The sequence below is a fragment of the Desulfarculaceae bacterium genome, from assembly GCA_020444545.1.
GTDB lineage: Bacteria > Desulfobacterota > Desulfarculia > Desulfarculales > Desulfarculaceae > Desulfoferula.
This window is the reverse complement of record JAHLKT010000001.1, coordinates 566,617-623,863: the sequence shown is the minus strand read 5'-3', so window position 1 is coordinate 623,863 and position 57,247 is coordinate 566,617. Positions and strand designations below refer to the sequence as shown.

At 65.9% G+C, this 57,247-nt stretch carries 55 protein-coding genes (2 of these 55 running past the window's edge); 26 read left to right on the top strand and 29 right to left on the bottom strand.

Going from position 1 to position 57,247, the window contains the following annotated elements; genetic code table 11:
- From KQH53_02915 to KQH53_02865, 11 genes are all read left to right on the top strand, one after another.
- A protein-coding gene (locus KQH53_02915) for a TRAP transporter fused permease subunit (GenBank protein MCB2225603.1) crosses the window boundary here: on the top strand, positions 1-989 show its 3' portion. Its footprint begins 955 nt before the window's first position; the window shows 989 of its 1,944 coding nt (coding positions 956-1,944); its start codon lies off the left edge, out of view; it ends in the stop codon at positions 987-989.
- 24 nt (positions 990-1,013) lie between these two features.
- Positions 1,014-2,552 carry an AMP-binding protein gene (locus KQH53_02910; GenBank protein MCB2225602.1) on the top strand — a complete coding sequence of 513 codons (1,539 nt, stop codon included), beginning with the start codon at positions 1,014-1,016 and terminating at the stop codon, positions 2,550-2,552.
- A gap of 244 nt (positions 2,553-2,796) precedes the next feature.
- On the top strand, positions 2,797-4,716 hold the full coding sequence (locus KQH53_02905; GenBank protein MCB2225601.1) for a hypothetical protein: 1,920 nt from the start codon (positions 2,797-2,799) through the stop codon (positions 4,714-4,716).
- On the top strand, positions 4,713-5,585 hold the full coding sequence (locus tag KQH53_02900; GenBank protein MCB2225600.1) for a RimK family alpha-L-glutamate ligase: 873 nt from the start codon (positions 4,713-4,715) through the stop codon (positions 5,583-5,585). The genes KQH53_02905 and KQH53_02900 overlap by 4 nt, the downstream gene beginning before the upstream one ends.
- A gap of 136 nt (positions 5,586-5,721) precedes the next feature.
- Positions 5,722-7,446, top strand: coding sequence for an ABC transporter substrate-binding protein (locus tag KQH53_02895; protein ID MCB2225599.1), 1,725 nt, complete (start codon positions 5,722-5,724; stop codon positions 7,444-7,446).
- Between the two features lie 43 nt (positions 7,447-7,489).
- Entirely contained in the window at positions 7,490-8,461 is a 972-nt protein-coding gene (locus KQH53_02890; GenBank protein ID MCB2225598.1) for an ABC transporter permease, read from the top strand.
- 2 nt (positions 8,462-8,463) lie between these two features.
- Positions 8,464-9,396: an ABC transporter permease gene (locus KQH53_02885; protein MCB2225597.1), complete on the top strand. Its 933-nt coding sequence runs from the start codon at positions 8,464-8,466 to the stop codon at positions 9,394-9,396.
- A 1-nt stretch (position 9,397) separates the two neighbouring features.
- The gene (locus tag KQH53_02880; protein MCB2225596.1) at positions 9,398-10,351 is read left to right on the top strand and encodes an ABC transporter ATP-binding protein; all 954 of its coding nucleotides are present in this window, start codon (positions 9,398-9,400) and stop codon (positions 10,349-10,351) included.
- Between the two features lie 22 nt (positions 10,352-10,373).
- Positions 10,374-11,411 (top strand): ATP-binding cassette domain-containing protein, encoded by a 1,038-nt coding sequence (locus KQH53_02875; protein ID MCB2225595.1) that lies wholly within the window; start codon positions 10,374-10,376, stop codon positions 11,409-11,411.
- Positions 11,412-11,498: 87 nt separating this feature from the next.
- Positions 11,499-14,261, top strand: coding sequence for a HEAT repeat domain-containing protein (locus KQH53_02870; GenBank protein MCB2225594.1), 2,763 nt, complete (start codon positions 11,499-11,501; stop codon positions 14,259-14,261).
- 1 nt (position 14,262) lies between these two features.
- Positions 14,263-14,790, top strand: a complete 528-nt coding sequence (locus tag KQH53_02865; protein ID MCB2225593.1) for a cyclic nucleotide-binding domain-containing protein — start codon at positions 14,263-14,265, stop codon at positions 14,788-14,790.
- Here the strand turns inward: KQH53_02865 and KQH53_02860 are convergent.
- From KQH53_02860 to KQH53_02825, 8 genes are all read right to left on the bottom strand, one after another.
- Complete coding sequence (locus tag KQH53_02860) at positions 14,741-15,508, bottom strand: N-formylglutamate amidohydrolase (protein MCB2225592.1); 768 nt, start codon at positions 15,506-15,508, stop codon at positions 14,741-14,743. The genes KQH53_02865 and KQH53_02860 overlap by 50 nt on opposite strands.
- Positions 15,505-16,509: a glutathione synthase gene (gene gshB / locus KQH53_02855; GenBank protein ID MCB2225591.1), complete on the bottom strand. Its 1,005-nt coding sequence runs from the start codon at positions 16,507-16,509 to the stop codon at positions 15,505-15,507. The genes KQH53_02860 and gshB overlap by 4 nt, the downstream gene beginning before the upstream one ends.
- Positions 16,510-16,638: 129 nt before the next feature.
- On the bottom strand, positions 16,639-18,186 hold the full coding sequence (locus tag KQH53_02850) for a HAMP domain-containing protein (GenBank protein ID MCB2225590.1): 1,548 nt from the start codon (positions 18,184-18,186) through the stop codon (positions 16,639-16,641).
- Between the two features lie 23 nt (positions 18,187-18,209).
- Positions 18,210-19,055: an MBL fold metallo-hydrolase gene (locus tag KQH53_02845; protein MCB2225589.1), complete on the bottom strand. Its 846-nt coding sequence runs from the start codon at positions 19,053-19,055 to the stop codon at positions 18,210-18,212.
- A gap of 71 nt (positions 19,056-19,126) precedes the next feature.
- Positions 19,127-20,692, bottom strand: a complete 1,566-nt coding sequence (locus tag KQH53_02840) for a hypothetical protein (GenBank protein MCB2225588.1) — start codon at positions 20,690-20,692, stop codon at positions 19,127-19,129.
- A gap of 76 nt (positions 20,693-20,768) precedes the next feature.
- Positions 20,769-21,050 (bottom strand): hypothetical protein, encoded by a 282-nt coding sequence (locus KQH53_02835; GenBank protein MCB2225587.1) that lies wholly within the window; start codon positions 21,048-21,050, stop codon positions 20,769-20,771.
- Between the two features lie 74 nt (positions 21,051-21,124).
- Positions 21,125-22,486, bottom strand: a complete 1,362-nt coding sequence (locus tag KQH53_02830; GenBank protein MCB2225586.1) for a mannosyl-3-phosphoglycerate synthase — start codon at positions 22,484-22,486, stop codon at positions 21,125-21,127.
- A 45-nt stretch (positions 22,487-22,531) separates the two neighbouring features.
- The gene (locus KQH53_02825; GenBank protein MCB2225585.1) at positions 22,532-23,737 is read right to left on the bottom strand and encodes a DNA polymerase IV; all 1,206 of its coding nucleotides are present in this window, start codon (positions 23,735-23,737) and stop codon (positions 22,532-22,534) included.
- Positions 23,738-23,817: 80 nt separating this feature from the next.
- On the opposite strand from KQH53_02825, the gene KQH53_02820 reads away from it, so the two are divergent.
- The gene (locus tag KQH53_02820) at positions 23,818-24,036 is read left to right on the top strand and encodes a hypothetical protein (protein MCB2225584.1); all 219 of its coding nucleotides are present in this window, start codon (positions 23,818-23,820) and stop codon (positions 24,034-24,036) included.
- On the opposite strand, the gene KQH53_02815 is transcribed toward KQH53_02820, so the two are convergent.
- Positions 24,033-24,845 (bottom strand): inositol monophosphatase, encoded by an 813-nt coding sequence (locus KQH53_02815; GenBank protein MCB2225583.1) that lies wholly within the window; start codon positions 24,843-24,845, stop codon positions 24,033-24,035. The two genes, KQH53_02820 and KQH53_02815, sit on opposite strands and share 4 nt — an antisense overlap.
- A gap of 115 nt (positions 24,846-24,960) precedes the next feature.
- Between KQH53_02815 and pcnB the strand changes: the two genes are divergently transcribed.
- From pcnB to KQH53_02800, 3 genes are read left to right on the top strand one after another with little or no spacing between them, the layout of a single operon-like run.
- Positions 24,961-26,238, top strand: coding sequence for a polynucleotide adenylyltransferase PcnB (gene pcnB / locus KQH53_02810; protein MCB2225582.1), 1,278 nt, complete (start codon positions 24,961-24,963; stop codon positions 26,236-26,238).
- Between the two features lie 19 nt (positions 26,239-26,257).
- Positions 26,258-28,087, top strand: coding sequence for an AMP-binding protein (locus KQH53_02805; protein MCB2225581.1), 1,830 nt, complete (start codon positions 26,258-26,260; stop codon positions 28,085-28,087).
- A gap of 56 nt (positions 28,088-28,143) precedes the next feature.
- Complete coding sequence (locus KQH53_02800; GenBank protein ID MCB2225580.1) at positions 28,144-29,298, top strand: ATP-binding protein; 1,155 nt, start codon at positions 28,144-28,146, stop codon at positions 29,296-29,298.
- A 90-nt stretch (positions 29,299-29,388) separates the two neighbouring features.
- Here KQH53_02800 and KQH53_02795 read toward each other — a convergent pair whose 3' ends face one another.
- Positions 29,389-30,012: a hypothetical protein gene (locus KQH53_02795; protein ID MCB2225579.1), complete on the bottom strand. Its 624-nt coding sequence runs from the start codon at positions 30,010-30,012 to the stop codon at positions 29,389-29,391.
- A 189-nt stretch (positions 30,013-30,201) separates the two neighbouring features.
- Here KQH53_02795 and KQH53_02790 point away from each other — a divergent pair, with 189 nt between their 5' ends.
- The 3 genes from KQH53_02790 to KQH53_02780 all read left to right on the top strand — a co-directional run bounded on the left by KQH53_02790 (position 30,202) and on the right by KQH53_02780 (position 31,415).
- Positions 30,202-30,681, top strand: coding sequence for a hypothetical protein (locus tag KQH53_02790; GenBank protein ID MCB2225578.1), 480 nt, complete (start codon positions 30,202-30,204; stop codon positions 30,679-30,681).
- Positions 30,678-31,151, top strand: a complete 474-nt coding sequence (locus KQH53_02785; GenBank protein MCB2225577.1) for a DoxX family membrane protein — start codon at positions 30,678-30,680, stop codon at positions 31,149-31,151. The genes KQH53_02790 and KQH53_02785 overlap by 4 nt, the downstream gene beginning before the upstream one ends.
- A 105-nt stretch (positions 31,152-31,256) precedes the next feature.
- Positions 31,257-31,415: a hypothetical protein gene (locus tag KQH53_02780; protein ID MCB2225576.1), complete on the top strand. Its 159-nt coding sequence runs from the start codon at positions 31,257-31,259 to the stop codon at positions 31,413-31,415.
- Positions 31,416-31,483: 68 nt separating this feature from the next.
- Here KQH53_02780 and KQH53_02775 read toward each other — a convergent pair whose 3' ends face one another.
- The 4 genes from KQH53_02775 to KQH53_02760 all read right to left on the bottom strand — a co-directional run bounded on the left by KQH53_02775 (position 31,484) and on the right by KQH53_02760 (position 34,500).
- Positions 31,484-32,095 (bottom strand): rubrerythrin family protein, encoded by a 612-nt coding sequence (locus KQH53_02775; protein ID MCB2225575.1) that lies wholly within the window; start codon positions 32,093-32,095, stop codon positions 31,484-31,486.
- Positions 32,095-32,289, bottom strand: a complete 195-nt coding sequence (locus tag KQH53_02770; GenBank protein ID MCB2225574.1) for a ferredoxin — start codon at positions 32,287-32,289, stop codon at positions 32,095-32,097. Before KQH53_02770 ends, KQH53_02775 begins: the two co-directional genes overlap by 1 nt.
- Positions 32,290-32,362: 73 nt before the next feature.
- Entirely contained in the window at positions 32,363-33,115 is a 753-nt protein-coding gene (locus tag KQH53_02765) for a TRAP transporter TatT component family protein (protein MCB2225573.1), read from the bottom strand.
- A gap of 578 nt (positions 33,116-33,693) precedes the next feature.
- Positions 33,694-34,500 carry an MBL fold metallo-hydrolase gene (locus KQH53_02760; protein ID MCB2225572.1) on the bottom strand — a complete coding sequence of 269 codons (807 nt, stop codon included), beginning with the start codon at positions 34,498-34,500 and terminating at the stop codon, positions 33,694-33,696.
- A 72-nt stretch (positions 34,501-34,572) separates the two neighbouring features.
- On the opposite strand from KQH53_02760, the gene KQH53_02755 reads away from it, so the two are divergent.
- Positions 34,573-35,076: a TlpA family protein disulfide reductase gene (locus KQH53_02755; protein ID MCB2225571.1), complete on the top strand. Its 504-nt coding sequence runs from the start codon at positions 34,573-34,575 to the stop codon at positions 35,074-35,076.
- 214 nt (positions 35,077-35,290) lie between these two features.
- Here KQH53_02755 and KQH53_02750 read toward each other — a convergent pair whose 3' ends face one another.
- A complete protein-coding gene (locus KQH53_02750; protein ID MCB2225570.1) occupies positions 35,291-35,974 on the bottom strand; it encodes a hypothetical protein in 684 nt (227 codons plus the stop codon).
- 154 nt (positions 35,975-36,128) lie between these two features.
- Between KQH53_02750 and KQH53_02745 the strand changes: the two genes are divergently transcribed.
- Together KQH53_02745 and KQH53_02740 are read left to right on the top strand one after the other, a co-directional pair.
- Positions 36,129-36,932, top strand: a complete 804-nt coding sequence (locus KQH53_02745; GenBank protein ID MCB2225569.1) for a transporter — start codon at positions 36,129-36,131, stop codon at positions 36,930-36,932.
- 97 nt (positions 36,933-37,029) lie between these two features.
- Positions 37,030-37,701 carry a hypothetical protein gene (locus KQH53_02740; protein ID MCB2225568.1) on the top strand — a complete coding sequence of 224 codons (672 nt, stop codon included), beginning with the start codon at positions 37,030-37,032 and terminating at the stop codon, positions 37,699-37,701.
- A 239-nt stretch (positions 37,702-37,940) separates the two neighbouring features.
- Here the strand turns inward: KQH53_02740 and groL are convergent, their stop codons facing one another.
- The 4 genes from groL to KQH53_02720 form a co-directional block, all read right to left on the bottom strand.
- Complete coding sequence (gene groL / locus KQH53_02735; protein MCB2225567.1) at positions 37,941-39,590, bottom strand: chaperonin GroEL; 1,650 nt, start codon at positions 39,588-39,590, stop codon at positions 37,941-37,943.
- Positions 39,591-39,656: 66 nt separating this feature from the next.
- Entirely contained in the window at positions 39,657-39,944 is a 288-nt protein-coding gene (groES, locus tag KQH53_02730) for a co-chaperone GroES (protein MCB2225566.1), read from the bottom strand.
- Between the two features lie 214 nt (positions 39,945-40,158).
- Positions 40,159-40,926 (bottom strand): N-acyl homoserine lactonase family protein, encoded by a 768-nt coding sequence (locus KQH53_02725; GenBank protein MCB2225565.1) that lies wholly within the window; start codon positions 40,924-40,926, stop codon positions 40,159-40,161.
- Positions 40,927-40,936: 10 nt separating this feature from the next.
- A complete protein-coding gene (locus tag KQH53_02720; GenBank protein ID MCB2225564.1) occupies positions 40,937-41,296 on the bottom strand; it encodes a hypothetical protein in 360 nt (119 codons plus the stop codon).
- Positions 41,297-41,397: 101 nt separating this feature from the next.
- Here KQH53_02720 and KQH53_02715 point away from each other — a divergent pair, with 101 nt between their 5' ends.
- The 4 genes from KQH53_02715 to ruvA are packed head-to-tail and all read left to right on the top strand — an operon-like array spanning position 41,398 to position 43,893.
- Entirely contained in the window at positions 41,398-42,015 is a 618-nt protein-coding gene (locus KQH53_02715) for an RlmE family RNA methyltransferase (GenBank protein ID MCB2225563.1), read from the top strand.
- 15 nt (positions 42,016-42,030) lie between these two features.
- Complete coding sequence (locus KQH53_02710; GenBank protein MCB2225562.1) at positions 42,031-42,786, top strand: YebC/PmpR family DNA-binding transcriptional regulator; 756 nt, start codon at positions 42,031-42,033, stop codon at positions 42,784-42,786.
- Positions 42,787-42,790: 4 nt separating this feature from the next.
- Complete coding sequence (gene ruvC / locus KQH53_02705) at positions 42,791-43,303, top strand: crossover junction endodeoxyribonuclease RuvC (protein ID MCB2225561.1); 513 nt, start codon at positions 42,791-42,793, stop codon at positions 43,301-43,303.
- Positions 43,300-43,893 (top strand): Holliday junction branch migration protein RuvA, encoded by a 594-nt coding sequence (gene ruvA, locus KQH53_02700; protein ID MCB2225560.1) that lies wholly within the window; start codon positions 43,300-43,302, stop codon positions 43,891-43,893. Before ruvC ends, ruvA begins: the two co-directional genes overlap by 4 nt.
- Before the next feature lie 649 nt (positions 43,894-44,542).
- On the opposite strand, the gene KQH53_02695 is transcribed toward ruvA, so the two are convergent.
- From KQH53_02695 to KQH53_02675, 5 genes are all read right to left on the bottom strand, one after another.
- Positions 44,543-45,001 (bottom strand): TIGR00725 family protein, encoded by a 459-nt coding sequence (locus KQH53_02695; protein MCB2225559.1) that lies wholly within the window; start codon positions 44,999-45,001, stop codon positions 44,543-44,545.
- On the bottom strand, positions 44,995-45,642 hold the full coding sequence (locus KQH53_02690; protein ID MCB2225558.1) for a protein-L-isoaspartate(D-aspartate) O-methyltransferase: 648 nt from the start codon (positions 45,640-45,642) through the stop codon (positions 44,995-44,997). The genes KQH53_02695 and KQH53_02690 overlap by 7 nt, the downstream gene beginning before the upstream one ends.
- Positions 45,643-45,720: 78 nt before the next feature.
- A complete protein-coding gene (locus KQH53_02685) occupies positions 45,721-46,935 on the bottom strand; it encodes a metallophosphoesterase (protein ID MCB2225557.1) in 1,215 nt (404 codons plus the stop codon).
- Positions 46,932-48,698 carry an amidohydrolase family protein gene (locus tag KQH53_02680; GenBank protein ID MCB2225556.1) on the bottom strand — a complete coding sequence of 589 codons (1,767 nt, stop codon included), beginning with the start codon at positions 48,696-48,698 and terminating at the stop codon, positions 46,932-46,934. The genes KQH53_02685 and KQH53_02680 overlap by 4 nt, the downstream gene beginning before the upstream one ends.
- 258 nt (positions 48,699-48,956) lie before the next feature.
- A complete protein-coding gene (locus KQH53_02675) occupies positions 48,957-50,279 on the bottom strand; it encodes a thioredoxin family protein (GenBank protein MCB2225555.1) in 1,323 nt (440 codons plus the stop codon).
- Between the two features lie 229 nt (positions 50,280-50,508).
- On the opposite strand from KQH53_02675, the gene KQH53_02670 reads away from it, so the two are divergent.
- Positions 50,509-52,122, top strand: coding sequence for a LysM peptidoglycan-binding domain-containing protein (locus KQH53_02670; protein ID MCB2225554.1), 1,614 nt, complete (start codon positions 50,509-50,511; stop codon positions 52,120-52,122).
- Positions 52,123-52,519: 397 nt separating this feature from the next.
- Here the strand turns inward: KQH53_02670 and KQH53_02665 are convergent, their stop codons facing one another.
- The 5 genes from KQH53_02665 to KQH53_02645 form a co-directional block, all read right to left on the bottom strand.
- Complete coding sequence (locus KQH53_02665) at positions 52,520-53,818, bottom strand: TRAP transporter large permease (protein MCB2225553.1); 1,299 nt, start codon at positions 53,816-53,818, stop codon at positions 52,520-52,522.
- A 9-nt stretch (positions 53,819-53,827) separates the two neighbouring features.
- Complete coding sequence (locus tag KQH53_02660; protein MCB2225552.1) at positions 53,828-54,490, bottom strand: TRAP transporter small permease; 663 nt, start codon at positions 54,488-54,490, stop codon at positions 53,828-53,830.
- A gap of 103 nt (positions 54,491-54,593) precedes the next feature.
- Positions 54,594-55,673, bottom strand: a complete 1,080-nt coding sequence (locus KQH53_02655; GenBank protein ID MCB2225551.1) for a TRAP transporter substrate-binding protein — start codon at positions 55,671-55,673, stop codon at positions 54,594-54,596.
- Positions 55,674-55,890: 217 nt separating this feature from the next.
- Positions 55,891-56,382: a universal stress protein gene (locus KQH53_02650; GenBank protein ID MCB2225550.1), complete on the bottom strand. Its 492-nt coding sequence runs from the start codon at positions 56,380-56,382 to the stop codon at positions 55,891-55,893.
- A 318-nt stretch (positions 56,383-56,700) separates the two neighbouring features.
- On the bottom strand, positions 56,701-57,247 hold the 3' portion of the coding sequence (locus tag KQH53_02645; GenBank protein ID MCB2225549.1) for a ribonuclease Z. 239 nt of this gene lie beyond the right edge of the window; the window shows 547 of its 786 coding nt (coding positions 240-786); its start codon lies off the right edge, out of view; it ends in the stop codon at positions 56,701-56,703.

Sequence of the window (57,247 nt, the reverse complement as noted above, 5' to 3'; positions counted from 1 at the left end):
CGGCCCTGAAGCTCAAGGTGGCCCCGCTCACCGAAAAGCCGGACCGGGGGGTGCTCTTGGCCACCGGGCCGCTGTTCCTCATGCCGGTGGGGGCCATCCTGGTGCTGTTCTTCCTGGGCTTTCCGGCCATGTTCGCCGCCTTCTGGGGCATCCTCAGCCTGCTGTTCCTCAGCCTTCTGCGCCGCCGCACCCGGCCCTCGCTCAAGCAGACCCTGGACGGCTGCGTCAAGGGCGCGGTCACCGGGGCCAAGGTGGCCGTGGCCTGCGCCACCCTGGGGCCGATCATCGCCCTGGTCACCAAGACCGGCTTGGGGCTCTTGGTGGGCTACTCGGTGGAGTCCTGGGCCGGGGGCAGCCTGTTCCTGGCCCTGTTTATGGCCATGGCCTGCGTGATCATCCTGGGCCTGGAAGTGCCCACGGTGGCCGCCTATCTGGTGGGGGCCATGGTGGCCATCCCCGCCCTGATCCGCCTGGGCCTGGAGCCCATCCAGGCCCACATGTTCGCCTTTTACTTCGGGGCCTTCTCCGGCCTCACCCCGCCGGTGGGCATGGCCGCCATCGTGGCCAGCCGCATCGCCGAGGCGCGCTACATCAAGACCGCCCTGTTGTCCATCGGCGCGGCGTCGGCCGGGTTCCTGGTTCCCTACGTGTTTGCCTACAATCCCTCCCTGCTCTTGGTGCCGGGCACCGAGGTGGGGCCCCTGATGGCCACGATGGCCCTGGTGGTGCTGGGCCTGGGCGCCTTGCAGATGGGTTTCGTGGGCTACATGGCCCACGGCCTCCACATGCTGGAGCGGGTTCTGGTGGTCGCCGCGGGCGGGGGCCTTTTGGCAGCCGCCGCCCTGGGCCAGTCCTGGCTGCTCATCCCGGCCGGGGGCCTCTTAGCCGTCATCATAATGAACAACCTGCGCAAGCGCCGGGCCGCCGGCCCGCCGGAGGAGGCCACCGCGCCCTCTCCGGCCGGGGCCGCCGCCTCCCGCCGCGCCTGAGCGCAATTAAGGAGAAGCGCCGCCATGCTGATGGGCAGGGCCTTGGCCCGGAGCGCCGAACGCAACCCCGGCAAGACCGCGATTATCTACGAGGACCGCTCCTGGACCTACGACCAGCTCAACCGGCGGGTGAACCGCCTGTGTTGGGCCCTGAGCGCCTGGGGCCTGGCCAAGGGCGACAAGCTGGCGGTGCTGGCCCTCAACGGGCCGGAGTATCTGGAGATCTACCACGCCTGCGCCAAGCTGGGGGTGTGGCTGGTGCCCATCAACTACCGCCTCAAGGCCCCGGAGGTGGGCTACCGCCTGGAGCACTCCCGGGCTTCGGCCCTGGTGCTGGGGCCGGAATATTTGCCGCTGTTCGATGGCCTGGACCCGGAGTGCAAGCGGGCGGTGCGGGACCGGGTGATGGTGCTGGGCAGCGAGTTGACGCCCCCGGCCATGGCCTCCTACGAGCAGATGCTGGCCGCGGGCGAGGAGGCCGAGCCCGAGGTGGACCTGGCGCCCGAGGACATCCTGTTCATCGGATACACCGGGGGCACCACCGGCCGCTCCAAGGGCGCGCTCACTTCCAACCGGGCCATCGTGGCCGGCTACCTTTACAAGGTGCTGGACTACGGCCTGGGGCCGGGCGAGGTCACCCTGAACCCCGGCCCCTTCTGGCACACCGCGCCGCGCAACTTCTCCTCCCTGGCCCTGTACATGGGCGGCACCGCAGTGGTGATGAAAAGCTTCGACCCGGCCGAGTACCTGCGCCTGGTTGCTAAGCACAAGGTGACCTACAGCTTCCTGGTGCCCACCATGTTCAGCGCCATCCTGGGCCTGGGCGACCACCAGGACCACGACATCTCCAGCCTCAAGGTGCTGCTCTCGGGCGGCTCGCCCCTGCCCACCCCGGTCAAGGAGGCGGCCCTCAGGCGCTTCGGCCCGGTGCTCAACGAGTTCTACGCGGCCACCGAAACGCTCATCGTGACCAGCATCAACGCCCGGGAAATGACCCGCAAGACCCGCTCGGTGGGCCGCCCGGTGTGGGACTCTTACGTCAAGCTCCTGGACGACAAGGGCCGCCCCACCCCCCAGGGCCAGGTGGGCGAGGTGTACATGCGCTGCCCCAGCCTGTTCAGCGGCTATTACCGCGACCCGGAAAAGACCGCCGCCTCCTTCAGGGACGGCTGGTTCACCCTGGGCGACATGGGCCGCCTGGACGAAGAGGGCTTCCTCTACATCGTGGACCGCCGCACCGACATGGTGATCAGCGGGGGGGAAAACATCTACCCCAGCGAGGTGGAGGAGGTGCTCCTGAGGCATCCCAAGGTCGCCGAGGTGGCTGTGATCGGGGTGCCGGACGAGAAATGGGGCGAGACGCTCAAGGCGGTGGTGGTGCTGAAAAATGGCCAGCAGAGCAGCTACGAGGAGATCGCCGAGTACTGCGCCGACAAGCTGGCCGACTACCTGAAGCCGCGCACGGTGGACTTCGTGGCCGAGCTGCCCCGCAGCCCGGTGGGCAAGGTGCTCAAGCGCAAGCTCAGGGACCAATACTGGGGGGACGCCGAGTTCAAGGTGTAGGCCGGGGCCGCCTATCCGTTCCGCGGCGCGCGCCTCGCCGCGGATATGCGGCCTCGGCGGCCTGGCGGAGTGCTCACCGGTGGGAGGATGATTGTTAGCTACAAAAAAGTGAACATGGTGTAACAATAGGGCACGAGTTCCGGGGCCAGGGTCTTGACCTGGGCCCCGCTCTTGCTCAAAGATGTGACCTAACCTGCGGATTATCCCGCGCGAACCTGATATCCACCCCGATCCGAGGGACGCTTTGCGCATAATCGTGGTCAATCCCCCCCTGGCCTCGCCGGCCGCCGCGCCTTGCGCCCCCTTACGGGTGCGGGCCATGCTGACCGGCCTGGAGCCGTTGGGGCTGTGGGACGCCAACCTGGATTATTGGCGCGAGCGCCTGCTGCCCGGCCCGGGGGAGGAAGCGGCCGCCCTGCTCGGGGGCGAGGCCTTTTTTGATCCCGACGCCTACGTGCAGGCCCGCCGCGCCCTCCGGGAACGCCTGGAGGTGCTCTCGGCCGAGGTGGCTCCGGGGCGCTACACCTGGGAGGGCCTGGAGCATCCGGCCAGCCTGGACTCGGAAAGCTCCCTGGCCTGGGCCAAGGAGGAGGACAATCCCCTTACCGCCTTTTTGGCCGCCGGGCTGAGTGAGCGTCTGCCCGCCGGTTCCCCGGCCCTGGCCCTGATCACCCTGGAGAACCCGGGGCAATGGCTGGGCGCCCTGTGCGCCGGGGCCTGGCTCAAACAGCACCGCCCCGATTGCGTGATCGCCTTGGTGGGCGACTGCCTGGAGCAGGCCGGCGCTCCCGGCGGCGGCGGCCAGGCCTGGGACCACGCCCTGCCTCTGCTGTACCCCGATCCCCTGCGCTCCCTGGCCGCCGAGCTGTGCGGGGCCCAGCCCGCCGAGGGCTGCGTGCTGCGCGACCTGGAGCCGCTGCCGGGCCAGTACCTCCTGCCCGCCCAAGTGATGAGCCTGCGCCCGGTGCTGGGCATGGACCTGGAGCTGCACGACTGGCGAGAACAGTCCATCGCCGTGCCCCGGCTCATGCCCCCCGCCCCCCTGGCCCAGGGCCTGTCCCGGCAGGCCGAGCGGGGCGCGGCCGGCTTCCTTTCCCTGCGCCAGGAGATGTCCGCCGCCTATCTGGCCGAGCTGGCCCCAGCCATAAAGGACAACCAGACCCCCTTGGGCCTGGCCGCCTCCCTGGACGATCCGCCCGGCGAAGAGCTGTTCAAGGAGCTGGCCGCCGGGGGCCTGCGCCTGCTCCAGTGGCGGGCCGAGGCCTCGGCCGCCTTGGACCCGGAGCGGCGCCTGGCCCGCATGGAACGGACCCTGGCCCTCTCGGCCCGGGCCGGGCTGTGGAACCATCTGGTGCTGCCCGCCGAGGCCTCCGACCCCCTGGCCGCCGGCCTGCTGGACTTCACCGGGTCCAACCCCCAGGTGGTGCACTCCTGGAGCCGCCCCGCGCTGTGGCCCTGGTCTCCCCGGCCCCGCCAGATCATCGGTGAGCCCCAGGCCCGGGCCTATCGCCAGGTGCCCCCCCTGCCCGGGCGGCCCCTGTGGCGCTTCATGGCCGAGCCGGCCCATTTGTTGCTCTACTTGCAGCGCCACGGCTGCCGCCGTTTGGTGCGCTGGCGGGTGCGCGACGGAGGCGGGGTGCACGCCCTGGGCGAAAACCTCAACTATGTCTTTGCCCGGCCCGAAGAGATCGACCCCAAACGCCTGGAAGAGATCGCCTTGCTGGTCTTGGCCGCGGGCAAGGTCAAGCCCAAGTGGGTGCGCCACAACCTGGCCCATGCCTATTTGGTGAGCTATGTCGAGGAAGATGGGGTGATCGTGGGCACCGACACCCTCAAGCGCCCCCGGCCAGAGTACATAGAGCGCATCAAAAAGCAGAGCGGGGTGGACCTCACCGGCTACACCGAGCGCGGCTACATCTCGGTGAGGCCGGAGTACCGCGCCCTGGGAGTGGGCAACCAGCTCATCCAGGGGCTGGTGGCGCGCAGCGAGGGCCGCAAGATGGTCATCATCACCGGGGCGGACAATATCGCGGGCCAGCGCATCCTGGCCCGCAACGGCCAGCGCCTGGTGAAAACCTACTTCAGCCTGCGCCTGCAAAAGGACATGCAGCTCTGGATGCCCCGCGAGCAGGACCCCGAGATGGGCGAGGAGGCCTGGCCGTGAGGCGCCTGGGCGTGGTCTCGGTGCACGGGGAGGAGTTCCATCCCAACCGGCGGCTGATGCAGGCCGCCCGGGAGCGCGGAGTGGAGCTGGTGCTCATGCATCCCTTCCGCGCCGGGTGCGCCCTGGACGACGATGCCGCCGGCCTGCTGGGCGGCCCGGAGCCCCCGCCGGCGGCCCTGCCCCGGGTGGGCTCCACCATCAGCCCCTACACCCTGGCCTATCTTCATCACCTGGAGCTTCTGGGCGTGCGCCTGGTCAACCGGCCGGGCCCCATCGCCCGGGCCAGCCACAAGTACCTCTGCGCCCAGGCCATGGCCGCGGCCGGATGCCCCACCCCGGACACCTGCCTGGTCAACCGGGCCGAGAGCTGGGAGCTGGCCGTTGAGCGCCTGGGCGGCTATCCCCTGGTGGCCAAGCTGCCCCAGGGCCGCCAGGGCACCGGGGTGGCCCTGCTGCGCGACGAGGACCAGGCCGCCCTGGCCAGGCAAATGTGGCTCCAGCAGCGGCGGGGGGTGCTCTTGCAGCGCTACCTGCCTCCCGAAGGCCGCCGCGACTACCGGGTGCTGGTCTTGGGGGGCGAGGCCGTGGCCGGGGTGGAGCTGAGCCCGCCGCCGGGAGACTTCCGGGCCAACGTGCACCTGGGCGGCGCGCCGGTGAACCACCCGCCGACGGGCGACACCGCCCGCCTGGCCCTGGAGGCCACGGCGGCGGTGGGTTTGGACGCGGCCGGGGTGGACCTGGTGCGCTCCGCCAGCGGCGAGCTGATGGTCATGGAAGTGAACTTCTCCCCTGGTTTCAAGGGGCTGGAAGAAGCCACCGGCTTGGATTTCGCCGGGAGGCTGTTGGATTTCGCCCTGGCAAACTCCTGAAAATTACAGCACATTTACTCCTAGTAACCGTTATTATATAATAGTTATGCAGGTTCCCTTATGATTCCTTATAATCGGAATTACGTTATTTTCCCTGACGGAGAATTTTGGGACGGGAAAGAGAGGAAAAACCGTGGTGAAGTGTCTTAAGCGGAGCTATTTGGCCCGCGGCCTGGCCCTGGCGGTCATGGCGGTGGTTTTATTGGGCGGCCTGGCCGTCACCCCGGCGGCGGCCGCCAACGGCATGCTCAAGATCGGGGTGCTCGAGGAGCCCAAGAGCCTCAACCTGTGGCTGGCCACCGACGCTTGGTCCAACCGGGTGCTTAGCCTGATCTACGAGCCTCTGTTTATCCGTGAGCCCAAGACCAACAAGCTGGTGCCCTGGCTGGCCGCCGGCGAGCCGGTCTACGACGCGGGCAAGATGACCTACACCGTCAAACTCCGCCCGGCCAAATGGTCCGACGGCAGCGAGTTCACCGCCGAGGACGTGGTCTTCACCGGCAATTTGATCAAGAAGTTCCGCATGCCTCGCCACAGCTCCAAGTGGAGCTTCATCGAGGAAGTGGTGGCCGTGGACAAGCACACGGTGCGCTTCGAGCTCAAGCGGCCCAAGGCCATCTTCCTCACCCGCACCCTGGTCACCCCCATCGTGCAGAAGAAGCAGTGGGAGAAGATCGTGGCCAGCGCCAAGGGCGCCGAGAAGCCGCTCACGGTCATCCTGCGCCACAAGCTGGAAAACCCCATCGGCACCGGGCCCTTCACGGTGAGCAAGTGGCAAAAGGGCGTCTTCGTGTTCATGAAGGCCAACCCCTACTTCTTCGGCAAGGGCCAGACCATCTCCGGCCACAAGCTGGGGCCCCATATCAAGGGCATCATCTTCAAGGTCTACGGCACCGCCGACGCGGCCATCCTGGCGCTCAGGAAGGGCAGCATCGACTTCTACTGGAACAGCATCCAGGCCGGTTACCTTGAGCAGCTCAAGGACGACAAGGACATCAAGCTGTTCGTGAACAACAAGAGCGGCCTGTACTACCTGGGCTTCAACCTGCGCAAGGAGCCCTTCGACGACGTGGCCCTCCGGCGCGCGGTGGCCACCCTGGTGAGCAAGGAATTCATCATCAAGCGCATCCTCCAGGGCTACGGCGAGGTGCTGCACTCCATGATCCCGCCGGGCAACGATTTCTACTACAACCCCGACGTGCCCAAGTACGGCTACGGCCTGTCCATGGACCAGCGCATGAAGATGGCCTACGACATCTTGCGCCAGGCGGGCTACACCTGGGAGACCCCGCCGGTGGACGCCAACGGCAAGGTGGTCAGGGGCGTGGGCATTCGCCTGCCCAACGGCGACCCCATGAAGGAGTTCACCATCCTCACCCCGCCGGCCGACTACGACCCCCACCGGGCCATGAGCGGCCAGATGATCCAGGAGTGGCTGCGCGCCGCCGGCATGCCCGCGGTGAGCCGCCCCATGGCCTTCGGGGCCCTGATCCAGAAGGTCAAGGGCCAGCATGACTTCGACGCCTTCATCCTGGGCTACGGCAAGCTGTCCCTGGACCCGGGCTACCTCAGGGCCTTCTTCCACTCCAGGTTCAACAAGGAGCGGGGCTACAACATGAGCGGCTACGAGAGCGCCGCCTTCGACGCCCTGTCCACCGAGTCCAACAACGCCATGGACCCCAACCTGCGGCGGGAGATGATCTTCCAGATGCAGGTCATGCTCATGAACGCGGTGCCCTACGTGCCCCTGTACAATCCCCAGGTTGTCGAGGGCGTGCGTTCCGACCGCTTCACCGGCTGGGTGCCTGGGCTGGGCGGCGTGGGCAACATCTGGTCCCTGTGCGAGATAAAGGCCAAGTAAAGGGGGAGGCGATCAGGGTCGGCATCCGGTCCGCCGAGGGAGCATGAGGAAATACATCATAAAACGCCTGGCGCAGGTGGTGGTGATCCTGTTCTTTATCCTCACCATCCTGTTCGTGCTGTTCCGTCTGGCCCCGGGCGATCCGGTGTCGCGCATGGTGGACCCGGAGATGACTCCCGAGGACGCCCAGCACCTCATCGAGCAGCTTGGCCTGGACCAGCCTATCTGGAAGCAGTACCTGGTCTACCTGAAGAACTTCGCCTCGGGCGAGTTCGGCTACTCCATCCACTATGGAGAGCCGGTGGCCAAGATCATCTGGGAGAAGCTGCCCAACACCATCCTGCTGTTCACCACGGCGGTGATCCTCTCGGCCATGGTGGGCATATCCTGGGGCAAGATAGCCGCCTGGAAGAAGGGCAAGGGCGCCGACATCGGCATGACCATCGCCGCCCTGGTGACCCACACTCTGTTCCTACCCTGGTTGGCTCTCTTGCTGGTATGGGTCTTCGCCTACCAGTTGGACTGGTTCCCCATCACCGGCATGGTTTCCGAGGAGGTGTTCCTGGACCCGGATGCCGGGTTCTGGGCCAAGGCCATGGACGTGGGCTATCACATGGTCCTGCCCCTGGCCACCCTGTTCCTGATCCACTTCGGCTCCTATCTGCTGGTGATGCGCTCTTCCATGCTGGAGACGCTCAAGGAGGACTACATCGTCCTGGCCCGGGCCAAGGGCCTCAAGGACCGCGACATCAGAAACAAGCACGCCGCGCCCAACGCCTGGCTGCCGGTGGTGACCAGCGTGGGGCTTTCCCTGGCCTTTTCCATCAACGGCGGGGCGCTCACCGAGACGGTGTTCTCCTGGCCGGGCATCGGCCGGGAGCTGGTCTTCGCGGTCAGCCAGAACGACTACCCCCTGGCCCAGGCCTCGTTCCTGCTCATCTCCACGGTGGTGCTGTTCTCTAACGTGGTGGTGGACGTGCTCTACGCCTACCTCGACCCCCGGATCCGGTACTAGCCATGAGCGCTGAAGCAACCCTGCAATCATTGAAAGCGGGCCGCCGCGCCCTGTGGCGCCAGCGCCTGGCCGAAAACTGGCGGGTGTTCCGGGGCAACCTCCTGGGCAAGATCGGCCTGAGCCTGTTGGTCATGTTCGGGCTCATGGCCGCCCTGAGCTACATCCCGCCCATGATCGACCCCATGTACCATCCCATGACCGGGGTGGACCCCAAGGTGGTCTCCTCGGTGGGCCCCAGCTGGCAGCACTGGCTGGGCACCGACTTCATGGGGCGCGACATCCTGGCCCAGCTGTTGGCCGGGGCGCGGGTGGCCTTCATGGTGGGCGTGTCGGCGGCCTTCATGTCCGTGGTGCTGGGCACCGCGGTGGGCATGACCGCCGGCTACATGGGCAAGCTGCCCGACACTATCCTCATGCGCCTGGCCGACATGATAATGGTGCTGCCCACCCTCTTGGTGGTCTTGATGCTGGCCGCCCTGTTCGGCCGCCTGTCCATCTGGATGATCGTGCTCATGATCGCCCTGTTCCGCTGGCCGGGGGTCAGCCGGGTCATCCGGGCCCAGACGCTCAGCCTTAAGCAGCGGCCCTTCATCGACGCGGCCCGGGTGGCAGGGGCCAGCCACAGCCGCATCATTTTCCGGCACATCATGCCCAACGTCTTGCCCCTGGCGTTTCTTTACATGACCTTCCGGGTCACCAGCGCCATCGTCATCGAGGCGGGCCTGGCCTTCCTGGGCTTCGGCGATCCGGGCACCGTGAGCTGGGGCATGATGCTGCAATGGGTGTGGAAGACGGGCCACATGTTCACCGCGCCCTATTGGCTCCTGCCGCCGGGCATCTGCATCAGCCTCATCACCCTGTCGTTCTACATGCTGGGCCGGGCCATGGACGAGGTCCTGGACCCCCGGCTGCGCGACGAGACCCAGGCGGGCTGACATGGCGCTACTCAACGTAGAAAACCTTTGCATCGGCTACCGCACCAAGAACGGGGTGCTCAAGGCGGTGGATGGGGTGAACATCACCCTGGAAGAGGGACGCTCCCTGGGCCTGGTGGGCGAGAGCGGCTGCGGCAAGACCACCATCGGCATGGCCCTTATGGGCCTGCTGCCCCCCAACGGCGAGATCACCGGCGGCCGCATCGTCCTGGACGGCCTGGAGATAAGCGCCCTGAACGAGGAGCAGCTCCGGGAGGTGCGCTGGAACCAGGTGGCCATGATCTTCCAGGCGGCCATGAACGCCCTGAACCCGGTGATCCGCATCAGCGCCCAGATGATCGAGGCCATCAAGACCCACCGCCCGGACATGGACGACGACGCTATTCTGGAGCGGGTGGAGGGGCTGTTCAATCTGGTGGGCCTGCCCCTGGAGCGGCTGCACGACTTCCCCCACCAATACTCCGGGGGCATGAAGCAGCGGGCCATCATCGCCATGGCCCTGGCCCTGAACCCCAAGCTGATCATCGCCGACGAGCCCACCACCGCCCTGGACGTGATCGTGCAGGACCAGATACTCAAAGAGACCAAGGCCCTGCAAGAGCAGTTCGATATCGGCATCATCTTCATCAGCCACGACATCTCCATCGTGGCCGAGGTGTGCCACGACATCGGGGTGATGTACGCCGGTCAGCTGGTGGAGTCCGGCCCGGCGCAGGAGGTGTTTTTCAACTCCAAGCACCCCTACACCCAGGCCCTGGTGGGCTCCTTCCCCACCCTGGCCGGGCCCAAGAGCAAACTGACCCCCATTCCCGGGGAACCGCCCAACCTGGTCGGCACCATCCCGGGCTGCCGTTTCTGCGACCGCTGCCCCAAGGACACCGCCTCCTGCAAGCTTCAGCCTCCTAAGTGGCAGCAGGTCAGCGAGCGTCACTGGGTCCTGTGCGACCATTGCTAGGGCCGGGAAGGGAAGCCGCCTCATGAGCTCGAACCACAAGGCCATCCTCAAGCTGGAAGGAGTGAGCAAGTTCTACCGCACCCGGGGCAACCGCTACGGCAAGGGCGCGGGGACGGTGGTGGCGCTGAGCAAGGTGAACCTCAACTTCCGGCGGGGCGAGATTTTCGGCCTGGTGGGCGAAAGCGGCTCCGGCAAGACCACCGCCGGCCGCCTGGTGGTGCGCCTGGAGGAGCCCAGCGAGGGGCGCATAACCTTGGACGGCGCGGACATCACCCACCTCAAGGGCAAGGGTATGCGGGACTACCGCCGCAAGGTGCAGATGGTCTTCCAGGACCCCTACCAGTCCCTGAACCCTCAGATGACCATCGCCGACGCGGTGGCCGAGCCCCTGATCACCAACAAGGTGGGCGATCCGGCCGATCACCTGGAGCGGGTGCTGGCGGTGCTGGACACGGCAGGGCTCTCCCCGGCCGAGGACTTCGTGTACCGCTTCCCCCACCAGCTCTCCGGGGGCCAGCGCCAGCGGGTGGCCATCGCCCGGGCCATCGTGTTGGAGCCCAGCCTGCTGGTGGCCGACGAGCCCACCAGCATGCTCGACGCCTCCTACTCGGCCCAGATCTTCGAGATTCTGCAAGGGGTGCGCGACCAGCTGGGAGCCACCATCATTTTCATCACCCACTCCATGGCCGCGGCCCGCTATCTCTGCGACCGCATCGCGGTGATCTATCACGGCCATCTGGTGGAGCAGGGTCCGGCCGAGGCGGTGATCAACTCGCCCAGCCACCCCTACACCAAGGCCCTGATCGACGCGACGCCCAAGTTCGGACGCTGCGAGGGGGTGCCCACCTACGGCACCTATCTGCCCGCTCCCCGTGAGGCCACCCGCCTGGCCGGTTGCCCCTTTTTCCGGCGCTGCTCCCTGGCCGAGCGCCACCGCTGCTCGGCGACCTATCCCCAGTGGCACGAGGTGGCCGAGGACCAGCTGTGCCTGTGTCACTTCGCGGGACAAGGCGGCGAGTCCCCGCCGCCGGACGGCGGCGAATGCCGTCTGGGGGGCTGAAGCGCGCGCCAGACCCTTGTGTCCCTTGGGGCCGCGTAATAAGATAATGCGCCGGGTTCCGAAGCGATTCCTAATGCGAGCGGGAAGATGAACAAAGCAGCCGCCACGGTGGGCCGTTGGCTGAAGGTGCAGCCCGAGGAGATCGGGCTATTCCTGTGGTCCGCCGCGTTGCTCTACCTGATACGCACGGCCAACATCTTCTTCAACAACTTCGCCGAGACCGCGTTCCTCAAGCGCTTCGGGGTGGAATATCTGCCCATCGTCTATGTGGCCAACTCCCTGACCACCTTCATTATCATGGCCGCCATCACCGGGCTGCTGCGCAAGCTGCCCTCCGGGCGCATGCTGGCCTACATGATGCTCTTCTGCGGGGTTTCGGTGGCCGCGCTCAGGCCGGTCTTGGAGATGGGCATCGACCTGATCTACCCGGTGTTGTTCCTCTTGAAGGCCCAGTACGAGGGGCTTTTGGCCCTGGTGTTCTGGAACCTGGCCAACGACCTGTTCAACACCCGCCAGTCCAAGCGCATCTTCCCGCTGATCACCGCGGGCGGGGTCATCGGGGCCATCGTGGGCAGCTTCATCACCCCCGGTCTGGCCCGGACCATCAACTTCGACAACCTCATGCTGGCCTACGGGGTGGTGGCGAGCATGGGCGCCCTGTGCGTGTGGCAGATGTCGCGGCTCTACCCTGTGCTCAACATGCCCGAGCGCGACGCCAAAAAGGGCGGCAAGAAGACGAACATGATCCAGGAGATCAAGCAGGTCGTCCCCATGCTCAAGGAGTCGACCCTGCTCAAGATCCTGGTGCTCCTCACCCTGTTGCCCAACATCGTCCTGCCCATAATGAACTACCAGTTCAACTACGCGGTGAACGAGACCTATGCCACCGAAGGCGGCATGGTGACCTTCTTCGGCTATTTCCGGGGCGTGCTCAACATTATCAGCCTGATCATCCTCCTGTTCGTGAGCAAGCTCTACAGCCGCTGGGGCCTGCCCGTGGCCTTGATGTTCCACCCCATCAACTACGTCATCGCCTTTTTCGCCTTCTTGTTCAACTTCAGCATCTACTCGGCCATGTACGCCCGCATCAGCACGCGGGTGCTCCTGGTGACCATCAACAACCCGGCCCGCAACATCCTGGTGGGCCTGTTCCCGGATCAGTTTCGCGCCCTTTTGCGCCCCTTCCTCCGGGGCACCGTGGTGCGCGTGGGCATCCTCTTGGGCTCGGGGGTGATCTTCCTCTCCGAGCACCTGTTCCACCCCCGCTGGCTATCGCTGGTGGGCGTGGTGGTGGGCCTTACCTGGGTGGTCAGCACCATCTGGCTCAAGCGCTCCTACTCCGACATTCTCCTGGGGCTCATCGGCACCAACGTCATTGACCTGAAGTCGTTGGAAGAGCAGGACGTGGGGGTGATCTTCAAGGACAAGCGGGCCCAGGAGCAGTTGGTGGACGCCTGCCTGAACTCCCAGGGCCGGGCCTGCCTGTGGTACGCCGAGATGATGCGGGTGCAGCAGGTGCCCGACCTGGAGCACCACCTGGTCACCCTGGTGCGCACCAAGGACGAGCAGACCGCCATAAGCCTGCTGCCCCTGATCCCGGCCAGCGCGGGCGAGGCGGCGGTGGCGGCCTACCAGGAGCTGGCCGACCCGGCCAAGCCCCTGCTCTGCGCCGCCCTGGCCGAGGCGGCGGCCCGCCTGCCTTGGGAGATCTCGGGCGCCTTCTTGCAGCGGCTCTACGACGAGCACAGCGACCCGCTGGTGCGGGCCCAGGCGGTGGTGGGGCTCTACCATCACGACCCGGTGAAGTACCAGCCGGTGATCGAGCAGTGGCTGGACAGCGAGGACCTGGATCAGAGGCGGGCCGGAGCGGTGGCCGCCGGCGGCTCGGCCAACCAGGAGTTCCGCCCCCGCCTCCGGGAGATGCTGGGCACCGAAAACGACCGCCAGCTCAGAGGCATGATCCTGGTGGCCCTCAACCGCCTGGACGACCCCCACCTGCACGAGCTGGTGCAGGCCCGCCTGGCCGAGGACCCCTCCTCGGTGCCCCTGGAGGTGCTCAGGAATTTCAATCTGGAGAGCGAGGCCGACATAAAGGCCTTCATCCACCTGCTGGGCAGCGAGGACTCCGAGCGCCACGAGCTGGCCCTGGCCCGCCTGGAGGAGCTGGAGGAGCTGGACAGCGCCCTGCTCATCGAGTCCATGGCCCTGCCCAACCGGCGCATCCGCGACGGCCTCTACGCGCTCATGGCCGAGTTGAAGATCAGCGACCGCGAGATCATCGCCTTTGCCCGCTCCTATCTGGAGGTGGCCTACCTCAACCTGGCCGAGATGAAGGCCCTGGGCAAGCTGGCCGAGAGCCCGGAGCGCGACCTGCTGACCCAGCATTTACGCGAGCGCATCAAGATTCGCATTAACACCATCCTCCGGGTGCTGGCCACCCAGGAGGAGTCGGACCAGATGCGCCTGATCATCCGGGGGCTCTCCTCGGCCAACGCCAAGCTGCGCTCCAACGCGGTGGAGGCCCTGGAGTCCATGGTGGGCCAGGACATCAGCCAGGCCATGATTCCCCTTTTGGAGGACGGCCCGGTGAACGAGACCCTGGGCATCGGACGCAAGCTGTTCAAGCAGCCCCTGCGCTTCGCCGATCCCACGGAGCTTTTCGCGGATCTTTTGGCCAAGAAGAACTGGGTCACCCTATACCTGAGCCTGCTGGTGCTGGCCGGGCAGGAGCTGGAGATCGAACCCTTCCTGCCCGAGCTGGAGCACCTGGCCGAAAACAAAAACCCCTACGTGCGCCAGGAGGCCGGCCGTCTGCTGGCCCGGGCGCGCGGCGGCGAAGGGAGGAGCTGACATGCCCGCCCAAACCAGTTTGTCCGAAAAGATTCTGCTGCTCAGGGGCATGGAGATATTCGAGGGCCTGGCCGTGGCCGAGCTGGCCGCGGTGGCCACGGTGTGCGAAGACTACCTGGCCGCGCCCGGCGAGAAGATCATCGCCGAGGGCGACGTGGGCGAGTCCATGTACCTCATCGTCAAGGGCAAGGTGAAGGTGAGCCAGTCCGGCGAGGACGGCTGCTCCCTGGAGCTGGCCGAGCTGGGAGGGGGCGACTACGTGGGCGAGATGGCCCTGTTCGACGACGCGCCCCGCTCGGCCACGGTGACCGCCGACGGCGAGGTGCAGCTGTTGGTGCTGTACAAGCGCGAGTTCGAGGAGACGGTGCGCGAGTATCCCCAGGTGGCCCTGCAGATGTGCAAGGAGCTCTCCCGGCGCCTACGCCGTTTGCACGAGAAGATTCACGCCATGCCGGTGTGCGACCTGCCGCCCTCTTTCTTCAACGACGAAGGAACACCGAGCGAAGGGCCCGCTCCAAGCGGCGACTGAGTTTCGCCGCCCTGTCCGCGTCCACCCGGCTGTAGGCCGGGTCGGCGTATAGATCCTTGTTCAACTCAATTTGCACCGCGGCCCGGCCTTGGGCCATGAGCCCCGGGCCGTAGCGGGCTATGACGTGCCCCCCGGAGTAGGGGGTGTTGTAGGCCACCGAGAGCCCCTCGGCCTCCAGGGCCGCGCCCAGGCGGCGCAGGAGCTTAGGGGGGCAGGATAGCTCCTTGTCCGGCGTGGCCTCGCCGCCCGCGCCGCCCCGGTTGCTCAGCACCACGTCGGCCCGCTTCTTTCCCGGGTCCGGGGCTCCGGCCGGGCCCACCCCGTCCAGGCTGTGCCCGTCGATGAGCGCGGCCACCCCCGGCGCGGCCAGGGCCTTGGCCACCGCCGCATGCCAGGGCCGCCACCAGTCTGCCACCCCGGCCGCCACCTCCGCCCGTCCCGGCACCCGCCCCGGCCGGAACACCTCGCGCCCCGCGTAGTCGGTGAGGGCCATGACCCCCTTGGGGCCGAAGTCCTCCGGGGCGCGGTTCAGGTCCACCGCCAGGCGGGAAAAGGGGGCGGGGATCAGGGAGAGCACCGGCAGGGGGCCGAAGACCTCGCTGGAGCCCAGGTCCACCGACTCCTGAGCCTCCACCGGCCCCAGGGCCAGGCGGGCGGCCGCCTCGGGGGGCAGCTTTGCCGAGGCGTGGGGCAGGGTGATGACCAGGGGCAGGGTCACGATATGGCGGAGCCCCCCTTGAGCGCCTCCACCTGCTCTTCCACGAAGTCGATGACCGAGGCCTCGATCTTGATGTTGTCCAGGCGGTTGATGCGCGGGATGCCGCCGGGGCTCACCACGTTGATCTCCACCAGCTTGTCGCCGATGATGTCCAGGCCCACGAAATAGAGCCCGTCGGTGATGAGCCGCGGCTTGATGGTCTCGCAGATGCGGCGGTCGCTGTCGCTGATCACGTGCTTGGCCGGGCTGGCCCCGGCGTGGATGTTGGTGCGGAAGTCGCCCTCGGCCGGGATGCGCCGCATGGCCCCCAGGATCTCGCCGTTCAGGAGCATGATGCGCACGTCGCCGTGCTCACGCACCTGGCTGAGGTACTCCTGCACCATGATGGCCTCGCGGTCGGGATAGGGCTTGTAGGAGTTCACGTAGTAGTGGATCAGGGAGTTCAGGTTGTCGCGGTCCGCGCTGGAGACCTTGATCACCCCCTCGCCCTTGGAGCGGCTCAGCGGCTTGACCACCATGGCTCCGCCGAACTCGTCGATGATCTTGCGCAGGCGCTTGGGGTCGCGGCTTACGTGGGTCTCGGGGATGATCCCCGGGAAGTTGAGCAGGTAAAGCTTGGAGGAGGCCACCATCTGCCCGTGGGTGGAGTTGATGATGAACACGTCCTTGCCCACGTGGTGCAGGTATTCCATGGTCTGGTAGTTGAGCGGCGGGTCCTTGCGTAAAAACAGCGCGTCGATGTCGGTGATATCCTCGAAGATCAGCTCGTCGCGCTGCAAGCAGCCCAGCACCAGGTCCCAGTATTCCCGCATGGACAGGCCCGGCGCCACGCTGACGTTACGCATACGGGCCACCAGGCGGGAGCCGCGCACGTAGATGTCGTGGGGTTCCAGGAAGAAAACCGTGTGCCCCCGCTGGTTGCACTCGTACATCAACCAGGAGGTGGTTTCGTTCTCCGGCTCGATGGACTCCAGCGGGTCCATCATAAAGGCGATGATCATACCTAGGCACCAAATTTTGGGGAAAACGCCCCCCTACCAGGGCGCTGAACGGGCCGCCTCGGCGCGGCCCAGGGGGGAGCCCCCGCTCACCCCTCCTCGCCCCCCACTCTAACAGAAACGCCCGGTTGGTTATAGGGCGGCGTAGACCTCCACGGGCTGGGTGCGGCCCTTGACCAGGGTGTTTTCCAGGTACTCCACCCGGCTCCCCGGCTCCAGGGCCGCGGCGGTGTCCCCGCTCAGGAGAATGTCGCGGCCCAGCACCTTGGTGAGGTCTTGCAGGCGGGCGGCCAGGTTAACCGTGTCGCCCACCAGGGCATAGGAGAGCCGCCCCCCGCCGCCGATGTTGGCCGCCATGGCCGCGCCGGTGTGGATGCCGATGCCGTGGCGCAGCTGGGGCCCGCCCTGGGCGGCCAGGACGGCGTTGTACTCGGCCAGGGCGGCGCGCATGTTCCAGGCCGCCTCCAGGGCCAGGCGGGGATGGCCCGCCAGGGCCAGGGGCGCGCCGAACACCGCCTCGATCTCGTCGCCCACGTATTGCAGCACCAGGCCGCTGCTATTCTCCACCGCCTCGGTCATGCGGGTGAAGTAGCCGTTGATGATGCTCACCACCTTCTTGGGCTCAGTGTTTTCCACCAGGGGGGTGAAGTCCCGAAGGTCGGCGAAGAGCATGGTCACCTGCTTGATCTCGCCGTCCAGGGGGATGCGCCCGGCCAATATCTCGTCGCGCACCTGCTGGGACACGTACTTGCCGAAGGTGTCCTTGATGCGCTCGCGCTCGGCCAGGCCGGCGGTCATCTGGTTGATGGCCTCGGCGGTGTAGCCGATCTCGTCGTTGGACATCACCTCCACCCGGGCGCTGAAGTCGCCCTCGCGGACGCGCAGCAGGGCGCGGACGATCTCCCGAAGGGGCCGCACCATGTTCAGGCGGGTGAGAAGGGTGAGCCCCGCCGCGTTGAGCATGAAGATGAAGCACAGAAAGGCCACCGAGTTTTGCAGGTCGGCGAGCATCTGCTCCGGAGGCAGTATTCCCTTGGCCAGCAGGCGGCGCGAGGAGTGGATGGTGGAGAGAATGGCGAAAAGAGGCAACATGCTGGCGGCCATGGTCAACATGCTCAGGCGCAGCCCGATCTTCATGTGCCGGACGCCGCGCACCCGGGTGATGCCCCCCTGGGGGAAGAACACCGGGGCCAGGCGGTGCTGGAGCATGTGCTCCAGCAGGAAAAAGGCCGAGGTCATGGTGATGAGCCCCACCAGCAGGGAGCGCATGGCCATCACCGCGGCCAGGGGGGCGGAGGCGGGGTCTTGCCAGAGCACCACCGGGAAGATGATGGCCGCCAGGACCCACAGGCCCAGGTTCAGGCCCATGGCCAGCCAGGGCTCGTTGAGCAGGCGGCGGCGGGCCAGGCTCAACGCCGGGCGCGGGGTCTGGGTGCCCCGGTACAGGTCCTTGAGGTGGCGGCGGATTGGCCGCTCCCAAAAGAGCAGTATCCCCACCCCCAGGCAGAAGGCGAAGAGGTCGTAGGAGATGATGAGGGTGACCACCGCTTTGGTGCGGGGCAGCGGGACCATGTAGCCGAAGCGGTCCAGCAGGCCCATGATGACCACGCCCATGAAGTTGGCCATCATGTTGCCTAAAAGCATGGCGTTGGCCAGAATGAAGCGTCTTGGCCGGTTCATCCGGCGCCCCCCCTCGGCTTGGCTCAGAGTTCCAGAGTCTGGCCCTCGCGGGCTCCTTCCACTGGCAGGCTGCCCGCTTCGGCGCGGGCCTCGGCGATCATGGCGTCAATCTGGGCGTCGCTGCGCCCGGGGTCGTGGTGAGTCAGGATGAGGCGGTCGGCCCCGGCGGCCTTGGCCAGGGCCAGACAGGCGCGGAACTCGGAGTGGCCCCGCCCGACGCAGATGTCCATCTCGCCGGGCAGGTACTGCGCGTCGTGGATGAGTACCGCCGCTCCCCGGCAGAACTCCACCAGCTCGGCCGGGGGCGGCCCGCCCACGGGCAGCTCGTTGTCGGTGATGAACACCAGGGCCCCGCCCGGGGCCTCGAAGCGGTAGCCGATGGCCCCCTGGGGATGGTTGAGCGGAGTGGTGCGTATCTCCAGCCCCTGCCAGGAGAAGCGCGGCGGGGTCAGGGCCTCGTCGTGGAAGACCTCGCTGGGCAGGTCGGAGAAGGCTACCGGGAAGCCGCCGTCGTAGCGGCCGTTCTTGAACATGCCCTTTATGCCGGCCATGCCCTTGGGCCAGCCGCCCAGGCGGACCTTGGCGCCGGGGGTGTAGGCCGGGGCGAAGAAGGGGAAGCCCATGATGTGGTCGAAGTGCAGGTGGGTCATGAGCAGGGCGACATCCAGGCCCTCGGAGGACTGGCTTCCGCCCATCACGCCGGGGCCCATCAGCTCCATGCCCAGGGCGCGGATGCCGCTGCCCGCGTCGATGACCAGATGGCGTCCCTGGTGCTCGATGGCGCAGCAGGTGCTGTTGCCGCCGTAGACCAGGGTGTCCGGCCCCGGCGCGGGAAGCGATCCCCGGGTTCCCCAAAAGCGAAACTTCACGCGGCCCTCTTCATGCTTCGGTTGATCAATGTAATTAGATTATCACGAGATAATCCCCCCGGCCACCGCGCCTAGGCCCCCTCGGCGGTCGCCAGGCGGGCGAAGGTGTAGAGCGCCACCCGGGCCAGGGGCTCGCTCACCGCTTGGTCGATGCGTTGCTTCAGCTCCGGGGCCAGGGACTCCAGGCCGCCGGCGGCCCAAGCGAACAGGGGGCTGGCCGCGAAGGGTTCGCCCTGGCCCATGGGCAGGGGGATGGCGTGGTGCTCCACCCGGTGGTAGCGCCGCCGCAAATGGCCCTTGGGGTCCAGGATGTCGCCCAGGGGCCGCCGGAAGTAGGCGGACACGTAGAACACCAGGGGCTCCAGATAGGGGAAGCACACCGTCTTGCCCCAGAAGCGGGCCGCGTTCTTAAACAAGGCGGTGTTGCCCGTGGTCATGTTGTGCATGCGCTTGAACTGCAATATGGGCCAGTAGCCGCGCCCGCCGCTCAGGCGGTTGAGCTGCTCGGCGTGGCCCAGGAGCATGCGCTGGTCCAACATGCCGCCGGGCTTGACCCCCCCGAAGGAGCCCGCCGCCTCGCGGCGGTAGGCCACCCGGGCCAGGGGGCGCTGGGGCGAGGCCGGGCTCTTGAACAAGAGCTGACGCGGCCCCATGCGCGAGGTGAGCGCGAAGAACTGCATGGTGTCCGCGTTCTGCCCGCTGAGCACCGTTTCCTGCCGGGCCGCGCCGAAGAGCTGGTACATGGAGGCCGCGTAATGGGCCGCGAAGGGGTCGGTGGCCACCGAGTGCTCCAAACGGGGCCGGTGCACCGGGTCGGCGAAATCCACCTCCACCGGGGTGTAGGGCTTGGCCGCGGCCAGGCAGTTGACCAGGGCGGCGGCCGCCTCCTTGCTGCGCTCGGTGTCGTGATAGGGCGCGGCGTAGTAGATGGTCAGCACGTCGTCGATGCCCTCGTGCCGGCTCATGAGCAGATAATGCGAGTCGATGCCCGTGGAGTAGCACAGGCTGTAGGGGCCCTGGTCCAGGCGGCGGCCCACCACGGCGTAGAGGTCGTCCCAGGAAAAGGCGCGGTTCTCGGCCGGGGGCTCGGGCAGGGCGGCGGACGTGGCGCTCAGGCCCTCGGGCCCCACCGCGTAGAGCACCGCCGCGCTGAGGCGGTTGAGGCCCTTAAAGTAGGTGCGCCCCGGGGCGCAGGTCTTGCGGCGGCTGAACCAGGCCAGCTGCCCGGGGTCGTAGGAGTCCCAGGCCAGGGGATCGACGCCCGCGGTGTAGCGCCGCCAGTCGTCGCAGATCACCACGCCGCCCCCGCCTTGCCACCAGTAGACGGTGTTGGGCAGCTCGTCCGAGGCCAGCACCTGCTCCAGGGCCTCGCCCGAGGCCACCAGCACCAAAAAGGCCCCGGAGAGAGCGGCCATGGCGCTGAGCTGGCCCCGCTCCAGCCAGGCGGCCAGGGCCGCCTCCAGGGCGCGCTCCACCGCGCCGGGCTCGCTCTGGTAGGAAAGCCCCTCGTAGTCCACCAGCCAGTCCGGCCGCCCGCACACGATGACCCGGCGGCCGGCGATGTGGTAATCGGCCACCGGCTCCAGCTCGAACAGGCGGGTCAGGGCGACCCGGGCGTTGGAAAAGCTCAGTTCCACCTGCGCATCCCCCAAACAGACAAAAAAACGCCCCACGGCGGCCATTATAGCTCCGGGGGGCAGGAAAAGGGCGGGCTTAAATCTTGAACCAGGCCTTGAGCTGCTCCACCACCTGGGGCGCGGTCTTCTCGCTCAGGTTGATGGCGTCGCGCTTGCGGAACACGCCGCCCACCTTCTGGTAGCGCCGGAAGCCAGCCTTGGGCTCCTTGAACTCGCCGGTCTTCTTGTCCAGCTCGCGGTAGAGGAACAGCACCGTGGTCCACAGGCCCTTGTTGAGTATCTGCTTGTCCAGCTCCTCCACCAGGACCTGGCCGTCTTCCTCGTATTGCACGGTCAATTCATCGTAATCGCTGGCCACGTTTATTCCTCTCGTTGCGTTCCACCCGGCCCAGTCGCGGGGAGGGCAGGCGTTGTGACTGTATGGGGGCGCGCCTATTTGAAGCGCTGCTTGTCCTCTTCCAGAGCATCCACGATGTGAGCGGACACCTCGGGAAGCTTCCATAGGATGCGCTCCCAGGAGGGCAGGTTGCGCACCTCCAGGGATTCCTCCCGGAGCTTTTCCTCCAGGCGCAGAATGGTCTGTTGCAGGCCCTGATCCACGTACGGCTTGAAATCATCGTAGGCCGCGGTGAGCCGGAGCATTTTTTCCGCGATGTGCGAGGGGGCGGCCAAGTGGTCGGCGGTCTGCACGATGGCCCGGGAGAGCACCTCGTAGACCATGCTCTCCTCGGTATCGCGGTCGTAGGTCAGGTTGTTGAACTCGGCGTTGTCCGAGTACTTCTTGATGGTCTCCTCGGCGATGGACTCGTAGGTGAGAGCCAGGTCGCGGAAGAACTCCTCGCCCACTTCCAGGCCCTCTTCCACGATAAGGGCGTGCAATAGGGTTTGGATGATGTCCAGGGACATCTTGTGCAGCCCTTTTTGGGGGTCATCGGTGCTCACCCGCTGGTGCTTGTGGTCAAAGCTCTTGCGGGTGAACTCCACCTGGGCCACGTGGGAGGCCTTGCGGAACACCTCGATGAGGGTGAATATCTCCACGCCCCAGTTCAAAGAGTAGCGCATCTTCCGGAGCAGCCACATGTCCAGGCAGACCTCGCCTGAAAGCTGGTAGTCGAAGCTGAGCAGGAAGTCCACCAGCCGGAGCATCTTTTCTTCGCTGCCCTCGCTGAACTTGCGCTTCAGGGCCAAAAGGATGGGGTCCAAGAGCAGGCGCTTGACCCGCCCAAAGAGGCGCTGGCCGTTCCAGCGGGCGTAGAAGGCTTTAGAGAACGGGTAGTTATGCACCAATACCGGGTAGAACAGCCGGTCCAGTTGGCGGCGCTGGAAGGTCTTGATGTCCGCGTCCAACAGGCCCACGCAGGTGGCGCCCAGGGCCATGGCCACCCCGAAGCCCATGAAAACGTTGCGGCCCTTGCCCCGGCGCGACAAATCAAAGCCGCCGTCTTCGAGCATCTGGTAGATGCCGCTCACCGCCGGACCGTCGTTCCACTGAATTATGGAGTTGTGAAGTCCGCCTTTGTGGCAGATGTCTATGCAGGTGCGCACGTCTTGTTCGCTGGCTTGGTCCAGGCCAAAGATCACGTGAGCCAAATACTTGGCTCCGGCCAGCTCGTTCACGATGTTTTCGAACACCGGGCGGTTTTCGGGATCGGTGAATTCGCTGGCCAGGGCCGGCACGATGAGCACGGGTTTCTTCCAGCGGGCCGCATGCACCAATTGCTGCAGGATGTCCTGTTTGTCTTGCAGGACGTAGTAGCTGGTGACTCGAGAGTGGGTCTGGGCAAAGCTGGGCATAAAAAAACGGGCTCCTTGGGGAGAGGGCTCCCCGGATGAATTCGATTATTCGGTTTCGTCCCTATTATGCCGCTTGGAAGGGCGCTGGTCCAGGGCGCCGAGGCTGCCCGCCCGGGTGAGGGCCTTTTCTCCGAAGCGGGCCACGATGGCGTCCTCGGCCTTGCCCAGGGCGCCGCGCCGCTCCTTGGCCGGCGCGGCGAAGAGCCCGGCCTGGCCCGCGCCGGGCTCGGCCAGGTGGCTGACCCCCACCCCGATGAGGCGGAAGGGGCCGGGCAAGGCGTAGGCTTCCAGCAGGCCGCGGGCGGCGGCGTAGATCTCCTCGGCCCCGTCGATGGGCCCGGCCAGGGTTTCGCTGCGCGTCACCAGGCGGTGGTCGGCGTGCTTGAGCTTCAGGGTCACGGTGCGCCCCACCAGGCCGCCGCGCCGCAGCCGCCGGGCCACCTTCTGGCTCAGGCCCAGCAGGTGGGCGGCCAAGAGCTCGCGGTCGGTGGTGTCGCCCTCCAGGGTGCGCTCGTTGCTCACGCTTTTCACCTCGCGCCCCGGGCTCACCGGCGTATCGTCGCGCCCCCAGGCCAAATCCCACAGGCGACGGCCGAACACCCCCAGGGCCCGCTCCAGGCGCTCGGCCCCCAGCCCACGCGCCTCGACGAGCCGGGTGAGGCCCATGGCCCCCAGGCGCTCACGGGCCTTGGCCCCCACGCCCGGCACCTCGGCCAGGCTCACCGTGGCCAGAAAGGCCTCCAGATCGCTCACCACGGTGAGGCCGTCGGGCTTGTCGCGGTCGGAGGCGATCTTGGCCAGGAACCTCACCGGGGCCAGGCCCACCGAGCAGGTGAGGCCCGTGGCCGATCGCACCGCCTGCTTGATGGCCCTGCCGGTCTGGTGGGGCGGGCCCCAGAGGCGGGCGGTGCCGCTAAGGTCCAGGTAGGCCTCGTCCACGCTCACCGGCTCCACCAGGGGGCTGAAGCCGGCCAGCACGGCCATGACCTGGCGGCTGAGTTCCACGTAGCGCTCCATGCGCGGGCGCAGGTACACGCCTTGGGGGCAGCGGGCCCGGGCCTGGAACATGGGCATGGCCGAGCGCACCCCGTAGCGGCGGGCCTCGTAGGAAGCGGCCGAAACCACCCCTCGCTTGCCGCCGCCCACGATGATGGGCTTGCCCGCGAGGGTGGGGTCATCCAGCCTTTCCACCGCCGCGTAAAAGGCGTCCATGTCCACGTGGGCCAGCAGCCGGCCCGGCTCTACGCCCAACACTTGCCTCCAAGGGAAAACTGTGCTAGTTTCGCAACCTAGCTTGCTACGGGCCCCTTCAGCATCTGGAGTTGAAACATTTGTATCTGCCAGATGATGCCAACCCCCGCAACCACCTGGGGGAACGGAACTTCGAGTGTCCGCACTACGTCTTCTGCCTGGACATAGCCGCGGCCAATATGTGGCCCAACTTTACCTGCCACTTCTGCATCTACAAGAAGACCAAGGGCGATAAGAAGATCGAAGACCTCGACCTTTGCGCCCCCGGCTGGGAAGACATCTGGGGAGGCAGCGGCTAAGCGCCCTCCCTGTCCCCGAAGAACGCGCGGCATTGCTCCAGCACCCAAGGGTGGGTTCCCTGCGCGGCGGCCACCACGTCACCGGACCATAGCGCCTTGTCTCCGCCCACGAAGTCCGTGACCACTCCCCCGGCCTCGCTGACCAAAAGCACCCCCGCGGCCAAATCCCAGGGCTTGAGCCCCAGCTCCCAGAAGCCCTGACCCCGCCCGGCGGCCACGTAGGCCAAATCCAAAGCAGCGGCCCCGGCCCGGCGCACCCCGGCGCAGCGGGTGAACAGGGCCTTGAACAGCTCCAGATAGCGATCCAGAAGGTTTTTCTCCCGGAAAGGGAAGCCGGTCATCAACAGGGCCCGCTCCATGGGCAGCTCAGCCGTCTTGAGCCGGGTCCGGCCCAGCCAGGCCCCCCCGCCCAGGATGGCGAAGAACTCCTCGCCCTTGGTCACGTCGCGCACCACGCCCACCGCCGGGCGGCCATCCAGCAGCAGGCCCACGCTCACCGCCACGTGGGGGAAGCCGTGGATGAAGTTGGTGGTGCCGTCCAAGGGGTCCACCACCCAGAGGGGGCCCTTGAGGGCCTGGGCCCGGGCCAGGTCGGCCGGGGTCTCCTCCGAGAGGATGTCGTGCTCGGGGTGACGGGTGCGTAGAACTTCCAACACCACGTTTTCACTGGCCAAATCGGCATCGGTCACATAATCGAAGCTGCTCTTGGCCTCCACGTTGAGGCGGTGGCCCCAACGCTCCATGAGCGCCTCGGCCCCGGCTTTGGCGGCGGCGCGGGCGCTGTCCAGATATTGCTCCAGGTTCTGCAAGGCCTTATTCTCCCCCTGGTCGGCGGGCCGCATACAACCCCTTTATTTTCAGGATGCTATGCTATATGATAATAGCCCAATTTAGGTCAGAGGCATACCCCAGCCGGAAGCGCCAGTGAGTTCAGCCGTCCCCCCTACTTCGTGTGACAACCTACCCGAGCCGCTCATTATCCCCAGGGCAGAGCACGGGATAAGCCGCAAGAACATCGACGACGATGCCTTGAAGGTTCTCTACCGCCTGCACAACCACGGCCATAGGGCCTATCTGGTGGGCGGTGGGGTGCGTGACCTGCTCCTAGGGCGCCGGCCCAAGGATTTCGATATCAGCACCGACGCCACGCCGGGCGAGGTGCGCCGTTTGTTCAAGAACAGCCGGGTCATCGGCAAGCGTTTCCGCCTGGTGCAGGTGTTTTTCCGGGGCAACAAGATCATCGAGGTGAGCACCTTCCGCCGGGCCGGCGACGAGACCGACGGCGAGAACGAGGTGCTCTGCGACAACAACACCTACGGCACCCCGGCCGAGGACGCCTTGCGCCGCGACCTGACCATCAACGCCCTGTTCTACAACATCGCCGATTACAGCGTGGTGGACTACGTGAACGGCCTGGCCGACCTGAAGGCCGGCCTCATCCGGGGGGTGGGCGACGCCCAGGTGCGTTTCCACCGCGACCCGGTGCGGGTGCTTCGGGCCATCCGCCACGCGGCCCGCGCCTCCCTCACCCTGACCCCCGACACCCTGGAGGCCATCCAGGCCCATGGCGACAAGCTGGCCCTGTGTCCCACCAGCCGGGTGCGCGACGAGCTGATGCGCGACCTCAAGGGCGGGGCTTCGGCCTCCTGGCTGGAGCTGGCCCACCACACCGGGGTGCTCTATCACCTGCTGCCCACCTTGGAGCCCTATTACGGGGCGGACGACAGCGCCGCCCGGGCCCGGGCGGTGGATCTGATGGCCAAGGTGGATAAGGAGCTGGCCGCGGGCAAGGATGTAGAGGACCCGGTGGTGGTCTGCCTGTTGTTCTGGCCCGCCCTGGAGGAAGAGGCCTCCACTCGCGAGTTCGACCCCGGCCGTCAGGGCCGGGCCCAGTGGTCCCTGTTCGTGCGCGACGCCCTGCCCGCCCTGACCAAGCCGGTGGCTTTCGCCAAGCGGGTGATGGAGCGGGCCGGACAGATCGCCGGGCTCATGTCCTTCGTGCGCTGGGAGCAGCCCGGCCAAAGCCTGCCCCGCAAGGTGACCACCAAGGGATATTTCCCGGTGGCCTGCGAACTGGCCCGGCTTTTGGGCCACGACCTGGCCGCCCTGGACCGCCAAAGCTCGCGGGGAGGCGCCAAGAACAAGCGCCGCCGCCGGCGCCGCCGGCCCCGCCGCAAGTCCACCACCCCGGCCCAAGGTTAACCCCGCAAGGGAGCGCGACATGACGAGCCCCGCCCCGCCCCCCGCATCCCCGGCTATTCAAAATATTCCCCAGTTGCTTTTCGAGCGGGTGGCCCGCCTGGGCCAGCGCACCGCCATGCGGGTCAAGGAGTTCGGCCTCTGGCACGACATCTCCTGGAACGACTACGGGGCCAAGGTGCGGGCCACGGCCATGGGTCTGGCCGCCCTGGGCATCGGCTCCGGGGACATCGTGGCCGTGATCGGCGAGAACCGGCCCGAGTGGCTCTACGCCGACATGGGCACCATGGCCGCCGGCGGGGTGACCACGGGCATCTACACCACCAACGCGGCCGAGGAGTGCGGCTACATCCTGGGCCACTCCGAGGCCAAGGTCTACGTGGTGGAGGACGAGGAGCAGCTGGACAAGGCGCTCCAGGTGCGCGGCGACTGCCCCCACCTGAAAAAGATCGTGGTCATCGACACCGAGGGCCTCAGGCACTTTGTGGACCCCATGGTGATGAGCTTCGAGGAGCTTCTGGTCCTGGGGGCCGAGCACGACCAGGCCAACCCGGGCCTGTTCGAACAGCGCCTGCAGAGCAGGCAGCGCGACGACCTGGCCCTGCTCATCTACACCAGCGGCACCACCGGCCCGCCCAAGGGGGCCATGCTCAGCCACAACAACGTGCTCTGGACCACCAAGGCCCTGGCCAAGGCCATCCCGGTGTACGAGGACGACGAGCTACTCTCGTTCCTGCCGCTGAGCCACATCGCCGAGCGCATGTTCTCGGTCTACATGCACCTGAGGTTCATGTACACCATCAACTTCATCGAGAACGTGGACACGGTGACCGAGAACGTGGTGGAGGTGAGCCCCACCGTGTTCTTCGCGGTGCCGCGCATCTGGGAGAAATACTCCAGTTCCATCTTCATCAAGATGAAGGACGCCACCTGGTTCAAGCGCCTGGTCTTCGGCCTGGCCCTGAAGATCGGCAGACGCCGGGCGGCGGCCCGCCTCTCCCCCGGCGGAGTGGGCGGGGGCCTCAAGCTGGCCTTCAACCTGGCCCACTTTTTGGTGTTCAAGAAGCTCAAGGAGCGCCTGGGCCTGGAGCGGGTGCGCCTGGCGGTCAGCGGCGCGGCGCCCATCGGCCCGGACGTGCTCAGGTTCTACCACGCCATCGGCCTGCCGCTTAGGCAGGTCTACGGCCAGACCGAGGACACCGGCCCCACCACCATCCACCAGGGCGACATCATCGAGGCGGACAACGTGGGCCCCGAGATTCCGGGGGTCACGGTGCAGATCGCCGAGGACGGCGAGATCCTGGTCAAGGGCGAGAACGTGTTCTTGGGCTACTACCACAACCCCGAGGCCACGGCCGAGACCCTGGAGGACGGCTGGCTGCACTCGGGCGACGTGGGCCAGCTGGACGAGCGCGGCTATCTGACCATCACCGACCGCAAGAAGGACCTGATCATCACCAGCGGCGGCAAGAACATCGCGCCGCAGTACATCGAGAACAAGCTCAAGTTCAGCCCCTACATCAACGACGCGGTGGTCATCGGCGACCAGCGCAAATTCGTCAGCGCCCTGGTCTTCATCGACGAGGACAACGTGGTCAAGTACGCCCAGGACCACAAGATTCCCTTCACCACCTACGCCAGCCTGACCAAGGACAAGGAGATCAACCAGCTCATCGGCCAGGAGATCGACGACGTGAACAAGACCCTGGCCCGGGTGGAGCAGATCAAGCGCTTCACCATCCTGCCCAAGAAGCTGTTGGAAGAGGACGGCGAGGTGACCCCCACCATGAAGGTCAAGCGCAAGTACATCAATGAGACCTATGCCGAGCTGATCAACATGATGTACCGGTAGGCCGCCACGGACGGCCCGCGACTAATCGTTAATGGGAGTTAGCTGGGGGGCTAGCCGTGATACCCAAGCCGATAGACCAGATCACCAAGGAAGATATCGAGGCTCTTGTTGCGCAACAGCGCGAAGAAGACAAGACGCTGGAATACAAGCGAAATCTTCCTCGGCTAGAAGACAGTATCAAAAAAGAAAAATTCTTGGGCCTGGTGTCTTCGTTGGCCAATTCGGCCGGCGGAGATATTGTGTATGGAATAGTTGAGGCTCAAGAAAATGGGAAAAACTCTGGAAAGCCAGAAGATGCAATCGGCGTTGAGGCGGGCAACGCTGACCAAACAAAACTACAACTGCAGCAGGTAATAAGAGTTGGGGTTGAACCCAGAATAATCCCCGAAGTTTCTTTTCAGTCCATTGAAGGGTTTGAAAGAGGGCCTGTTTTTGTTGTGCGTGTCCCGAGGAGCATCGCGAGGCCCCATATGGTATGGCTAAGCAAGAGATCTCAATTCTATGCTAGGAGTAGCAACGGTACTTACCCATTAGATGTTGCTGAAATCAGGGCTGCGTTTGTGGGTGCTGAAGAAAATATTAAAAGAATAAAACGATTTATAAACGAAAGGATCGGTAAAATCATTGCAGGTGAAGTGCCGACTCAGGTTAATGAAGGCGGGAAAAGTGTCTTGCATATTTTACCATTAGCATCTTTTGATTATTCTCAACCACAATTCTTTGACATTTCACTGGAGAATGGGAAAGGATTTCCGCCAATAAGCGCATCCAGTTGGAATTCGAGGCATAATTTTGATGGTTATTTGTTATACCATGCGAATGGTTACACCCAAATGTTTAGAAATGGGGCGCTTGAAGCTGTAGATTCCTACTGTACACCGTATTACCCCGGCAAGGAAAATGGACCTGAAAAATATATAGCAAGTCAGATTTTACAGGAGCACTTAATAAGGGCTTTGCGTAACTACTTAGAATCATTAAAGAGGAGGCAAGTACCGACTCCTTTATACTTTTCCTATGCCTTAATAGATATAAAAGGTTATGTTTTGGCCGTCAAGGGTATGGAGCACAGACATACAATTAAAGAGAGCCATCTCGTTTTCCCTGCATTCGAGATAAATAATTATGGAGTGGAACCGCAACAAATTATTAAGCCTATCTTGGATATGCTATGGCAATCTGTGGGGTATGAAAAATGCTATAGTCTATAAGAGACAGGCGAATAAAGAGGTACCCCTAGCACATAGAAACGCCCCGGCCAGCTCTGGCCGGGGCGTTGTTTATTGTGGGATCGGGCCGGGCTAGGGCAGGGCGCCGTTGAGGCGGTCGGCCCAGTGGGCATAGCCCTCGCCGTTGGGGTGCAGGTTGTCGCTGAGCAGGTATTGCACCTTGAGGTATCCGCCCTCGGCCATGGAGGAGTTGAGGTCCAGCCAGCGCTGCCCCTCGGAGTTGGCCAAGCCGGCCAGCATGCTGTTGAGCTCGGTCACCTTGGCGTTGATGGTGGCCGAATGGGGATAGCCCTCGCCGGTGTACAGGGTGGACTGCACGATGCAGATGACCCCCGCCGCCTTGGTGCGCACCACGATCTGGCGCAGGTTGTTGTAGGCGGTGCCCACGGACAGGCCGTGGATGAAGTCGTTGATGCCGCCCATGACGCAGAGCACCTTGGGGTTCCGCGACAGGGCCGCGCTGAGCCGCGAGAGGATCTGGCTGGTCTCGGCGCCGTCCACGCCGTAGTTCAGGAAGGTGTTGTTGGGGAACAGGCCGGACCAGTCGCCCCGCCGGGTGATGGAGTTGCCCAGCATGATGACGATGTCGTCCTTGGACAGGGTGTTGCCGCCCCCCCCGCCGCCCCCGCCGCCGCAAGCGCTGAGCGAGAACACGGCCAGGAACAACACCATCACTATGGCAGGCAAGCGCTTCACGCAGCTCCTCCTATGCGGACACCCCGGCAAGCCGCCGATTTAAGGAATAAGTATTGATCAGAAAATGTAGCACCATAATTCCCTTGTGACAATAGATTTGACGCTTGTGAATCGGCCGCCCCGAGGGCGGCTTGCGGCCCGGACACGGGGGGGCTACACTGAAACGGACACCCCTGCTGGAGTCTATTCTTGAGCCGCCGCCGCTCGTTGCCAGTTTTATTGTCCATGGCCTTCATCCTGGTGGTGGCCGCGGCCGGGGGTTTGGCCTTCAACCTGTTCATGCCCCAGGGCGTGGGCTGGATGCCTCCCTACATCGAGCGCCCCTTGTGGCAAAAGGCGGGCCTGGCCCAGGCGGCCGCCCTGCGCGAGCAGGGCGCCCTGCTGGTGGACGCCCGCGAGGCCGGTCCATACAAGCTGGCCCATGCCGCCGGCGCGGTGAACCTCTACCCCCAGGAACTCAAGCTGCTCTGGCCCCTGCTCAAAGACACGGTGTCGGCCGCCCCGGCGGTGCTGGTCTATGGCCGCAGCGCCAGCCGCTGGCCCGCCGCCCAGATCGGGCAGTATTTGCGCGAGCAGGGCCTGGAGCGGGTCTATGTCTTGGACGCGGGCTTCGACGCCTGGCGGGCCGCCGGCCTGCCGGTGAAGGCCCCCCGGAGGGCGCGGCCATGAGAAGCCTGGCCGAGTTCGTCTCCCTGCTCAGCCGCCTGTTTTTGGCCGGGCTCTTCCTGTGGGCGGCTCACGACAAGGTATGGGACCCGGCCACCTTCGCCGCCTCGGTGGCCCAATACGGCCTTATCCCCCTTTGGATGGTCAACGGGGGCAGCGTGCTCATGGCCTGGCTGGAGCTGGTGTTGGGGGCGTGCCTCTTGTTGGGGCTGGCCACCCGGGCGGCGGCGGTGTGGGCCTCGGGGATGCTTCTGTTCTTCACCGGCCTGATGGTCTACGCGGGTATAACCGGGGCGGGCTTTGACTGCGGCTGCTTCCCGGGCCAGGCGAGCCACCCCGCCGGCTACGAGGCCGCGCTGCGCGACGCCCTGATGCTCCTGCCCGCCCTGTGGCTCGTCGTGTGGCCCGGCCGCTGGCTCACCCTGGGCGGGGTCTCCGATCCCCGGCGGGGCGGCCTGAAGCTGCGCTACTAGGCGGAGACCGTCTCCCGCATCATACACCTGTGTTTCACTTGACATTCGGTGGGCCTCGCCCCCAACCTGGTAATGAGATTCCTAATTACATGGAGGTTGGTAGCAATGGCCGAGACGCATGAAGGATTCGTGTGGGTGAAGGACAATGCGGGCAATCAGTTCATCTGCCCGGTGTCGGCGCTAAAGGACCCCAAGAACGCCAGCAAGGAAGAGTTGGACGGCTGCATCGACGACGCCACCGCCGGGGTGGCCATCGGCGACTAGACCGCTGACCCTGAAAACCGGACTCTGCCCCGCGACTCACGTTCCCCCTCGGACTCTCCTCCGCTCGCTCAACCGATCTTCTTGAACTGATCCTTGCCGCTCCGGCAAACCGGGCAGGTCTCGGGCAGTGAGCCGTCGAACACGTAGCCGCAGACCTCGCACACGTGGTAGGTGACCTGGCGGTCCGCAGCCAGGGCGCTGAGCGCACGCTTGTAAAGCTCGGCGTGGCGCGCCTCCACGTCGCGGGCCCGCACCAGGGCCCACTCCAAATCCGGCCGCTTGGCCTTCACCGCCGCGGCCAGGATGGGCGGGTAGTGCTCGCCCTTGGCCGCGATCTCGTGCTCAAAGGCGGCTTGCAGGTTCTCTTCGGTGCTCATTACCGCGCCTTCCAGGTAGGGCAGCAGCTCGCCCGCGTGCACCCGCTCGGCCTCGGCCACCGCCGCGAACAGGGCGGCCACCTGGGGCAGGCCCTCGGCCCGGGCCCGGCGGGCAAAGGCGCTGTTGCGCGCGGCGGCCTTGGCCTCGCCGGCAAAGGCGGCGCGCACCATCTCCTCCAGCTCGGGCTCCAGGGGCGCATCCAACACGAAGCGGTTCATGTCCGCCCCGCACTGGGGGCACTTGTCCGGCGGGCTCTTGCCCTCGTGCAGATAACCGCATACCGTGCAGCGCCAGCGCTTCATCACGCCTCCTCCCAGAAGATGGCCTCGGCGGGGCAGTCGGCCATGGCCTCTTGCACCGCCTCCTCGGGGTAGCTCTCCAGATCGGCCACCTCGATGTAGCCCCCGGCCTGGTTGAGCGCAAAGACCTCGGGCACCAGATCCAGGCAGCCCTCGCACATGGTGCAGGCGGCCATGTCCACCACCGGGCGTCGCATTATGTCATTCGCCTCGCTGTTAAAAAACCGGGCCGGCCCCGGCGGGACCGGCCCGGGTTTGATCGGGCCGCTTCTAGTGGCTGGAGAGCATCTTCCTGGCCTGGGCCTTCCACTCCACGGTCTCGGGCTCGTAGCCCGGCTCCACCGGACCGGCCACCACCGCGTCCAACAGGGCCTTGGCCTCGCCCACCATGTCCTCGTCGTAGTAGATCTCGGCCAAATAGATCTGGTTGATATAGCGGTGGGGTCCCTTTTTCACCGCGATCTTCAGATTCTCGATGGCCTTGTCATTGTCGCCCCCGAACAGGCCGGGCAGCTTGAAGTAGAGCCGCCCCAGCACACGGTAGGGCCCGCCAGCCTCATAGTTGGGGTCCAGCTTGATGACCGTGGCCATCTCCTCCTTGATGGGGTCCACCAACGACAGGCTCTCCATGATGCCCTTGGCGCTGCCGTAGACCCCGTAGCTCACCCCCAGCCAGTAGTGGCCGGGAAGGCTCTTGGGGTTGATGGCGATGGCCCGCTTGGCCGCGTTCACGCCCTTTTCAAAGATGGCCAGCTTTGCGTCCTTGGGGCTGTGCATGCCCACCCAGTACTCCGCCCGGGCCAGCTTCCAGGCCGCCTCCTCGCTCTTGGGGTCCGCGGCCAGGGCCTTCTCGTAGAGCGCCGCCGCCTCTTTGGCCTTGGCCAGGTCGGTCCGCAGGGCATAAGCGGCGTCGGCCTGCTGGATCAGCTCGGCGGCGCCGGCCGCCAAGGCCGCGCCCGCCAGGCACAGGGCCAGGAGGCTCACGGCAAAGAACAGGACGGTTTTTTTGGCGATGGACGGCATATTTTACCTCTCCCGTAAAATGGGGACTCCGGCCCCGGCGCTCGTGCGGGCTGCGCATACGTAGGTCTTTACTCTATCTCTGGTGGCTAGGAATGAGCAAGGCTGATCAATTATGCCTTTAGTAACTGTCATAAAGAGGGCAAATAAGGCAGTGTAAATGCTTGTCTTGGGCGAGCTTTATACCTCATACATTGCTACCCTGCGTGGAGGCAAGCCAGGGAAACTAGCCCAGATGCAATCAACCCTTTGAGTAATCTTATAATCGCTGTATTCCTGGGGCGATACGGCCGGCTCCGCCGCAAGCACGACACGGTTTGTTCTCGCGACGGTCGTCACCAGAACCTCTACAATAACCGCACTTGACTGCATTGTCGTAGGGAAGGTATATTTGCCCGGACCCGCCACATGCCCGACATGGTTGGTATTTATGTCGATCATCGCCGCTCCCCCGACAATAAGCGCATTTGACCAGCTCTCCCATTGCGTAATCCCCCCATTAAGAGTGTGAAGATCTAGTTAATCTTATCGCAATTAGTTTTATATAGAGCAACTGCATTTTTATTAACTGCAAAAAATAATTAATTTCCTGTTCCCTTGAGGAACGAGCGCACGAAATTCTCATAGCAGAACTGGCCCTGGGTGAAGGCGTGCATGACGCTCTCGCCGCCGTAGAGCCGCTGCACCATCTCGGCCGGCTCCACCCCTTGGGCGGCCAGGTATTCGATGCGGCCCTGCTGCTCCTCCAGCCAGGCGATGGTCCGGCCCAGGGCGGCCACCCCGCCGCTCACCACGTCGCCCAGGCCGGTGAACAGGGTCTCGGGCCCCAGGTCCCGGAGCTTGCGTAAAGAGGCCATGGTTTGGCGGTTGTTCTCGAAGTCGCGGCTGGTCTTGGGCTTGGGCACCAGCCACAGGTCACCCACAAAGGCCCAGCCCTCATGGGGCTCCCAGAGCACCACCGAGTCCGAGCTGTGCCCCGGGGTGGGCACCACCTCGAAGCGATAGGAGGGCGTGTTCACCAGCTCGCCCAGGGGCGCGGGGCGGCTGGCCGGGGCCTTGCCCCAGAGCATCTCCTGATAAGGATAGATGGGCGGCGCGTTGCCCGCGATGTAGTCCAGGCCTCCGGCCGGGGCCAGGAGCTCCACCCCCAGCTCGGCGGCCAACAGGGCGTTGCCCCCGATGTGGTCCTCGTGGCTGTGAGTGTTCACCACCCGCTTGACCCCGCTGGGGCGCACGGCCTCCAAGAGCTCCGGGGCGGTGTGCACACAGCCGCTGTCGATCAGGAGGCCGTCCACCAGATAGGCGGCGCACCAATAGATGACTTCGCCGTTTACCTCGCGGCCCATCTTGAAACGGGTCACCGGGCCGTGCTGAAGGCGCTCAAGCAAAGAGGTCTCCTTGGAAGTGCCGTGCGGGCTCTGCTACACTGACAGGCGACCCCTGGAGATTAGGAGCCATTGGTGAGCAAGTTTATCATATTGGCGCTGGCCATCAGCCTCTTGGCCGCAGCCCCGGCCGCCGCCCTGGTGGGGCCGGGCGAGCCCCTCAAAGACGTGACCATGCCCGACACCAGCGGGCAAAACCATTCCCTGGCCGATCTGGTCAAGGGCAAGGTGGCGCTGATCGTCTATTGGTCCGTCACCTGCCCCCACTGCCGCATCGAGATGCCCAAGCTTCTAAGCCTGGGGCGGAGCTTCGAGGGCAACCCCTTCGTATTGCTCACAGTGAACACCGACGGCAAGGCCATGACCCCGGCGGTGAAGGCCTATGCCGCCCAGTCCGGCCTGCCCCAGCCCTGGCTCATGGACACCGGCCCCAAGGACACCCTACCCCTGGCCGACGCCTACGACCTCATCGCCACCCCGGCGGTATTGGTGTTGGACAAGGACGGCAAGCTGGTGTTGGCCCAGGAGCTCAAGCCTGACTTGGGGCAAGTCAAGAAGGCCATCCGTAGCGGTTTCTAGCGGGCGGCGGCTTCGCCAGGCAGCGTGCCGCTGCTCCCAAAGCGGGTCGAGAAACCATCGCGTCTCTCCCTGGCCGCAGTTGCTCCCGTTGAAGCCTTTTGGGAGCCCAAGCCTTGGGCCGCCTTGTCTGTCGCCGCCTGGCTGTGCCGCCAGGCCATTGCTTTATCTATAGTTCAAAACCAGATTTTTTCAGCGGGAAGCCGGGACCGGGCGGTCACTCCAGCAGGGACTTGATGCAGCTCAGGAAGCGGCCCGCCGGGCGGGCGTTGGTCAGCTGGTGGTTGAAGCACAGCACCAGGGGCAGGCGGCCGTGCTCCACCGGGCCGGGATACAGGGCCATGGAGTGGGCCGGGGTGAAGGCCGCGCTCTCGATGTCCTTTAGCCCCACCATGCTGATGAACAGAGGCGCGTTACGCCTGGCGTAGTCGCGGGCGAATGCCCCGCTCAGGCGCTCGGCCCAGTAGGCGGCCAGCGGCAGGGCCTCGCGCAAACGGGCCCGCGCCCCGGGCGGGCCCAGGGCCCCCTGGCGGGCGGCCAGGCGCATGGTCAGCTGGTCCAGGCTCATCTGGTGGGCCCCGGAGAGCACTACCATGTCGCAGGAGGAGTCGCCGTTCTCCAGCACCGCCGCCACCCTGACCGGCCACCCCGCCCAGGCCAGGCGGCCCCAGAAGGTGAAGAAGTTCAGGCGCGGGTGCAGCGACAGCGCGGCCGAGGCGGCCCAGCTAATGGCCGCCAGGCGCCGCCAGGGGTCGGCCCCGGCCAGGAAAGGGCGCAAGGTGGCCGTGGCCCGCAGGGTGACCCCCGGAGTCAGCTCCCAGCCGCTCCACCAGGCCCGCCGCGCGAAACGGCTGCCTTCGCTGGCCACGGGGTAGGGGCGGGGGACTGTGGGCTGGGTCATGCTCTCTCCAGGGTTGCGCGTCGCCCTACAGCATTACCCGGGCGCGGCCCTGGGCGCAAGCGCGCCTTGACCCTTTGAGCAAAGCGGCGCGAGACTGTAACCGGCAGCCGCCTCCCCGCCGGAGGAAATGCCGAGCAATACACGAGGACCGCCCATGTTAGCCACATCCCCCGCCAGGTCCGGAATCTGCTCCTTCAGTCGGGGCTGCCTGGCCACGCTCCTGGTATTACTGCTTTGTTTGCTGGCAACCGGCCGGGCCTGGGCGGGGCCACCATTTTTCACCGACGATCCCGAGCCCGTGCCCTTTCGGCACTGGGAGTTCTACGCCGCTGCCCAGGGGATTAAAGGACAGGATGGCGCGGCCAGCACCGCCCCCCACTTCGAGATCAACTACGGTGCCCTGCCCGAGCTGCAACTCCACCTGATAGCTCCCCTGGTCTGGAACAACCCCCATGGCGGCTCCGCTGACTACGGCCTGGGGGACCTGGAACTGGGGGCCAAGTACCGCTTCATTCGGGAAGGCGACTACCGGCCCCAGGTGGGTGTCTTCCCCCTATTGATCCTACCCTCCGGCGATCAGGAGCGCGGCCTGGGCAACGGCCAAACCCAGGCCTTTTTGCCGGTGTGGCTGCAAAAGAGTTGGGGGCCATGGACTTCCTACGGCGGCGGGGGCTACTGGATCAATCCCGGGGCGGGCAACCAAAACTATTGGTTCGCGGGGTGGCTGTTGCAACGCCGGATCACCGGATGGCTCACCCTGGGCGGCGAGCTGTTCCACACCACCGCCGACACTGTGGACGGCGGGGACGCCACAGGATACAACCTGGGCGCCATCATCGACTTCAGCCCGGAGCAACACCTGCTCCTCTCGGCCGGCAGCGACCTGCACGGCGAGGCGGACCTGTACTTTTACCTGGCCTTCCAGCTCACCTGGGGACCGCCTGAAAAGGGCGACTAGACGATGGCCTCCCGCGGCCCTGGGCGCAAGCGCGCCTTGACCATATGGCCCCGGGAGGTCAAACTTAAACGAAAATGTTTCTCAATAGGAGGGCCCCTTGGACCTTAACAAGATAATTCAGAACTCGCGCTCCCTGGCCCAGCGCTTTGTGGCCAAGGGCCACGATGCGGTGCGCCTGCCGGTGTTTTCCTTTGACGACTGGCGCGCGGTGTATGACCGCCCCAGCGACGGCACCGCCCTGGCCGACTACCGCCGCCAGGTGAAGCAGAACTGGTACCTCATGCACTTCCTCAGGGAGATGGGGGTGGAGGTTCTGCCCGTGCCCGTGGCCGCCGGGCCCTTCGCGGCCTGGGCCAAGGGCACCGACCACAAGCTCAGCGACGGCCACGAGCTAGGCCACGCGGTGGGCGAGTATGTCAACGACCCCGAGACCCCGGTCTCCGCCTGCCGCCACGGCTCGCTCAACTCCGACTTCGACGGCCTGGGCGGCCTGGCCACCATCACCGTCTTCGGCGAGGACGAGGACACCCCCGAGGTGATGACCGTGGCACAGCACACCAGCGACGGCCAGGTGCTGCAATCGCTGCAAATGGCGGCCATCGAGTTCAGCCCCCAGGCGGCCTGGGACGAGGCCAAGCGCTTCTTGGACCGGATGCGGCCCGACAAGGTATTCCACGACGAGAAGGTGCGCAAGCCCGAGTACTGTACCGACTGCAACGGGTTGCTTGTTTCGGTCGCTTCTCCGGAGGACGTGGCGGCCAGCAAGTAACCGGCCGGCGCATCCAGACGCGGCTATGCTGCGTTACCGGCTCGCTCCAGCCTCGACGTAGCTTCAGCTACGCCTCCGGCTGTCGCTCCCCGGATGCCTTGCCTAGCCACGTCTGGCTGTGCCGGGGCTCTGGTGGGGGATTTAAGAGAAGAAAAAAGAACGCCCGCTGACGGCGGGCAATAAGAAACCCCCGCTCCGAAGAGCGGGGGTTTTGCTTGTCGCTAAGCGGGGGGGTCGGCCTAGTACATACCGCCCATGCCGCCCATGCCGCCGGGCATCCCGCCGGGCATGGCCGGAGCGCCCTTGTCGTCGCTGGGCTTCTCGGCGATCATGCACTCGGTGGTCAGCAGCAGGCCGGACACCGAAGCGGCGTTCTGCAGGGCGAAGCGGGTCACCTTGGTCGGGTCGATGACGCCAGCCTTGAACAGGTCCTCGTAGGTGTCGGTCTGGGCGTTGTAGCCCTCGGAACCCTTGGTGTTCTTGACCTTCTCCACCACGATGGAGCCTTCCTGGCCCGCGTTCATGGCGATCTGGCGCAGAGGCTCTTCCAGGGCGCGCTTGATGATGTCGGCGCCGGACTTCTCCTCGCCCTTCACCTTGTCGCGCACCTTGTCGGCCGCGTCGTAGCAGCGCAGCAGGGCCACGCCGCCGCCGGGCACGATGCCCTCTTCCACGGCCGCGCGGGTCGCGTTCAGGGCGTCCTCCACGCGGGCCTTCTTTTCCTTCATCTCGGTCTCGGTGGCCGCGCCGACGTTGATCACCGCCACGCCGCCGATCAGCTTGGCCAGGCGCTCCTGGAGCTTCTCGCGGTCGTAGTCGCTGGTGGTCTCATCGATCTGGGCGCGGATGGTGCGCACGCGGCCCTCCAGGGCGTTGCGGCTGCCGCCACCGTCGACGACAGTGGTGTTGTCCTTGTCCACGGTGACCTTCTTGGCGGTGCCCAGGTCGTTCAGGGTCACGGCATCGAGCTTGACGCCCAGGTCCTCGCTGATCACGGTGCCGCCGGTGAGGATGGCGATGTCCTCGAGCATGGCCTTGCGGCGGTCGCCGAAGCCGGGGGCCTTGATGGCGCAGGCGTTCAGGGTGCCGCGCAGCTTGTTCACCACCAAGGTGGCCAGGGCTTCGCCCTCAACGTCCTCGGCGATGATCACCAGGGGACGGCCGCTCTTGGCAACCTGCTCCAACACGGGCAGCAGGTCCTTCATGGCGCTGATTTTCTTTTCGTGGATAAGAAGGTAGGGATCGTCGAGGTTGACTTCCATCTTCTCGGGGTCGGTGACGAAGTAGGGGCTCAGGTAGCCGCGGTCGAACTGCATGCCCTCGACCACCTCCAGGGTGGTCTCCATGCTCTTGGCCTCTTCCACGGTGATGACGCCCTCTTTGCCGACCTGGTTCATGGCCTCGGCGATGATGTTGCCGATGGTGGCGTCGTTGTTGGCGGAGATGGTGCCCACCTGGGCGATCTCGTTCTGGTCCTTGGTGGCCTTGGACATCTTCTTGAGCTCGGCGACCACGCCCTCGACGGCCTTGTCGATGCCGCGCTTGATGGCCATGGGGTTATGGCCGGCGGCCACGAGCTTGGAGCCCTCGCGGTAGATGATCTGGGCCAGGATGGTGGCGGTGGTGGTGCCGTCGCCGGCCACGTCCGAGGTCTTGGAAGCCACTTCCTTGACCATCTGGGCGCCCATGTTCTGGAACTTGTCCTCCAGCTCGATCTCCTTGGCGACGGTCACGCCGTCCTTGGTGATGGTGGGGGAGCCGAAGGTCTTCTCGATCACCACGTTGCGGCCCTTGGGGCCCAGGGTTACCTTGACCGCGTTGGCCAGGGCGTCCACGCCCTTCATCATGGCCTCGCGGGCCTTGACATCGTATTTCAGCTCTTTGGCCATAGTGCTATCTTCCTCTCCAATATATGGATTTTGTTAGATTCTGATTTGCCTGATTGGCGAAAGGGCTTAGTCGAGGATGCCCAGGATGTCGTCCTCGCGCATAATGAGGACTTCCTTGCCGTCGATCTTGACCTCGGAGCCGGAGTACTTACCGAAGAGCACCACGTCGCCCTTCTTCACGGTCATCTCGAGCTTGGTACCGTTGTCCATGACCTTGCCGGGGCCCACGGCGAGAATCTTGCCCTGCTGGGGCTTCTCCTTGGCCGAGTCGGGGATGATGATGCCACCGGCGGTCTTGGTTTCCTCCTCGAGCCGCTCCACGATTACGCGGTCCTGCAGCGGTTTAATCTTCATGCGTCCCTCTCCTTGATCTTGGTTAAATAGAAGATATGAGGTCTAAAGTATTGCCTTGCTGATAACTGTTTCGCTTCGGGGCCCCCTCTGGCCCCCAGGCGTTAGCACTCTCTGACCGCGAGTGCTAACAACAGAACCATAAGCACCAAGTGTCTGGTTTGCAAGAGCTAGCCCGAATTTTTTTGAGAAAAATTTTTGGGCGCCCGAGCCGGAATCAGGCCAGGCGGGTGACCCCGGGAACCTTTTCCGGGAAGTCGGTGCTCATGGCCAGGTCGTGGCCAGGGATGAGCAGGCGCTCGCTGCCGGCCAGGGCGCGCAGCTTGTCCATGGAGCGCAGCCAGGCGGGCATGTCGCAGATAAAGGAGCTGGGCCAATCCCGGGCGTAGTTCTCCCAGGTGTGGCCGCAGTCACTGCCCAGGATCGCGCGGCCTTTGGCGGTCTCGGCGGTCAGGGCCATGAGCCCCGGGGTGTGCCCCGGCGCGGCGATAAGCCCCAGGCCGGGCAGCAGGGTGTCGCCGTCCTGGTGCAAGACCAAACGGCCCTCGCTCTGGGCCTGCTCCAGGGCCCGGAAGCTGGGCTCGTCCCGGAGCCACTGCAAGGGCGCCCGCCGCGAGACCGGGTCCTCGCTCCAGAAACGCCACTCCTCGCGGTGCAGGTGCACCTGGGCCGCGGGGAACAGGCCCGCGCCCCCGGCGTGGTCCCAGTGCAGATGGGTGAGCACCAGGTGGGGCACCTGGTCGGCTTGCACTCCCAGGCGGGCCAACACCGCGTCCGGGCTCTCATAATCGGGCAGGCCCCGCTCCCGCGCGGTGTCCGGGTGGGTGCCCGCGTCCACCACCACCGGCCCGCCCGGGCCCAGGAGGCACCAGAAATAGTAGGCCCGGCGGTGGGTCTGGTCGTAGTCCTGGTTCCAGAGCACCATGGCCCGGCTGGTCTCCACCGGTCCGGCGTAGCGTAGCGCGTATATTTCCCAAGAGGACATGACGTCTCTCCTAGAAAGACTTACTGGCCAGGGGGCTGGTGGCGTTCAGGGCTGCGGCGCAGAACTCCAGGGCCGAGGCCTCGGGGAAAGGCGCGCAGGAGTAGATGACTATGCTGAAGAAGCGGGGCCCGGTCCAGAAATAGGCCGCGATGCCGCTGTCCACCAGGGGCAGGAAGGCGTCGAAGCCCTGGTTGATCTCTTTGCCCTGGCCGCCGGGCGAGTGCACCAGGGTCCGGCCATAGGGGGTGAGCCCGCAAGCGTGGGCCAGCTCGGGCAAAAAGTGGCTAACCGCCGCCTCGTCCAGCTCGCGGCCGTAATGGCCTTCCACCAGCAGGCGTTGGCGGTAGATTTGGGGGGCCAGATCTTCCATGGGCCCCACTATAACCCGTCCCCTTTTCCCCTGCCAAGGCGACATTGCAGCATTTCTGGCCCCTTGTGCCCTCGGGTGGCCTGTGCTAGATTTGACCAGCCATGACCCGCCCAGGACACCCTGACGCCTATTACCGCCGGGCTAAAAGCCAGGGCTATGCCGCCCGTTCGGTGTACAAGCTCCAGGAAATGGACCGGCGCTACGGGTTATTAAAGTCCGGGCAGGCGGTGCTGGATCTCGGATGCCATCCCGGCTCCTGGTTGCAGTTCGCCGCCCAAAAGGTGGGTAAAAAGGGCCGTTTGGTGGGAGTGGACCTGCAGCCGCCGGGGGTACAGATGCCGCCCGGAGCGCATTTTATCCAGGCCGACGTACTAGCGATAAGCCCCGGAGACATCCGGGAGCAAACGGGCATCGAGTCCTTTGACTTGGTGCTAAGCGACGTGGCCCCGCGCACCACCGGCATCAAGGACCGCGACGCGGCGGCCAGCCTGGAGCTGAGCGAGGCGGCCCTGGATATGGCCCTGGGCCTGCTCAAGCCGGGCGGCTCGTTTTTGGCCAAGGTCTATTTCGGACCGGGGGTGGATGAGCTCATCCGCCGGGTGAAAAGGGCCTTCAAGCTGGGCAAGGGGCACAAGCCCGATGCCAGCCGCTCGGCCAGCAAGGAAATATACATCCTGGGCAAGGGCCTGAAAAAGGCGGCCCAGGCCAAAGAAACATAGTTTCAGGAGACTGCCATGTCGGGTCACTCCAAATGGAGCACCATTAAGCGCAAGAAGGGCGCCGCCGATGCCAAGCGGGGCCAGGTCTTCACCCGGATGATGCGGGAAATCACCGTGGCCGCCAAAACCGGCGGCGGCGACGTGGACGGCAACCCCCGCCTGCGAACCGCGGTGGCGGCGGCCAAGGCCCAGAACATGCCCAAGGACAACATCGAGCGGGCCATCAAAAAGGGCACCGGCGAGTTGGAGGGGGTCACCTACGAGGAGATCACCTACGAGGGCTACGGCCCCGGCGGCGTGGCCTTTTTGGTCGAGTGCCTCACCGACAACAAGAACCGCGCGGCCAGCGAGATCCGCCATATCTTTACCAAGCGGGGCGGCTCCCTGGCCAAGGCCGGGGCGGTGGGCTACCTCTTCGAGGCCAAGGGCATCATCACCTTCGAAAAGGAGGCGGTGAGCGAGGACGCCCTGATGGAAGCGGCCCTGGAAGCCGGGGCCGAGGACGTGGTGGACGAGGGCGACGTGTGGGAAGTGCACTGCGCGCCCAGCGACTTCAACGCGGTGAACGAGGCCCTGGGCGAGGCCGGCCTGGAGCCGGTGGAGGCCGAGATAACCAAGCAGGCCTCCACCACGGTGGACATCGCCGACAAGGGCGAGGCGGCCAAGATCATGGCCCTGATGGAGGCCCTGGACGAGGCCGACGACGCCCAGAACGTATACTCCAACTTCGACATCGACGAGGCGATCCTGGCGGAGCTGGAGGAAGACTAGACCCATGGCCCCCGCCCCCGCCGTGCTGGGGCTGGACCCCGGCAGCCAGCGCACCGGTTACGCGGTGGTGGCTCCCGGCGAGGGCGGGCGGCTCAAGCTGATCAAGGCCGGGGTGATAAGCGCCCCGGCCAAGCTTTCGGTGCCCCAGCGCCTGGGGATCATCCACAACGAGCTCAGCGCCATCATCGCCGCCCTGCGCCCCGCCGAGATGGCGGTGGAGGGGGTGTTCACCGCCAAGAACGCCCGCACCGCCCTGGTGCTGGGCCAGGCGCGGGGGGTGGCCATCCTGGCCGGGGTCAACGCCGGCCTTTCCATCCACGAGTACCCCCCGGCCACGGTGAAGAAGTCCCTGGTGGGCAACGGCCGCGCCAGCAAGGAGCAGGTGCGGGCCATGGCCCAGCGCCTGGTGGGCATGGGCGGCAAGGACCTGCCCCTGGACGCCAGCGACGCCCTGGCCCTGGCACTGACCCATCTGCAAAGCCGCCGCCTGGCGGCCACCCTGGAGAAGCTCAAGTGATCGCCTCGGTGAGCGGGACCATAATCACCCGCCGGCCCGACCACGTGGTGGTGGAGTGCGGCGGGGTGGGCTACCGCGTTTTCGTGAGCCTGACCACCTTCTGCGACCTGCCCGACACCGGCGACAGCGTGCAGCTACTCATTCACACCGTGGTGCGCGACGACCACATCCATCTGCACGGCTTCATGTCCGAGGCCGAGTGGCAGGCCTTCGGGCATCTGGTGGGGGTGAGCGGAGTGGGGCCCAAGCTGGCCCAGGCGATCCTGTCCGGCATGCCGCCGGGCGACCTGTTCGCGGCCATCCGGGCCGGGGACGCGGCCAAGCTCACCGCCATACCCGGCGTGGGCAAAAAGACCGCCGCCCGTTTGGTGGTGGAACTGGAGGGCCGCCTGCCCCAGGGCGCGGGCGAGGGCGAGGCCCCGGCCGAGGAGGCCGCCCCGCTTCTGGACGACGCGGCCAGCGCCCTGATGAACCTGGGCTATCCCGAGGCCAAGGCCAAGAAGGCCGTCGAGAAGGCGCTCAAGGAAGCGGGCGAGGGCGCGGGCCTGGAGGAGATCATCAAGGCCGCGCTGAAGCGGGTGGTGGGATAAGCCGCCGGGTTTCAGCCGACCATTTCTTGCAGGCAGAGATTGCTTCCTCGCGGCGTTCGCCGCTCCTCGCAATGACAGAGGCCTTTTCAGATTAGCGGGTCATTGCGAGGGCCGCCGCCCGCAAGAGGTTGTTGAAGGAAGAAGGCACCGTGCGGCGGGCCGTGGCAATCTTCCTTGGTCTCGTCTCCCCTGGGCTTGAAAAAGAATTTCCTGCGAACCCGCGCCTGACGATCACCAGGGAAGATCGCCACCTCGCGGCGGGAGCATCGCCTTTTTCATAACTACTTCTTCCACCGCCGCTCCTCGCGATGACGGCTGTTTCTGTATTTTCTGCTGGCCCCGACAGCTGGCCTGTCGGGGTTGCCGAGCGGATGCGAGGCAACAAGAAATCTGGCGGCAGGGCCACTCCCGCCCGGACCCACTACCGCCGGATTTCTTGCCGCGCCGCTAAAGCGTCGCGGCCCCGATAGACAAGCTATCGGGGCCAGCAGAGAGGGACCGTGCGTTGCTCCCAATGACAAAGGTTGTTTTGAGCGGGGAAATGTAGGGGCGGGGTTTATCCCCGCCCGAGAGAGCCCGGAAAAAGCAAAAGGCGGGGATAAACCCCGCCCCTACACCAAATCTATTTTCCCCAACCTCTTCTCTTAGCTCACCCCACCAGCCGCAGAATCATGGCCACCGCCTCCTCGGGCTCCTGGGCCTGGTGCATGCCCTCCACCTGCCAGGAACCCAGGCCCACCACCGGGCGGCCCATCTTCAGGGCGTGGCCGATCTCGCTGAGCGTTCCCGCCCCGCCGCCCACGGCGAGGGCGCCCTGGCCGCTCATGACCACCAGCAAATTGCGCGCCTGGCCCAGGCCGGTGGGGATCACCACCTTGCACCAGGGGTTGGCGTCGCGGCGGTCGCTGCCCGGCAGGATGCCCACGGTGAGCCCGCCTCCCTCGGCGCAGCCCCGGGCCGCGGCGGTCATCACCCCGCCCAGCCCGCCGCAGACCACGCCCCAGCCCCGCGCGGCCAAAAGCTCGCCCACCATGAAGGCGTGCTGCTCCTGCTCGGCCGTGGGCGCGCCCGCGCCGATGACGCTGATCAGGCGCTCTTGCTCTACCATCCGTGCTCTCCGATCAAGTCCACGAAGCGGCAGCCGCCCAGGTCTTCGGTGACCACCTTGTCGCCCTTCCTGGTCAGGCGCATGAGGGTCTGCATCCCCCGCTCGCCCACGGGGATGAGCAGGCGTCCGCCGTCCACCAGCTGCTCCACCAGGGGGCGGGGCGTGACCGGGGCTCCGGCGGTGACGATGATGGCGTCGTAGGGGCCTTCCTCGGGCCAGCCCTTGGTGCCGTCGCCCACGATGAGGTTCACGTTGAAGATCTTGAGCTCTTCCAAGACGCGCTGGGCCGCGCGGCTGAGCTCTTGCAGGCGCTCGATGCTGAAGACCCAGTCGGCCAGCTTGGCCAGGATGGCGGTCTGATACCCGGAGCCGGTGCCGATCTCCAGCACCTTCTCCTTGCCGGTGAGGCCCATGGCGTCGGTCATCAGGGCCACTATGTAGGGCTGGCTTATGGTCTGGCCCTGGCCGATGGGCAGGGGGTGGTCCTCGTAGGCCCGCCGCCACAAGGTCTGGTCCATGAACAGATGGCGGGGCACGTCGTTCAGAGCCTGCAAGAGGCGCTGGTCGCGGATGCCCCGGGCGGCGATCTGGTCCTGCACCATGCGGCGGCGGCGCACCGCGAAATCGTTTACTGCTGCCAAGTTGCTCTCCTCCGGCAGCCTATCTTAGCAGCCCAAAGGCTAGAGGGGCACCCCGGATGTGCGCGGCGCGGCGGGCGGTTATTTCGCGGGGATATTCACCTGCACCATGGACAGCTGCACCCGCCATTGGCCGCGCCGCTCCACCAGCCAGCCTTCCAAATAGCCGGGCTTGAAGCTGACCGGGCCGTAGCGCATGTCTCCTTGCCACCAGCGGCCGCAGATGGCCGGCGCGCCGATGTGGTGCATGGGTTTGGGCACGGTGAGCAGCGTGTCGTCGAACCAGGCGTGCTGGTGCCCGCTGATGTGGGCCATCAGGTTGCGTCCCTTGAGCATCTCCAGAATCTTAACCGTGGACTGGTCCACGTCCCGGAGAGCCAGGCCCTCGGGCCCGGGGGCCTGGACCACCGAGCGGGGGTAGAGGGGGTTGGCCCCGGCCAGGGGAGAGAACAGGGGGAAGTGGCTGGCGATGACCAGGGGGGTGTCCGGGGGCAATAGGGCCAGGACGGCTTTCAGCCAGGCCAGGCCGGCCGGGCCGGTGATGCCGCAGTTCTGCGGCTTGCCGCCGCGGTGCTGGCTCAGGCCCACGTTGTCCAGCATGATGACGGCCACCGGCCCCAGGCGGGTCACGCTGCGCGCCGGGCCCATGTACTGCCGCCAAAACTTCAGGCTCACCTTGCCGCCCTCATAGCGCACGTCGTGGTTGCCCGGGGTGGCCCGCCAGTCGCCGGGCAGCAGGTTGGCCGCCCGCGCCGTCATCTCCATGAAAGCCCGGCCCTGCTCCTCGGAGCCCTTTTCCGCGTCCATGGCGATGTCGCCGGTGATCAGGGTCAGGGCGGGCTTGGAGGCTCGCAGACGGGCGGCGATGCGCTGCCAGGTGAGCATAGGCAAGCGGGGGTCCACTAGGCCCTTGGCCCAGCCGGGCTCCAGGGCGGCCACGTAAAGATGGGGGTCGCTGAGCACGGCCAGGCGGTACTGCCCCCCGCCGTGGGGCGGCGCGGCCGCCAGGCGCAGGGTGCCCAGCTTGGCCGCCTGCTCGGCGGGCCACCACCAGCGCCCGGCCGGGCGCAGCTTGGACGGCGCGGTGAGGGCCACCACCAGGCCGGGCTTGCTGCTCAACCGGAAGGCTCCGTCCGCCCCGGTGGCCACGATGCGCTCGCCGTCACTGATAAAAGCTCCGGCCACCGGCTGGCCGTTGGGGCCCAGCACCTTGCCGGCAACCTCCAGGGCCCAGGCCGGGGCGGCCAAACACAGGACGACGATCAGAACCAACAGGAGGCGCGCCAGGCGTCTCATTTGATCACCTCCACGAACTTGCGGGCGCGGATGTCCACCAGGCCCTTGTTGGTCAGGCGCAGGAAGGGCAGGCCGGTGAAGCAAAAGGTCTGGGCGGTGAGGAAGGGCCGGGGCAGGGGGCAGCCCAGCTCGGCCAGGGCCGCGCGGCAGGAATCGGCCGCCGCGAGTATCTCGGCGAGGGGCGCGGGGGAGATGACCCCCGCGATGGGCAGGGCCAGCGAGGCCACGAGACGGCCACCCTGGGCCACGGCCCAGCCGCCGCCCATGGCCCGCACCGCCTCGGCGGCCACGGCCATGTCAATCTCCGAGGCCCCGGCCACGAAGATGTTGGTGGTGTCCCAGATCACGCTGCTGGCCAGGGCGCCCTCTCGGAGGCCCCAGCCCCGGGCCAGGCCCACGGCCATCTCCAGCGTGGGGCTCTGGCGGTTGATTTGGGCGATCTTCACGATGTCTTGCGCCGGGTCGGGCCGGGCGTTGCCCTCGGTCACCGGCACGGTGGCCTCGCCCTCCTTGGTGATGGTGGGGCCGGAGACCTCCACCACCCGGGCCAGCGCGCTTTCGCCCCTGGCGGGCAGATGGAAGGCCTCGGGGGTGATCGCCGGGCAGCGCATGGTGGCCCGCGCCTCGGGGGCATAGGCAAAGGGCTCGTCCGAGCGGATCAGCTTGCCGCCTTGGGCCACCGTGCGGCCTTCCAGCCATACCTGGCTGGCGCGGAACTCGACCAAATCCTCCACCAGCACCAGATCGGCCACCCATCCGGGGGCCACCGCGCCCAGGCGCTCCAGGCCGAAGTAGCGCGCCGGGTTGAGGCTGCACCAGGCCACGGCGCGGGCGGGGTCCACCCCCAGGGCCACCGCCTTGGCCAACAGCGGGTTCATGGCCCCCCAGGACATGAGGTCGTCGAAGTCGGCCAAATCCGTGACCAGCATGGCCTGGCCGCATTCGGGCAGGTCGCGCAAGGCCGGGACCACCTCGTCCATCTCGCGGCGCACGAAGCCCTCGCGCACCTGCACCGCCAGGCCCAGGCCCAGGCGCTGGGCCGCGTCCTCGGGGCTGATGGCCTCGTGGCAACTGCTGGTCCCGGCGGCGGCGTAGGCCATCAGCTTGGCCCCCCGCGCCCCGGCCCCGTGGCCCTCCAGGCGCTTGCCCAGGGCCAGGGCGGCGGCGTAGTTGGCCTGGGCCCGCTCTTCGCCGTCCACGATGGCCGGCCAGTAGGTCTCGCCCACCCCCAGGCAGGCGGGATGGGCCAGGATTTCATCGAAGCCCGCCCGGTCCAGCCCGGCGCTGGTCTCCCAGGCCGGGAAGGGCGGCACCAGGGGCGGCGCGGTGAGGAACACCCGCTGGGGGCTGGCCTGGGCGGCGGATAAAAAGGCGCGGCAGCCCGCCAGGCCCCAGGCCCCGGCGATCATGGCCATCTCGCTTATGGCGCTGGTGTTGCCCGAGGCCAGGGCGTAGTCCGCGTAGGTCTCCAGGCCGAAGATGGAATCCAGGTGGGTGTGGGCGTCGATGAGCCCGGGGATGAGATAGCGCCCCCCGGCCTCGCAGATTTCAGTGTCCGGCCCGGCCCAGGCCTCGGCCTCCTGGCCCATGGCGGCCACCCGTCCGGCGGCCAGGGCCACGGCCTGGGGCTCGCTTATGCTGTAATCGAATACGCTCACCACCCGCGCGTCGCGGATGATCGCGTCGGCGGCCTCTTGCCCCAGAGCCACCCGGACCAGGCGGCCAACCGCGGCAACGTCCAGGGGCTCCGGGTGGAAGCTCATGCTTAGCCCACATCCTTTCCGAAGGGCGCGCGTCCGGCTGCGCCAACCCCCGGCATACTGTGTTGCTGGCCGCGCTCGGGCCTCGACGTAGCTTCAGCTACGCCCGCGGCCCTCGCTTGCCAGACGCCTTGTCTGCCGGCGCCTGGCTGTGCCGGGCCTTGGGGCAAATGGTCTTCTGACAACGGTGTGGCCATGTTCAAAGCCCCCCTGATCTTGTCTTAGTTGTCCCTGCCGCGCACCCTCCGGGAAGGATGTGGGCTACTGCGCTCCGCTCATTTTGGCTCGGGCCGTGGCCATTTTCAGCAAGGGGATGAAGCGCGAGGGCGGCTGGAAGCCCACCAAACGGCTCTCGCCGATCTCGTTGCCCTGCGCGTCCAAAAAGAGCATGGTGGGCACCCCGCGCACCCGCATCTGGCGCATGTAGTTCTGGGCCTCGGGGCCGGGGTCGCTGGTCACGTCCACCTTGACCGGCAGGAAGTTGGCCAAAAGGGTCTGCACCTCGGGGTCGGGCAGGGTCTCGGCCTTGAGCTTCCTGCAGGGGTTGCACCAGTCGGCGGTGAAGAACACGGCCACCGGCTTCTTCTGGGCCTGGGCCTCGCTCAGCACCTGGGGCGTGTAGTGCACCCACTCGGTCTTGTCCGGTCCGCCGCTGGGCGAGAGGAACCACCAGAAGCTGGCGGCGGCCACCAGGATGATCAGACCGGCTACTTTCTTGAAGCTCACGAATGTGCCCTTTCCGCTTTTTTCCACGAAACCCAGATAGATGCCGCCCACCACCCCGGCGAGGATGGTCAGCCAGCGGGCGGCCGCGTCTCCCAAGAGGGGCGCGGCCACGTTGACGGCCATCACCACCAGGATGAGGCCGAAGAATTTGCGCACCCATAGCATCCAGTCGCCCGCCCCGGGCAGGCGGGAGATGGAGCCCGAGAAACCGGCCAGCACCGCCAGGGGCAGGCCCAGGCCGGCGGCCAGGATGAAAAACACCAGCAGGCCGTAGCCCACCGAGCCCGCCTTGGCCACGTGGGCCATGAGCCCCACAACGAAGGGCCCCACGCAGGGCGCGGCCAACAGGCCCAAGGTCAGGCCCATGAGAAAGGCCCCCAAAACCCCGCTGCGGTTGGCCGCGGCCACCTTGTTCAGCGAGGCGGGCAGCCGGAACTCCCAGAGCCCGAACATGCTGGCGGCCATGGCCAAGAGCACCGCCGCCAGGAAGATGATCACCGCCGGATGGCTGAGCGCCTGGCCCAAGAAGGAGCCTCCCAAGGCCACCAGGCTGCCCAGGGCGGCGTACATGACGGTCATGCCCAGCCAGTAGGCCAGGGCGTCGGCCACCACCGCCTTCTTGCCGCTGGAGCGGCCGCCGAAATAGCCCACGGTGATGGGTATCAGGGGGTAGACGCAGGGGGTGAGGTTGAGGCCCAGGCCCCCGATGAACACCAGGGCCAGGGTCCACCAGAGGCTCTGGCCGCTGAAGGGGTCGGCGGCTCCGGCCGGGACGGCGGCCAGGGCCAGGCCGGGGACAAGGCACACGAAAGCGGCCAGGGCCGGGCCCAGGCTCCAAGAGGCGGTTTTTGTTGGCATGACGAAGTAGAGCGTCTCCCAAGGTTTGGGGTGGGTTTCAAACCCCCTAGCGCGCCTAGAAAATCTACCCGAGGCTCCCCGTGGGGTCAAACCCTTAATGCCCCTCCCTTGAAAGGGCTTTGACCCGCAAGCATTTATATAACCAGACACTTTACAGCTTCAGCCCGCTCTGCTATCTTAGCCAAAATGCCCATGGGACGGGTGTTTCCGTACCCCGGCGGATGGATGTATGAATTTAAAACCAATCCTAGTACTCGCTTGCCTGGCCTTGGCCGCGGCTGGTTGTGCTTCCAACACCACCACCAGCCAGGCTCCCCAGCCCCAGGTACTCACCGTAAAACCTCTTAAGCCCCCCCAGGAGGAGATCTCGGCCAAGGTGGCCCACGAGCTCCGGGAGCTGGGCGAAAAAGAGGTGGTGACCGAGACCAAAAAGCCGGCCGAGGCGGACCAGCCGGAAGAGGTCTCCTACGACATTCCCATCGTGATCAACTCCCGGGTTGAGTACTTTATCGAGTACTTCCAGACCCGGATTCCCAAGCGCTTCAAGATTTGGCTGTCGCGCTCGGGGCGCTATCTGCCCATGATGCGCGGCATTCTCAAAGAGCACGGTATGCCCGAGGATCTGGTGTACCTGGCGCTCATCGAGAGCGGCTTCTCCTGCCAGGCCTACTCCCGGGCCCACGCGGTGGGGCCCTGGCAGTTCATCCGGGGCACGGGCCGCCGCTATGGGCTTACCATCAACTACTGGGTGGATGAGCGCCGCGACCCGGTGAAGTCCACCCACGCCGCGGCCCGCTACTTGAAGGACCTGCACGACGAGTTCGGCTCCTGGTATCTGGCCGCCGCGGCCTACAACTCCGGGGAGGGCAAGGTCCGCCGGGCGCTCAAGCGCTACAAGGCGGACAACTTCTGGTCCATCAGCCAGGGCCGCCGCTACTACCTCAAGCGCGAGACCCGCCAGTACGTGCCCAAGATGATCGCCGCGGCCATCATCGCCAAGGAGCCCGATAAGTACGGCTTCACCAACATCGTCTACGAGGCGCCCATGGCCTTTGACGTAGTGGAGGTGCATCCCGGCACCTCCTTGGGCGTGGCGGCCAAGCTGGCCGGCATCTCCAGCCGTCAGCTAAACAACCTGAACCCCGAGCTCAGGCGCTGGGCCGTGCCCCCCACCGGCGGCAAATACGCCCTGCGCATCCCCCAAGGCCGTAAGGCCAGCTTCGAGGTGGCCTACGCCAAGCTGCCCGTGCCCGAGCGCCAGGCCCGGGTGGGGGCGGTCACCGTGCGGGTGCACCGGGGCGACACCCTGGGGCGCATCGCCAAGGTGCACGGGGTGCGTTTGAACGACCTCATGGCCATGAACCCCCGCCTGAACCCGCGCCGCCTGCGCATCGGCCAGAAGGTGGTGGTGCCGCCCAAGGGCGGGGCCGCGGCCTATGCCCGCTCCCGCAAGAGCAGCAGCTCCACCCGGCGCCTGGCCACCAGCCCCAAGGGCTCCCACAAGATCACCCACCGGGTGCGGCGGGGCGACACCATGTGGCACATCGCCCGCTCCTACAACCTCAACTGGCGCGACATCCTGCGCTGGAACGGCAAGAACAGCTCCCGCCTGGCCGTGGGCCAGAAGCTGGTGCTTTATGTGCCCAGCAACAAGGCCGAGGGCAAGGTGGACACCAAGCCCACCACCAGCGCCCAGTTCTACATCGTCAAGCGGGGCGACAACCTCTGGAGCATCGGCCGCCGCTACGGCGTGAGCACCCGCCAGCTCAAGCGCTGGAACAACCTGCGCTCCAGCGCCATCACCCCGGGCGATAAGCTCATGGTCAAAGGCGGAGGCTCCTAGGCCGCCGGCGGGGCGGGGCCTCCGGGCCGCTCCCGAGCAATCGAGCCAACAAGAGCCGCTCCCTCCGGGGGGCGGCTTTTTCGTGGAGGCGCATGGGGCCTGGGGCCGGCGGCCGCTCATCCGGGGGCGGCCTTCGGGCACAGAGGGCCTGGCTCGGGTTAAGTCAGCCGCGCGATAGCCTCCGCCTTGAGCAGCCAGGCTCACCCCGGACAGGCTATTGGCTCTTCCGCGAGGATGTGCTGGAGGCCCGCCCCATCCTCGCACGGCGCGGCTTGCCGCCCGGGCCGAAACAGGCGGCCCTGGCCTTCTCGTTTTTGCAAACTTCTTATGCTCAAAAGAGCGCGCCCGCCGGTTCTCCGGCGGGCGCGCTGTCTAGCGGGTTTGGTTTGGCGGGATTTTAATCCACGTTCCAGCCCATGAGCCTGGGCAGCCAGAGCACGGTGTCGGGTAAATAGGTCATTATCAACAGCACCGTGATCTGGATGGCGATCCAGGGCAACACGGCCCGGGAAACGTAGACCAAATCTTTGTTCACCAAGGCCCCGGTTATGTACAAGCTCACCCCAAGGGGTGGTGTGCAGTATCCGATGGCCAGGTTTACGGTCATCAAGAGGCCGAAGTGCACCGCGTTGATGCCGTAGGAGTCCAGCATGGGCAGGAAGATGGGGCCCAGGATCAAGGTCGCGCTGATGATGTCCATGAACATGCCGATGATCAGCAACAGGACGTTCATGGCCAGGAGGAAGATCCAGGGCTGAGAGATGGAGCTCACCACCGCCTCGGAGATCTTGGCGGGTATGGCCTCCATGGTCAGGTAGCGGCCGAAGCAGGTGGCCCCGGCCACGATGATCAACAGGGTGGCGCTGGTGACCGCCGAGTTGACCATGACCTTCTTGACCGTGGAGAACTTCATGTCCTTGTGGATGAACAGCTCCACGATGAAGGCGTAGACGCAGGCCACCACCGCCGCTTCGTTGGCGGTGAAGGCCCCGGAGAAGATGCCGCCGAAGATGATCACCGGCAGCATCAGGGACCAGAAGCCCTCCTTGAAGGCACGCCAGCCGTCTGCCCAGGTGGGTTTGGGCGCCCGGACGAAGCCGGGGTTGCGCACCGCCCACACGTAGGAGTAGGCGCACATGCCGGCCATGATGAGCACTCCGGGCACGAAGCCGGTGAGGAACAGGCCCTCAAGGCTAACCGCGCTGATCATGGAGTAGAGGATCATGGCGATGGAGGGCGGGATGATGACCCCCAGGTTGGGGGCCGAGGTCATTACGCCCACGGAAAAGCGCATGTTGTACTTGTTGTCGATCAGAGCGGGGATCATGAACCCGCCGATAGCCACCACCGTGGCCACGGTGCTGCCGCTGATGGCCCCGAACAGGCCGCAGGCCAAAATACCGGCCATGGCCAGGCCGCCCGGCAGCCAGCCCACCACCACGTTGGCGAAGCGGATGAGCTTGTCCACGATGGAGCCGCTGGTCATGATGTTGCCGCATAGGATGAAGAACAGCACCACCACCAAGGCGAACTTGTCCATGGAGCGCAAGAGGCTCTGGGCCAGCACCAGAAGCGGCAGGTCGGTGAAGGCCACGAAGCCGATCACCGCGGTGAAGAAAAGGCAGAGGAACACGGGGACCGTGGCGGCCATGGCCCCCAGGAGCACCAGGATGATTATTGCGTAGCTAGTCTCCATGCCCGCCCCCTAGCTCTCGGTTTCCTGCTTGGCCCGGCCCTCTTGGTAGTCCCACCAGAGGACCTGGATGGTGCGCACTCCCATGGTCACCCCCATCAAGGGGAGGATGAGGTAGACGAACACCAGGGGAATCTCCAGGATGATCGTCTTTTGGAAGGTGCGCTCCTGCATGAGAGCCATGTCGATGCCCAGCTTGGTGATGAGCACCGCGAAGGTGAGCACCGACAGGTGGCTGAAGTAGGTGAGCGGAGTGCGCAGCCGGGGAACCAGCTGCACCAACGCGTCGATGGTGATCATGGAGCGGTTCTTGATTGCCGGGGCCAGGCCCACGAAGGTGGTGAGGATGATGATCTCCCGGATCAGCTCCTCGGACCAGGACAGGGAATAGGAAAAGACGTAACGAAGGATAACGTTGATGAACAGCGAGATCAGGCCCACCATCACCGCCAGGTAAAGGGTCCACTCTTCGAAGAAGCTCAGGCCCTGGTCCTGGAATTTAAGAAATCGGCTCCATTGCCCGGTGAAGGCGGCGATGAGCATGAAAAAGCCCCAGGTGGCGATGGCTCCCCACGTGAGGCCCTTGAGATGCAAGGTGGTATAACCCAAAACGGCCGCGGCCACTATGAAGGCAAAGGCCACCCAGCCGAAAACATATGTCCGCCCTTGTGCCATGGATGCGGTTCCCTTTTACGGCGCCAGGTATGCGCCGCTAGCGGTCGGATCAGCGGCCGGGCCGGGGGCAGGAGCCCCCGGCCCGGGGATGAGTGGCTGGTGGTTAGTTCTTGGCGCCCATGCCTCGGGTGGTCTTGTAGCCCAGGAACTTCTGGACTTGGCCCAGGTACTGCGGGCCGATTTCCTTGGCGAACTGCATGTGCACCACGTTGCCCTGGTCGAGCAGGATCTGGTGGTCCTTGGCGGACAGCTCCCAGAACTTCACGCCGGACTTCTCGATGGCGCCCTTCTTGGCCGCGGCCTCCTGCGCCTTGCACTCGTTGCGGTAGATGGCGCACTGCTCGTTGACCACCTTCTTGAAGGTCGCCTGCAAGTCGGCGGGCAGCTTCTTGAACCAGGCCTTGTTGAAGATCCAGATGAACAGGCCCTGGGCGTAGTTCACCGGGGTAAAGTTCTTGGCAACCTCGAACTTGCGGGTCAGGTAGCTCACGATCAAGGTGTGGTCCAGACCGGTGATCACGCCCTGCTTCAGGGCGGTGGGCACGTCGGGCCAGGGCATGACCACGGGGTTGAAGCCCCAGGCCTTGTAGAGCATCTTGTTGACCGCCGCCTCGGCGATGCGGAACTTCACCTTCTTGGCGTCGGCGATGTTCTTCACCGGGATGGTGGTGGCCCAGCCGTAGCGGCCATAGGCGGTCACGTCCAGGCCCATGATGCCCTGGTGCTCCATGCCGTCCAGGAAATGCTGGAACAGCTTCTTGTTGGCAACGAACTTGTCCAACTTCTCATAGGAGTTGACCAGGAAGGGCAGGTTGACCAGGCCCATGCGGGGCCCCAGGTTGGTGGAGGCCACCGAGGACACGGCCATGCCCTGGATGGCGCCCATCTGCAGCTGGTTCAAGACCTCCACCTCGCCGCCCAACATGCTGAAGGGCAGATACTCGAAGTAGATCTGGCCGTTGGTGGCCTTCCACAGGGCGTCGCGGATGGCGAAGCCGGCGTACACGCCCTTGATGGCCGGGTGGCTGACGTTGGAGACCTTGATCTTATACTTGGCCCCCGAATAATCGAAGGCCGGTTTCCACTTATCCAAAGAAGGCTTCTTGGCCATGGCCACCGGGGCCAACAGGGCGACGGCCGCCAGGGCCACCACCACTACCAAAAGCAGACGAGAAAAACGCATAACCCCTCCCTTTCGCTTGACGAGTCTATACAACCCTTTGTGAGTTCCCGAAGCCGGCTCCTGCTATCCGGGGCTCCTAACCCCCCGGCCCGCCCTCCGCCTGGGAAGGCGGCGGCGCCGTCGCCCACCGATGTGTGTCCGAACCTCCTTTCCGGGGCGTCCCCGCCCGGGGGGACTTCGAGATTTCCGAAAATGTCGCTCCGCCGGGCCCGGGGGCCTAGCGGGGCAGAAGCTCGCTCTCGGCCAGCTTGTTGCGCTGGGCCTCGAGCTGTTGCTCGCTGTGCTTGACCAGGAGAACCGGCGTGCTGCACTTCCAGAGCACGTTGTGCACCACGCTGCCTCCCAGTATCTCTTCCAGCTCGCTGAAGCCGCTCTGGGGCAGAATCACCATGTCGAAGCCGCCCTCTTCGGCCACCCGGCAGATGACCGCGGCCGGCGGTCCCTCCTCGAGCCTGGTCTCGTACTCCACGTCGGCCTTTTTGAACGGCTCGGCCGCCGCGGTCAGCACCGCCTCGGCCCGTTTTTTCATGCCGTTCTTGATGCGTTCCTGGTCGTCAGGGCTGATGCCGTGCTGCTGCAACCGCTTGGTGTTGAGCACGTTCAAAAGCGTCACCGCCAAGGGCATGCGCCAGTTCAACTTGATGGCGTATTCCTCGGCGGTGATGGAATTGCGGGCGGTGTCCACGGGAATGAGGACCTTGCTTTTCATGGTCACCCTCTGAATTGTCTATTGCCAAGTGAGCTATTCAATACTGCCCTTTAAGGCCCTTGAAATGCAAGCCCCGCGCGGTTTAAACCCTTGAAAACGATTGGAAGGGCCGCCCCAGGACGCAACGGCGCGAACTGCCCGAAACCCACCCCCGCGCCTGGCGCGCGCACAGCCGACCGGGCAGGGAAGGGACACGGACCACCTCCGAATCAAGCGCGTGTCTTATGGGAAAAAGGACCGATGTAGCTATAATTCAGCTACGAAACGAAGCTATCAAAGCCGCTGACCGGGTGTCAAGCCAAAAGCACCGGCTGATTCCTAGGGAAGCGTCTCGGTTGGTGAACCGCTTTGCAGGCTCAGGATCATGCCGTCGCGGGCGGCCCAGACCGGCCCGGCGAAGTGCTCCCGGACCGAGGCAAGCGCCGCGTCCGGGTCCACCTCGGCATAGAAGTGGCTGAGCAAGAGCCCGCCCACCCCGGCCCGGGCGGCCAGGCGGCCGCAGCCCGCGGGGTGCAGGTGCCCCTCCTTGGGCGCGTCGTCGTTGCCCGCGCAGTGGCAGATCAAAAGCCCGGCCCCCGAGGCGAACTGGGCCAGCTCCCCGCTGGCTTCGCTGTCGCCCAGATAGACCAGGGACGCCCCGTTTGCTTCCAGGCGCCAGGCCAGGCTGTGGGCGTGGTGCGCCGCCCCGGCGGTGGTTATATGCACCCCGGCCAGCTCCAGGCCCTGGCCCGGCTCCAGCCAATGACGGCGCAGCGGCGGGTCGGCGGGCTCCAGCCAGGCCCCGAACACCGTTCCAAGGCCGGCCAGCATCTCGCCCACCCCCCGGTGGGCCAGGAGGCTCAGACGGGCATGCGTGCTCAGGCGC

Coding starts and splice junctions, on each gene's coding strand:
- KQH53_02830 (MCB2225586.1), bottom strand. CDS start 22,486: ATGCCCAGCTTTGCCCAGACCCACTCTCGAGTCACCAGCTACTACGTC.
- KQH53_02775 (MCB2225575.1), bottom strand. CDS start 32,095: ATGAAGCGCTGGCGCTGCACGGTATGCGGTTATCTGCACGAGGGCAAG.
- KQH53_02910 (MCB2225602.1), top strand. CDS start 1,014: ATGCTGATGGGCAGGGCCTTGGCCCGGAGCGCCGAACGCAACCCCGGC.
- KQH53_02725 (MCB2225565.1), bottom strand. CDS start 40,926: ATGTCCTCTTGGGAAATATACGCGCTACGCTACGCCGGACCGGTGGAG.
- KQH53_02750 (MCB2225570.1), bottom strand. CDS start 35,974: ATGACCCAGCCCACAGTCCCCCGCCCCTACCCCGTGGCCAGCGAAGGC.
- ruvC (MCB2225561.1), top strand. CDS start 42,791: ATGGCCCCCGCCCCCGCCGTGCTGGGGCTGGACCCCGGCAGCCAGCGC.
- KQH53_02680 (MCB2225556.1), bottom strand. CDS start 48,698: ATGAGCTTCCACCCGGAGCCCCTGGACGTTGCCGCGGTTGGCCGCCTG.
- KQH53_02870 (MCB2225594.1), top strand. CDS start 11,499: ATGAACAAAGCAGCCGCCACGGTGGGCCGTTGGCTGAAGGTGCAGCCC.
- KQH53_02880 (MCB2225596.1), top strand. CDS start 9,398: ATGGCGCTACTCAACGTAGAAAACCTTTGCATCGGCTACCGCACCAAG.
- KQH53_02670 (MCB2225554.1), top strand. CDS start 50,509: ATGAATTTAAAACCAATCCTAGTACTCGCTTGCCTGGCCTTGGCCGCG.
- KQH53_02805 (MCB2225581.1), top strand. CDS start 26,258: ATGACGAGCCCCGCCCCGCCCCCCGCATCCCCGGCTATTCAAAATATT.
- KQH53_02785 (MCB2225577.1), top strand. CDS start 30,678: ATGAGAAGCCTGGCCGAGTTCGTCTCCCTGCTCAGCCGCCTGTTTTTG.
- groL (MCB2225567.1), bottom strand. CDS start 39,590: ATGGCCAAAGAGCTGAAATACGATGTCAAGGCCCGCGAGGCCATGATG.
- KQH53_02745 (MCB2225569.1), top strand. CDS start 36,129: ATGTTAGCCACATCCCCCGCCAGGTCCGGAATCTGCTCCTTCAGTCGG.
- KQH53_02885 (MCB2225597.1), top strand. CDS start 8,464: ATGAGCGCTGAAGCAACCCTGCAATCATTGAAAGCGGGCCGCCGCGCC.
- KQH53_02765 (MCB2225573.1), bottom strand. CDS start 33,115: ATGCCGTCCATCGCCAAAAAAACCGTCCTGTTCTTTGCCGTGAGCCTC.
- KQH53_02665 (MCB2225553.1), bottom strand. CDS start 53,818: ATGGAGACTAGCTACGCAATAATCATCCTGGTGCTCCTGGGGGCCATG.
- KQH53_02710 (MCB2225562.1), top strand. CDS start 42,031: ATGTCGGGTCACTCCAAATGGAGCACCATTAAGCGCAAGAAGGGCGCC.
- KQH53_02850 (MCB2225590.1), bottom strand. CDS start 18,186: ATGAACCGGCCAAGACGCTTCATTCTGGCCAACGCCATGCTTTTAGGC.
- KQH53_02890 (MCB2225598.1), top strand. CDS start 7,490: ATGAGGAAATACATCATAAAACGCCTGGCGCAGGTGGTGGTGATCCTG.
- KQH53_02695 (MCB2225559.1), bottom strand. CDS start 45,001: ATGGTAGAGCAAGAGCGCCTGATCAGCGTCATCGGCGCGGGCGCGCCC.
- KQH53_02770 (MCB2225574.1), bottom strand. CDS start 32,289: ATGCGACGCCCGGTGGTGGACATGGCCGCCTGCACCATGTGCGAGGGC.
- KQH53_02720 (MCB2225564.1), bottom strand. CDS start 41,296: ATGGAAGATCTGGCCCCCCAAATCTACCGCCAACGCCTGCTGGTGGAA.
- KQH53_02685 (MCB2225557.1), bottom strand. CDS start 46,935: ATGAGACGCCTGGCGCGCCTCCTGTTGGTTCTGATCGTCGTCCTGTGT.
- KQH53_02780 (MCB2225576.1), top strand. CDS start 31,257: ATGGCCGAGACGCATGAAGGATTCGTGTGGGTGAAGGACAATGCGGGC.
- KQH53_02655 (MCB2225551.1), bottom strand. CDS start 55,673: ATGCGTTTTTCTCGTCTGCTTTTGGTAGTGGTGGTGGCCCTGGCGGCC.
- KQH53_02660 (MCB2225552.1), bottom strand. CDS start 54,490: ATGGCACAAGGGCGGACATATGTTTTCGGCTGGGTGGCCTTTGCCTTC.
- KQH53_02715 (MCB2225563.1), top strand. CDS start 41,398: ATGACCCGCCCAGGACACCCTGACGCCTATTACCGCCGGGCTAAAAGC.
- KQH53_02875 (MCB2225595.1), top strand. CDS start 10,374: ATGAGCTCGAACCACAAGGCCATCCTCAAGCTGGAAGGAGTGAGCAAG.
- KQH53_02650 (MCB2225550.1), bottom strand. CDS start 56,382: ATGAAAAGCAAGGTCCTCATTCCCGTGGACACCGCCCGCAATTCCATC.
- KQH53_02675 (MCB2225555.1), bottom strand. CDS start 50,279: ATGCCAACAAAAACCGCCTCTTGGAGCCTGGGCCCGGCCCTGGCCGCT.
- groES (MCB2225566.1), bottom strand. CDS start 39,944: ATGAAGATTAAACCGCTGCAGGACCGCGTAATCGTGGAGCGGCTCGAG.
- gshB (MCB2225591.1), bottom strand. CDS start 16,509: ATGATCATCGCCTTTATGATGGACCCGCTGGAGTCCATCGAGCCGGAG.
- KQH53_02865 (MCB2225593.1), top strand. CDS start 14,263: ATGCCCGCCCAAACCAGTTTGTCCGAAAAGATTCTGCTGCTCAGGGGC.